53 protein-coding genes and 5 pseudogenes (1 of these 58 running past the window's edge) are annotated in these 55,571 nt (G+C 67.5%); 18 read left to right on the forward strand and 40 right to left on the reverse strand.

The genetic code is table 11. From position 1 onward, the window contains the following. From AX721_RS11700 to AX721_RS11710, 3 genes and pseudogenes are all read left to right on the forward strand, one after another. A pseudogene (locus AX721_RS11700) lies at positions 1–272 on the forward strand (hypothetical protein); the annotation flags it as partial. Next, entirely contained in the window at positions 269–637 is a 369-nt protein-coding gene (gene tnpB / locus AX721_RS11705) for an IS66 family insertion sequence element accessory protein TnpB (protein WP_197422540.1), read from the forward strand. The pseudogene AX721_RS11700 and the gene tnpB, both read left to right, overlap by 4 nt. Positions 638–709: 72 nt before the next feature. Next, a pseudogene (locus tag AX721_RS11710) lies at positions 710–1,720 on the forward strand (IS66 family transposase); the annotation flags it as partial. A gap of 431 nt (positions 1,721–2,151) precedes the next feature. On the opposite strand, the gene AX721_RS11715 reads toward AX721_RS11710, so the two are convergent. The 3 genes from AX721_RS11715 to AX721_RS11725 form a co-directional block, all read right to left on the reverse strand. Next, complete coding sequence (locus AX721_RS11715) at positions 2,152–3,588, reverse strand: aldehyde dehydrogenase family protein (RefSeq protein ID WP_068876189.1); 1,437 nt, start codon at positions 3,586–3,588, stop codon at positions 2,152–2,154. Between the two features lie 17 nt (positions 3,589–3,605). After that, positions 3,606–4,691, reverse strand: a complete 1,086-nt coding sequence (locus tag AX721_RS11720) for a Zn-dependent alcohol dehydrogenase (RefSeq protein WP_068876190.1) — start codon at positions 4,689–4,691, stop codon at positions 3,606–3,608. A gap of 129 nt (positions 4,692–4,820) precedes the next feature. Next, a complete protein-coding gene (locus AX721_RS11725; protein WP_156467139.1) occupies positions 4,821–5,177 on the reverse strand; it encodes a S9 family peptidase in 357 nt (118 codons plus the stop codon). A 277-nt stretch (positions 5,178–5,454) separates the two neighbouring features. On the opposite strand from AX721_RS11725, the pseudogene AX721_RS11730 reads away from it, so the two are divergent. Then, a pseudogene (locus AX721_RS11730) lies at positions 5,455–5,613 on the forward strand (DUF1330 domain-containing protein); the annotation flags it as partial. Between the two features lie 8 nt (positions 5,614–5,621). Here AX721_RS11730 and AX721_RS11735 read toward each other — a convergent pair. From AX721_RS11735 to AX721_RS11785, 12 genes and pseudogenes are all read right to left on the reverse strand, one after another. Further along, entirely contained in the window at positions 5,622–6,644 is a 1,023-nt protein-coding gene (locus AX721_RS11735) for a TauD/TfdA family dioxygenase (RefSeq protein WP_068876247.1), read from the reverse strand. Positions 6,645–6,657: 13 nt separating this feature from the next. Beyond that, entirely contained in the window at positions 6,658–8,388 is a 1,731-nt protein-coding gene (locus tag AX721_RS11740) for an amidohydrolase family protein (RefSeq protein WP_068876193.1), read from the reverse strand. A gap of 240 nt (positions 8,389–8,628) precedes the next feature. After that, positions 8,629–9,135: pseudogene (locus AX721_RS11745) on the reverse strand (transposase); the annotation flags it as partial. Positions 9,136–9,325: 190 nt separating this feature from the next. Beyond that, positions 9,326–11,053, reverse strand: a complete 1,728-nt coding sequence (locus AX721_RS11750) for a GMC family oxidoreductase (RefSeq protein WP_231733358.1) — start codon at positions 11,051–11,053, stop codon at positions 9,326–9,328. A gap of 340 nt (positions 11,054–11,393) precedes the next feature. Beyond that, positions 11,394–12,293: an SDR family oxidoreductase gene (locus AX721_RS11755; protein WP_068876195.1), complete on the reverse strand. Its 900-nt coding sequence runs from the start codon at positions 12,291–12,293 to the stop codon at positions 11,394–11,396. Between the two features lie 24 nt (positions 12,294–12,317). After that, positions 12,318–13,874 carry an AMP-binding protein gene (locus AX721_RS11760; protein ID WP_231754713.1) on the reverse strand — a complete coding sequence of 519 codons (1,557 nt, stop codon included), beginning with the start codon at positions 13,872–13,874 and terminating at the stop codon, positions 12,318–12,320. Between the two features lie 123 nt (positions 13,875–13,997). Next, positions 13,998–14,390, reverse strand: coding sequence for a Zn-ribbon domain-containing OB-fold protein (locus AX721_RS26815; protein WP_082765619.1), 393 nt, complete (start codon positions 14,388–14,390; stop codon positions 13,998–14,000). Further along, positions 14,387–15,562 carry a thiolase domain-containing protein gene (locus AX721_RS11765; protein ID WP_068876197.1) on the reverse strand — a complete coding sequence of 392 codons (1,176 nt, stop codon included), beginning with the start codon at positions 15,560–15,562 and terminating at the stop codon, positions 14,387–14,389. Before AX721_RS11765 ends, AX721_RS26815 begins: the two co-directional genes overlap by 4 nt. A 408-nt stretch (positions 15,563–15,970) precedes the next feature. After that, positions 15,971–16,843, reverse strand: a complete 873-nt coding sequence (locus tag AX721_RS11770) for a F0F1 ATP synthase subunit gamma (protein ID WP_068876198.1) — start codon at positions 16,841–16,843, stop codon at positions 15,971–15,973. Positions 16,844–16,873: 30 nt separating this feature from the next. Next, positions 16,874–18,406: a F0F1 ATP synthase subunit alpha gene (gene atpA / locus AX721_RS11775; protein ID WP_068876199.1), complete on the reverse strand. Its 1,533-nt coding sequence runs from the start codon at positions 18,404–18,406 to the stop codon at positions 16,874–16,876. 5 nt (positions 18,407–18,411) lie between these two features. Continuing rightward, positions 18,412–18,966 carry a F0F1 ATP synthase subunit delta gene (locus tag AX721_RS11780; RefSeq protein WP_068876200.1) on the reverse strand — a complete coding sequence of 185 codons (555 nt, stop codon included), beginning with the start codon at positions 18,964–18,966 and terminating at the stop codon, positions 18,412–18,414. A 372-nt stretch (positions 18,967–19,338) separates the two neighbouring features. Continuing rightward, complete coding sequence (locus tag AX721_RS11785; protein WP_068876201.1) at positions 19,339–19,677, reverse strand: hypothetical protein; 339 nt, start codon at positions 19,675–19,677, stop codon at positions 19,339–19,341. Between the two features lie 283 nt (positions 19,678–19,960). Between AX721_RS11785 and AX721_RS11790 the strand changes: the two genes are divergently transcribed. Then, on the forward strand, positions 19,961–20,599 hold the full coding sequence (locus tag AX721_RS11790) for a PEPxxWA-CTERM sorting domain-containing protein (RefSeq protein ID WP_068876202.1): 639 nt from the start codon (positions 19,961–19,963) through the stop codon (positions 20,597–20,599). Positions 20,600–20,734: 135 nt separating this feature from the next. Beyond that, a complete protein-coding gene (locus tag AX721_RS11795; RefSeq protein WP_068876203.1) occupies positions 20,735–22,726 on the forward strand; it encodes a transglycosylase domain-containing protein in 1,992 nt (663 codons plus the stop codon). Between the two features lie 13 nt (positions 22,727–22,739). Here AX721_RS11795 and AX721_RS11800 read toward each other — a convergent pair whose 3' ends face one another. Beyond that, positions 22,740–24,683, reverse strand: coding sequence for a TonB-dependent receptor domain-containing protein (locus tag AX721_RS11800; RefSeq protein ID WP_068876204.1), 1,944 nt, complete (start codon positions 24,681–24,683; stop codon positions 22,740–22,742). A 188-nt stretch (positions 24,684–24,871) separates the two neighbouring features. Here AX721_RS11800 and ada point away from each other — a divergent pair, with 188 nt between their 5' ends. Next, positions 24,872–25,957 carry a bifunctional DNA-binding transcriptional regulator/O6-methylguanine-DNA methyltransferase Ada gene (gene ada, locus AX721_RS11805; protein ID WP_068876205.1) on the forward strand — a complete coding sequence of 362 codons (1,086 nt, stop codon included), beginning with the start codon at positions 24,872–24,874 and terminating at the stop codon, positions 25,955–25,957. Positions 25,958–25,961: 4 nt separating this feature from the next. Here the strand turns inward: ada and AX721_RS11810 are convergent, their stop codons facing one another. The 3 genes from AX721_RS11810 to AX721_RS11820 form a co-directional block, all read right to left on the reverse strand. Next, entirely contained in the window at positions 25,962–26,699 is a 738-nt protein-coding gene (locus tag AX721_RS11810) for a M48 family metallopeptidase (protein WP_068876206.1), read from the reverse strand. Positions 26,700–26,753: 54 nt separating this feature from the next. After that, positions 26,754–28,073 (reverse strand): polyhydroxyalkanoate depolymerase, encoded by a 1,320-nt coding sequence (locus AX721_RS11815; RefSeq protein ID WP_082765567.1) that lies wholly within the window; start codon positions 28,071–28,073, stop codon positions 26,754–26,756. A gap of 86 nt (positions 28,074–28,159) precedes the next feature. Continuing rightward, a complete protein-coding gene (locus AX721_RS11820; protein WP_068876208.1) occupies positions 28,160–28,771 on the reverse strand; it encodes an SCO family protein in 612 nt (203 codons plus the stop codon). A 39-nt stretch (positions 28,772–28,810) separates the two neighbouring features. On the opposite strand from AX721_RS11820, the gene AX721_RS11825 reads away from it, so the two are divergent. Further along, entirely contained in the window at positions 28,811–30,163 is a 1,353-nt protein-coding gene (locus AX721_RS11825; RefSeq protein ID WP_082765568.1) for an ActS/PrrB/RegB family redox-sensitive histidine kinase, read from the forward strand. Between the two features lie 70 nt (positions 30,164–30,233). Then, positions 30,234–30,791 (forward strand): ActR/PrrA/RegA family redox response regulator transcription factor, encoded by a 558-nt coding sequence (locus tag AX721_RS11830; RefSeq protein ID WP_068876209.1) that lies wholly within the window; start codon positions 30,234–30,236, stop codon positions 30,789–30,791. On the opposite strand, the gene mmcB is transcribed toward AX721_RS11830, so the two are convergent. The 7 genes from mmcB to AX721_RS11865 all read right to left on the reverse strand — a co-directional run bounded on the left by mmcB (position 30,788) and on the right by AX721_RS11865 (position 35,482). Beyond that, positions 30,788–31,237, reverse strand: coding sequence for a DNA repair putative endonuclease MmcB (gene mmcB / locus AX721_RS11835; RefSeq protein WP_068876210.1), 450 nt, complete (start codon positions 31,235–31,237; stop codon positions 30,788–30,790). The genes AX721_RS11830 and mmcB overlap by 4 nt on opposite strands. A gap of 43 nt (positions 31,238–31,280) precedes the next feature. Beyond that, positions 31,281–31,808 (reverse strand): lipocalin family protein, encoded by a 528-nt coding sequence (locus AX721_RS11840; RefSeq protein WP_068876211.1) that lies wholly within the window; start codon positions 31,806–31,808, stop codon positions 31,281–31,283. Positions 31,809–31,981: 173 nt separating this feature from the next. Then, on the reverse strand, positions 31,982–33,109 hold the full coding sequence (locus tag AX721_RS11845; protein ID WP_068876212.1) for a ferritin-like domain-containing protein: 1,128 nt from the start codon (positions 33,107–33,109) through the stop codon (positions 31,982–31,984). Positions 33,110–33,222: 113 nt separating this feature from the next. Further along, the gene (locus AX721_RS11850; RefSeq protein WP_068876213.1) at positions 33,223–33,711 is read right to left on the reverse strand and encodes an SRPBCC family protein; all 489 of its coding nucleotides are present in this window, start codon (positions 33,709–33,711) and stop codon (positions 33,223–33,225) included. 74 nt (positions 33,712–33,785) lie between these two features. Next, entirely contained in the window at positions 33,786–34,481 is a 696-nt protein-coding gene (locus AX721_RS11855) for an MgtC/SapB family protein (protein ID WP_068876214.1), read from the reverse strand. A gap of 36 nt (positions 34,482–34,517) precedes the next feature. Beyond that, entirely contained in the window at positions 34,518–34,736 is a 219-nt protein-coding gene (locus AX721_RS11860; RefSeq protein ID WP_068876215.1) for a hypothetical protein, read from the reverse strand. Continuing rightward, the gene (locus AX721_RS11865) at positions 34,736–35,482 is read right to left on the reverse strand and encodes a YebC/PmpR family DNA-binding transcriptional regulator (protein ID WP_068876216.1); all 747 of its coding nucleotides are present in this window, start codon (positions 35,480–35,482) and stop codon (positions 34,736–34,738) included. Before AX721_RS11865 ends, AX721_RS11860 begins: the two co-directional genes overlap by 1 nt. A 114-nt stretch (positions 35,483–35,596) precedes the next feature. On the opposite strand from AX721_RS11865, the gene AX721_RS11870 reads away from it, so the two are divergent. Next, positions 35,597–35,827: a hypothetical protein gene (locus AX721_RS11870; protein WP_068876217.1), complete on the forward strand. Its 231-nt coding sequence runs from the start codon at positions 35,597–35,599 to the stop codon at positions 35,825–35,827. A gap of 1 nt (position 35,828) precedes the next feature. On the opposite strand, the gene AX721_RS11875 is transcribed toward AX721_RS11870, so the two are convergent. From AX721_RS11875 to AX721_RS11930, 12 genes are all read right to left on the reverse strand, one after another. Next, the gene (locus AX721_RS11875) at positions 35,829–36,842 is read right to left on the reverse strand and encodes a choice-of-anchor A family protein (protein WP_068876218.1); all 1,014 of its coding nucleotides are present in this window, start codon (positions 36,840–36,842) and stop codon (positions 35,829–35,831) included. 127 nt (positions 36,843–36,969) lie between these two features. Continuing rightward, positions 36,970–38,139 carry a collagen-binding domain-containing protein gene (locus tag AX721_RS11880; RefSeq protein WP_068876219.1) on the reverse strand — a complete coding sequence of 390 codons (1,170 nt, stop codon included), beginning with the start codon at positions 38,137–38,139 and terminating at the stop codon, positions 36,970–36,972. Positions 38,140–38,287: 148 nt separating this feature from the next. Then, the gene (locus AX721_RS11885) at positions 38,288–38,866 is read right to left on the reverse strand and encodes a histidine phosphatase family protein (protein ID WP_369796592.1); all 579 of its coding nucleotides are present in this window, start codon (positions 38,864–38,866) and stop codon (positions 38,288–38,290) included. 8 nt (positions 38,867–38,874) lie between these two features. After that, positions 38,875–39,660, reverse strand: coding sequence for an SDR family NAD(P)-dependent oxidoreductase (locus tag AX721_RS11890; RefSeq protein WP_068876221.1), 786 nt, complete (start codon positions 39,658–39,660; stop codon positions 38,875–38,877). Between the two features lie 16 nt (positions 39,661–39,676). Then, complete coding sequence (locus tag AX721_RS11895) at positions 39,677–40,510, reverse strand: alpha/beta fold hydrolase (RefSeq protein ID WP_068876222.1); 834 nt, start codon at positions 40,508–40,510, stop codon at positions 39,677–39,679. 234 nt (positions 40,511–40,744) lie between these two features. Beyond that, positions 40,745–41,710, reverse strand: a complete 966-nt coding sequence (locus AX721_RS11900) for a zinc-binding alcohol dehydrogenase family protein (protein WP_068876223.1) — start codon at positions 41,708–41,710, stop codon at positions 40,745–40,747. 58 nt (positions 41,711–41,768) lie between these two features. Then, positions 41,769–42,929: a DegT/DnrJ/EryC1/StrS aminotransferase family protein gene (locus AX721_RS11905; protein ID WP_068876224.1), complete on the reverse strand. Its 1,161-nt coding sequence runs from the start codon at positions 42,927–42,929 to the stop codon at positions 41,769–41,771. Between the two features lie 217 nt (positions 42,930–43,146). Then, positions 43,147–44,451, reverse strand: coding sequence for an amidohydrolase family protein (locus AX721_RS11910; protein ID WP_369796593.1), 1,305 nt, complete (start codon positions 44,449–44,451; stop codon positions 43,147–43,149). Positions 44,452–44,630: 179 nt separating this feature from the next. Further along, positions 44,631–46,214, reverse strand: a complete 1,584-nt coding sequence (locus AX721_RS11915) for an AMP-binding protein (RefSeq protein WP_156467140.1) — start codon at positions 46,212–46,214, stop codon at positions 44,631–44,633. Between the two features lie 79 nt (positions 46,215–46,293). Beyond that, on the reverse strand, positions 46,294–46,695 hold the full coding sequence (locus AX721_RS11920; RefSeq protein WP_068876225.1) for a DUF2177 family protein: 402 nt from the start codon (positions 46,693–46,695) through the stop codon (positions 46,294–46,296). 18 nt (positions 46,696–46,713) lie between these two features. Continuing rightward, positions 46,714–47,739 (reverse strand): cyclopropane-fatty-acyl-phospholipid synthase family protein, encoded by a 1,026-nt coding sequence (locus AX721_RS11925; RefSeq protein ID WP_068876226.1) that lies wholly within the window; start codon positions 47,737–47,739, stop codon positions 46,714–46,716. Positions 47,740–47,745: 6 nt separating this feature from the next. Then, positions 47,746–48,537: a DUF1295 domain-containing protein gene (locus AX721_RS11930; RefSeq protein WP_231733129.1), complete on the reverse strand. Its 792-nt coding sequence runs from the start codon at positions 48,535–48,537 to the stop codon at positions 47,746–47,748. 131 nt (positions 48,538–48,668) lie between these two features. Between AX721_RS11930 and AX721_RS11935 the strand changes: the two genes are divergently transcribed. Both AX721_RS11935 and AX721_RS11940 read left to right on the forward strand, forming a co-directional pair. Further along, a complete protein-coding gene (locus tag AX721_RS11935; protein ID WP_068876228.1) occupies positions 48,669–50,006 on the forward strand; it encodes an NAD(P)/FAD-dependent oxidoreductase in 1,338 nt (445 codons plus the stop codon). Next, positions 50,006–50,782, forward strand: coding sequence for a DUF1365 domain-containing protein (locus AX721_RS11940; protein ID WP_068876229.1), 777 nt, complete (start codon positions 50,006–50,008; stop codon positions 50,780–50,782). Before AX721_RS11935 ends, AX721_RS11940 begins: the two co-directional genes overlap by 1 nt. Here AX721_RS11940 and AX721_RS11945 read toward each other — a convergent pair. Continuing rightward, the gene (locus tag AX721_RS11945) at positions 50,779–51,546 is read right to left on the reverse strand and encodes a bifunctional 2-polyprenyl-6-hydroxyphenol methylase/3-demethylubiquinol 3-O-methyltransferase UbiG (protein WP_068876230.1); all 768 of its coding nucleotides are present in this window, start codon (positions 51,544–51,546) and stop codon (positions 50,779–50,781) included. The two genes, AX721_RS11940 and AX721_RS11945, sit on opposite strands and share 4 nt — an antisense overlap. A gap of 84 nt (positions 51,547–51,630) precedes the next feature. Here AX721_RS11945 and AX721_RS11950 point away from each other — a divergent pair, with 84 nt between their 5' ends. Together AX721_RS11950 and AX721_RS28760 are read left to right on the forward strand one after the other, a co-directional pair. After that, positions 51,631–52,293 (forward strand): LemA family protein, encoded by a 663-nt coding sequence (locus AX721_RS11950; protein WP_068876231.1) that lies wholly within the window; start codon positions 51,631–51,633, stop codon positions 52,291–52,293. A gap of 103 nt (positions 52,294–52,396) precedes the next feature. Then, a pseudogene (locus AX721_RS28760) lies at positions 52,397–52,705 on the forward strand (YgcG family protein); the annotation flags it as partial. Here AX721_RS28760 and AX721_RS28765 read toward each other — a convergent pair. After that, positions 52,639–52,920 carry a hypothetical protein gene (locus tag AX721_RS28765; protein WP_068876232.1) on the reverse strand — a complete coding sequence of 94 codons (282 nt, stop codon included), beginning with the start codon at positions 52,918–52,920 and terminating at the stop codon, positions 52,639–52,641. The pseudogene AX721_RS28760 and the gene AX721_RS28765 sit on opposite strands and share 67 nt — an antisense overlap. Positions 52,921–53,042: 122 nt before the next feature. On the opposite strand from AX721_RS28765, the gene AX721_RS28315 reads away from it, so the two are divergent. From AX721_RS28315 to AX721_RS11975, 4 genes are all read left to right on the forward strand, one after another. After that, a complete protein-coding gene (locus tag AX721_RS28315; RefSeq protein ID WP_068876233.1) occupies positions 53,043–53,663 on the forward strand; it encodes a TPM domain-containing protein in 621 nt (206 codons plus the stop codon). Positions 53,664–53,773: 110 nt separating this feature from the next. Continuing rightward, on the forward strand, positions 53,774–54,772 hold the full coding sequence (locus tag AX721_RS11965) for a sensor histidine kinase (protein WP_068876234.1): 999 nt from the start codon (positions 53,774–53,776) through the stop codon (positions 54,770–54,772). A 95-nt stretch (positions 54,773–54,867) separates the two neighbouring features. Beyond that, on the forward strand, positions 54,868–55,332 hold the full coding sequence (locus AX721_RS11970) for a (2Fe-2S)-binding protein (protein ID WP_068876235.1): 465 nt from the start codon (positions 54,868–54,870) through the stop codon (positions 55,330–55,332). 3 nt (positions 55,333–55,335) lie between these two features. Next, a protein-coding gene (locus AX721_RS11975; RefSeq protein ID WP_068876236.1) for a xanthine dehydrogenase family protein molybdopterin-binding subunit crosses the window boundary here: on the forward strand, positions 55,336–55,571 show its start. It continues 1,969 nt past the right edge of the window; only the first 236 of its 2,205 coding nucleotides appear in the window; its start codon is at positions 55,336–55,338; its stop codon lies off the right edge, out of view.

The following is a 55,571-nucleotide window of genomic DNA, read 5'->3' on the forward strand; positions in this document are numbered from 1 at the left end:
TGTCGGACGTGGCGCGGCGCCACGACATCCGCCCGCAGCAGCTGTTCGGCTGGCGTCGCGGGATGCGGATCGTGGACCCTGAGCCGCCGATGACCTTCGTGCCGGCGCTGGTGGAGCCGCCTGCGAAGGCTGAGCGGGCGCGGCCGAGGCCGGCGCGGGCGGGTCGCGGCGACTTCGAGCTGGAGATCGACGGGGTGGTGGTCCGGGTGCGCCGCGGCCCGGAGGCCAAGACCGTGGCGGCGGTGATCAAGGCGCTGAAGGCCGTGCGGTGATCCCTGCCTTCGCGGGGACGCCGGCCTCGGTGCGCGTGCTGGTGGCGACCCGGCCGGTGGACTTCCGCAAAGGCATGGGCGGGCTGGCGGCGCTGGTGAAGGATCAGCTGCTCAAGGACCCCTACTCGGGCGTGGTCTACGTCTTTCGCGCCAAGCGGGCCGACCGGGTGAAGATGATCTGGTGGGATGGCACGGGCCTGTGGCTCCTGGCCAAGACGCTGGAGCAAGGCGCCTTCAGCTGGCCGAAGGTGCAGGATGGGGTGATGCGGCTAACGCCGGCGCAGCTCGCGGCCCTGCTGGAGGGCCTCGACTGGCGGCGGGTGCAGCAGATGCGCCGGACGCGGGTGCCGCAGGCCACGGCCTGAAGGCTGCGGCGAAGTGAATCAGGCCGCACGCGGGGGCGCCACGAGGCCGCTCGAATATGGTCAGATCGCCCTATGGCCCAGGCGCTTCCCGGCGATGTCGAGACGCTGCAAGCCCTGCTCCTGAAGGAGCGGGCCGAGCACGCAGCCGCCCTGCTGGCCAAGGATCATGCCGACGCCGAGAACGAGCGCCTGCGCCAGATCATCAAGGCCTTGCAGCGCACCGCTTCGGCCGGCGCGCCGAGACCCTGGACGCCGATCAGCTGGCCCTGGGGCTGGAAGACGTCGAGCAGGAGATCGCCGCCGGCGAGGCCGGGGCGAAAGCCCGCTTCGCCGGCCGCAAAGACCGAGCGCGCGGCCAGGCGGCGGACCAACCGCGGCGCGCTTCCGGCGCACCTGCCCAGGATCGAGACGGTCGTCGACATCGCGGACAAAACCTGCCCGGGCTGCAGCGGCGCTTTGCACAGGATCGGCGAAGACATCGCCGAGCAGCTGGACATCGTGCCCGCCCAGCTGCGGGTGCTGGTGGTGCGCCGGCCCAAATACGCCTGCCGGAGCTGCGAGGAAGCTGTGGTGCAGGCGCCCGCGCCGGCGCGGCTGATCGAGGGCGGGCTGCCGACCGAGGCGACCGTGGCCCATGTCGTGGTCGCCAAGTACGCCGATCACCTGCCGCTGTACCGCCAGGCGCATATCTACGCCCGCCAGGGCATCGCCCTGGACCGCTCGACGCTCGCCGACTGGACCGGGCGGGCGGCCTGGCTGCTCAAGCCCCTGCACACCCGGCTGCTGGAGCGCTTGAAGGCCTCGGGCAAGCTCTTCGCCGCCGAGACGACCGCCCCGGTGCTCGATCCTGGGCGGGGGCGGACCAAGACCGGCCAGCTCTGGGCCTATGCCCGCGACGACCGGCCCTGGGGCGGGCCCGACCCGCCGGGCGTGGTCTATGTCTATGCGCCCGATCGCAAGGCCGAGCGCGCCGCTGCGCACCTGGCGGGCTTCAAGGGCGTGCTGCAGGTGGATGGCTACGCCGGCTACCGGCCGCTGGCCGAGGCGGGCGACATCCGCCTGGCCTTCTGCTGGGCGCATCTATGGATGCCCCCGCTCTTGCAAGGTTCTTCTGAGCAACGACGGCACGATAAGTCGGGCGACAAATGCGGCGCACGCCAGACGGAAGTATCCGCATCGTCTCATCCGTGGCTGTCTTTGGGTTATAAAGGCGGCGTGGTTGAGCGAACAAACCTTGAGGTGAGCCCACGTTCGGCCGGGCCCGTTGGGCGGCGACCGGCGGCCTGGTCGTATCGAGACTCAAGCCAACCTGATCCTGGGATTGAGCGAGGGCAAGCGGACATCCACCAGGCCGTCTCCGACAGCGGCAACCCGGCGTCAATCTCAGGAATCCCAAACGATTCAGTCAGGTCACAGAATGCTCAAGGCTCGGCTCGTGTGGCGGCGGTTTGGTTCGCACCAAGCGCCCCATGAGCGTTGGTTCCGCCCTGGCTGCATTGAATTTCATAGCCTGATCAGGCCTCTTGCTTCGGCGAGTAGCCGAGGATGGCCTTGGTTTCCAGGAACTCGTGGAAGCCGAAATCGCCCCACTCGCGCCCGTTGCCGCTCATCTTGTAGCCGCCGAAGGGGGCCATCATGTCGCCGCCGCCGCCGTTGATCGACACCTGGCCGGCGCGCAGCTTGCGGGCCACGCCGCGGGCCTTTTCGAGGTCCTCGGCCTGCACATAGGCGGCCAGGCCGTACTCGGTGTCGTTGCCGACCTCGATGGCCTGTTCGAGGCGGTCATAGCCGAGGATCGACAGCACGGGGCCGAAGATCTCTTCCTTGGCGATGGTCATCTCGTTGGTGACGTTGGCGAAGACGGTGGGCTTCACATAATAGCCCTTGTCGAGGCCGTCCGGACGGCCGACGCCGCCGGAGACCAGGGTCGCGCCCTCGTCGATGCCGGCCTGGATCAGCTTCTGGATCTTGTTGAACTGGATTTCCGAGACCACGGGACCCAGCTGGCTGTTGCCGTTCGGGTCGCCGACGGTGACGGTGGAGACCGCCTCGCGGGCCACGGTGATCGCCTCGTCCATGCGGCCCTTGGGGACCAGCATGCGGGTGGGCGCGTTACAGGACTGGCCGGAATTGGTCATCATGGTGGCGACGCCGCGGGCGACGCCCTTGGCGAAGGCTGAGTCGTCCAGGACGATGTTGGGGCTCTTTCCGCCCAGCTCCTGGGCCACGCGCTTGACGGTCGGGGCGGCGTTCTTGGCCACCTCGATGCCGGCGCGGGTGGAACCGGTGAAGGAGACCATGTCCACTTCCGGGTGGCTCGACAGCGGGACGCCGACGCCGATGCCGTCGCCCTGGACCATGTTGAAGACGCCGGCGGGAACGCCCGCGGCATGCATGATCTCAGCGAAGATGTGGCCCGAGAACGGGGCGACTTCCGAGGGCTTCAGCACCATGGTGCAGCCCGTCGCGATGGCCGGGGCCACCTTGCAGACGATCTGGTTGAGGGGCCAATTCCAGGGGGTGATGAACCCGCAGACGCCGATGGGCTCCTTCACGATGAGGGTCGGACCGCGGTCTTCCTCGAACTTGAAGGTCTTCAGCACTTCCACGGCGGTGGCCAGGTGGCCCATGCCGATCGGAACCTGGGCGCGCTGGGCGAGGTTGGCGGGGGCGCCCATTTCCTCGGTCACGGCGGTGGCCAGGTCGCCGAAGCGCTTCTGATATTCGGCCAGGATGCGGCCCAGGACTTCCAGGCGCTCCTCGCGGGTGGTCTGGCTCCAGGCCGGGAAGGCGGCGCGGGCGGCCTTGACGGCCTTGTCCACGTCGGTGGCGTTGCCCAGTGAGATCTTGCCGCAGACGTCCTCGGTGGCCGGGTTGATGACGTCGAGGGTCTTCTTCTCGACCGGATCGACCCATTCACCGTTGATGTAGAACTTCAGGTACTCGCGCATGGGCTCTCGCTAACTCGTTAGATGTTGAACATGATGACCGAACGGGCCAGTTCGCCGCGCTTCATGTCGGCGAAGCCCTCGTTGACCTGCTCCAGCTTGATGCGCTGGGAGATCATCTGGTCGAGCTTCAGCTTGCCGTTCATGTAGAAGTCGACGAGGCGGGGCATGTCGACCGGGAAGCGGTTGGAGCCCATCATCGAGCCCTGCAGCTTCTTCTCGCCCAGGAAGGCGGCGCCCATCAGGGTGATGCTCTGGCCGACCGGGATCATGCCGATGATGTTGGCCGTGCCGCCGCGGCGCAGCATGTTGAAGGCCTGCTCGGCGGTCTTGGACAGGCCGATGGCCTCGAAGGAGTGGTGCACCCCGCCCTTGGTCATTTCGAGCACTTCCTTGACCGCATCGGTCTGGGAGGCGTCGATGAAGTCGGTGGCGCCGAACTCCATGGCCAGGTTGCCCTTGGAGCCCACCATGTCGATGGCGATGATGCGGCCGGCGCCGGCGATGGCCGCGCCGTTGATGGCAGAGAGGCCCACGCCGCCGCAACCGATCACGGCCACGGTCTCGCCGGGACGGACGCCCGAGGTGTGGATCGCCGCGCCGACGCCGGTCATCACCGAGCAGCCGATGAGGGCGGCGCGGTCCAGCGGCATGTCCTTGCGGATCGCGACGCAGGCATGCTCGTGGATCAGCATGTGCTCGGCGAAGGACGACAGGTTCAGGAACTGGATGATCGGTCCGGCGGCGGTGGTCAGCCGGGGCTCTTCATCGGCGCCGCGCTTGGTCTCGGGCGAGACGCAGAGTGAGAGGTGGCCCGTCAGGCAGGACTCACAGTGACCGCAATAGGCCGAAAGGCAGGTGATGACATGGTCGCCCACCTTCACGGTGCGGACTTCCGAGCCCACCTGCTCGACGATCCCGGCGCTCTCGTGGCCCAGCACCGCCGGCAGCGGGTGCGGGTAAGAGCCTTCCATGAAGTGCAGATCGGAGTGGCACAGGCCCGCGGCCACGGTGCGGATCAGGACCTCGTGGGGCCCCGGCTTGTTGATCTGGACGTCTTCGATCTGAAGCGGCTTGCCCACTTCGCGCAGCACGGCGGCTTTCATCCTGGCGTTCCCCGAACAGCGCCCGCCTTAGCGGGCGGATTATCGAAGTCCGGGTATGCCCGAGACTTCCGAGAGGGCAACCTTATCGCCGTTCAGATGGCGCGCGCCAAGGGAAATTGGCGGCTCTCCTCAGGCACTCGCGGGCGCCGCGGGTTTGAGCCGCGATAGGGTCATTCGTTTGGGCCAGGCCGCCGGCCATTTCGGCCAGCGCAGGCGGAAGTCACGCCGCGGCGGGATGCAACCCTCCAGTGTGGCCAACAGGTCCTCGGCGGGTCCGTCGTTGAGGAAATGGTTGGCGCCCGTCACCCGCTCGAACCGCATCGGCCGCCGCGTGCGGGTCTCGGCCACCAGCTTCTCGGCCAGCTCGATGGGCGCGAAATCGTCCTGATCGCCGTGCACGACGAGGACCGGGACCTTGAGGTTGCGCAGGGCCGTATGGCATGCCGTGCAGCTGGTCGGGCTGGTTGGTGACCTCCAAGACGGCATGGCGCACCTCGCGGGGAATGATCTTCAGCATCCGGGCCCCGACCTTCAGCAGCCACGCGGCCGTCGGTCCGGGCTGGCCGTAATAGCCCGACAGCAGCACCAGGCCGGCCACCTCGCCGGGATTCGGGGGACGGTCAGAGTGACCCGACAGGTTGCTCAACCTGCATTCTTAGGTGACCCACCCTGTTCCTAACGGGCGATCCCCATGCGTTGACGTTAGCCCAACGTGACTGGTTGCGACGACGCGATGCCTGCAAAGCAGCTTTGTGCATTAAGGAGCTTTATCGCCGAATATCCCGGCGGCGGCGCCTTCCTGGCGATGGTGACGGACCCCGAGTACGGCGAACTGGTCAAGCACCGGCAGGCGGCGGTGGAGGATTCGCGCCTGATCTGCATGGCCCCGGTGGCGGACCCTGGGGAGGGGTTCGGGGAGTAGCTGAGCCGCTACTCCGCCGCGTCCAGCCGGCTGATCACCCGCTTGTCGTTCCAGTGGGTGTCGATGTTGCGCCGGAAGTAGGGCGGCCGATCGGACAGCACCTCGGTCTCCAGCCACAGCCGCTTCAGGTGGCGGATCTTTCCCGCCGAGCGGTCGTCCTGGTATTCGGTGCGGCCGTGCAGGACGTGGAAGTTGTTGACGAACTGCATGTCGCCGGGCTCGAAGCCCATGATCACCGAATAGCGGCCGCTCTCGGCCGCGTCCTCGATCCAGGTCAGGGCTTCCCGGGCCTTGTCGGTCAGACGGGGAGCGTCGGGGATGCGCTGGGAGGCGCGGATGTATTGCGGGATCGCCCGTACGAACAGGCGGTCGTTCCATTCAGTGAACACCGGCACCGTGTACCAGCCCTTGGTCGCCGGCTTCTGCTCGCCGCGGAAATCGTAGGGCTGGGGCAGATACATTTCCGCCGCCAGGTCCGGCCGCTCCCGCACCAAGTCGTTGTGCAGGGCGACCGAGTTGGCCACGCCCGAGAGGCCGCCGGAGACGCCATTGGCCAAGCACATCAGACCCACGAGGTCCGCGCCGTCGCAGTGGTAGCCGAGCTTGATGCCGCCCAGCTCGTTGCCGCGGGCGGTGGGGTCGTCCAGGGCCTTGCCCTGGTCGGTGACGTCGCCCAACAGGTGGCCGTACTTGTTCTGCGCCCAGGGTTTGCCCAGGTGCATGCCGATGCCCCAGTAGATCAGGCACATCTCGTCGTTGGAGTAGTGGTCGCGTTCAACGCCGCGGATGCGCACGAAGCCGCGGCCGTTGATCAGCTCGTTCTCGATCCGCTTCAGCCGAGCCGCCAGGGTCGGCAGGGGAAAGTCCGCCGCGCCGATATCCAGCAGATCGCTGGACTTGGCGCCCGCATGCTCCACAGCCGCGGCGATCTCGTCGCACTCGGCCTGGGTCAGCATCTCCGTCCACGCGGTCGGATCGGCGACATCCTCGGCGCGCCATTCGCAATGGGTTTCCAGAAGCCTGGGGGTCATGGTCATCCCTCCCCTATTCCGCCGCCATTGCCGACGGCGCAGCCTGGGCGCCGCGTAGCAGCCGGCCCGGTAGCGCGCCGGTGGGCTCGCCGTTGCGATAGGTGACGTCGCCGGCGACTATGGTCACCACATAGCCGTCGGCCCGCTGGATCAGCCGCCGCCCACCCGCCGGCAGATCGTAGGCGACCTCCGGCGCGCGAAGGCGCAGATGGTCGTAATCGATGACGTTGAGGTCGGCGCGCAGCCCGACCGCGATCCGGCCGCGGTCGAACAGCCCCACCGATTCGGCGGTGTCACGGCACTGCATGCGGATCACCGCCTCCAGGGGCAGCTTGGGGCCCCGGGTGCGGTCGCGGGTCCAGTGGGTGAGCAGGCTGGTTGGGAAGCTGCCGTCGCAGATCATGCCCACATGGGCGCCGCCGTCGCTGAGGCCCGGCACCGTGTTGGGATCGGTGAGCATCTCATAGGCCGCGTCGAGGGAGCCGTCGGCGTAGTTGAGGAAGGGCACATAGAGCATACCCTTGCCGTCCTGCGACAGCATGTGGTCGAGGGCGACCGCCTCGTTACTGAGGCCGCGCGCGCGGGCCTGGAAGGCCACCGTGGATTCCTCGGTCGGCTCGTAATCGGGCTCGGCGGCCATCAGATGCATCTGGTCCCAGGCCTGGACCATGCCGCGGGCGCCGTCCGTGGGATTTTCCGACAACAGCTGCGCGCGCACCGCCGGATTGCGCAGGCGAGCCAGCTTTTCGGCGAGGGGCAGCTTGGCCATCTCGCGATAGGTGGGATGGAAGCTGAATGGGGTCATAGTCAGCTCCAGGCCGAACAGCACCCCGACGGGCCGCGCGGCCACCTGAGCCTTCATCGGCAGGCCGGCGGCCACCGCGTCGGCGAGGGCGGCCAGCAGCACCTTGTAGGCCCGGGGCCCGCGCGGGCTCTGCACCAGGGTGAAGGCCAACGGTCGGCCGGAGGCCTCCACCAGCCGGCGCATCATGGCGAACTCGGCCTCGGGATCGTTGAAGTCGGACACGAACTGCAGCGTGCCGCGGCCGGCGGCCTTCAGCCCCATCGCGATGCCCATCAGTTCGTCTTCGCCCGCGGTGAGCGTCGGAGTCGGCTGACCGTCGCTGGTGCGGTGGTTGAGTGTGCGGGAGGTGGAAAAGCCCATGGCCCCGACCTCGGCCGCGCGGCGGGCGATGGCGGCCATGGCGGCGATGTCGGCTGGGGTTGCGGCCTCGCGATTGGCGCCGCGCTCGCCCATCACATTCACCCGCACCGCGGCGTGGGGCAACTGGGCGCCGATGTCGATGTCGAAGCGCCGCCGGCTGAGCGCGTCCAGGTAGTCGGGGAAACTCTCCCAGTTCCAGGGCAGGCCCTGGCTGAGCACCGGGAAGGGGATGTCCTCCACCCCCTCCATCAAGCGCACCAGCCGGTCGTGGTCCTCGGGTTTGCAGGGGGCGAAGCCCACCCCGCAATTGCCCATGATCACGCTGGTCACCCCGTGCCAGGACGAGGGCTGCATGCGCTCGTCCCAGGTGGCCTGGCCGTCATAGTGGGTATGGACGTCGACGAAGCCGGGGCTGACCAGCTTGCCGCGGGCTTCGATCTCCTCGCGGCCCCGGCCGTTCACCTGGCCGACAGCGACGATGCGGCCGTCCTTGATCCCGACATCGGCCTCACGGCCCGTCGCGCCCGTGCCGTCCACCAGATGGCCACCGCGCACGACCAGATCGTAAGCCTGTTCCATGACCCGCGTTTCCTTATCGTTGTTTAGTCGATATTTCCCATATGGCCGGCGCATCCTGACATCTTGGTGGACGATAACCCCGGCCCGCGGCGGAGATCAATACCGGCGATCCCGTGATCGCGCTGTTCGCCGCCTGATCGGCGATGTGTTCGCCATTTCGATGGGAATTCCCTGCTCTTGGCCGACGTCTGGACGCACGTCTCCTGTCGATGGTCCACCAGGCCGGTAAGGGTATCCCCCTCAACATCGTGGCAGCGGCGACGGACGCAACGACGCGATGGCGTCGAGGATCTGCTGGAACAAGTCGTGCGAGACCATGACCTCGGCCATTTGGAACGTGATCGACCGCCCGTGCCGGACGACCTTCGCGCCGATCTTCACCAGCCGGTCGCGCAATGTGGTCATCGACCAATGGCTGACCTCATTGGGAAACGTCAGTGTGCGGAGGAAGTTGGCGAGGTTGTAGGCCAGGGCATGCAGTCGCAGCCGCACGGCGTTGGCGGCGAAGCGGCGGCAGGACAGGCGGGTCCAGACGATCGCGTTCTTTCCCTCCTTGATGTGCTGCTCCGCCGTACCCCGCTGATTGTAGAACAGCGTCACCCGTTCCGGCGGCCGGCTTATGTTGGTCACAATGAACCCGACGCGCGGAAACAACTCGCCGGGGTGCCACTCGACCTTCGCTACCACGCGGCGGGCCTTGTTCCACGAGGCCGCCTGATAGCTGAAGCTGGCGTAATAACGGCGGACATCACGCCAGAGCCCGGTCGCCGTTGCGACATCTGATCATGGTGTCAGCTTGCGCGGGTCTTCCCGGAAGGCCGGGAAGACGTCAAGCGAGATGGGAAAGAGTAACTCCAGGGTTGAGGGGTCCGACGGCCCGCCCCTCCCGTCTCATCAATAGGTCAGCCAAGCCTCAGACACATCTCGGCTTACGGAGTTACGGCCCAGGATTGGAACGGTCACCAACGTCGAGGACAAGCGTGTATCGTGTATCTGTCTTCATCGTTCTTAATATCTCTCTTGCCGCCATCGCCTTCCCGAGGATCATGTCCGAAGCCTTTTCAGCGATCATCATCGTCGGTGCGTTGGTGTTGCCTGAAACGAGGCGCGGCATGACCGAGGCGTCTACGACGCGCAGCGCCTCAACGCCTCGCACCCGGAGCTGCGAATCTACCACAGCCATAGGCCCGCGGCCCATCATGCAGGTGCCGACCGGGTGGTAGATGGTGGTGCCGCCCATGCGAGCATAAGTCAGCAACATTTCGTCAGTCTCGAATCCTAGCCCGGGGTTCATCTCGTGGTCGATGTAGCGAGCGAGAGCCGGTTGGCTCGCTATCTTGCGTCCCCACTTAAGGCCCGCAATCGCGACCTCTTGGTCGAGCGGATCGGCCAAATAGTTGGGCGCGATAGCTGGGTAAACGCTGGAGTCGGCCGACTTGATGCGGATCGTGCCACGGCTTTCAGGGCGCAGTTGGCAGGGAGCGATGGTGAGGCCTGGCTCACCTTCAAGTTCCATCTTCTGCTGGGTGGCGAGCTTTTCTGCGTCCATGGTGGCCGGCAAGATATGGAACTGGATGTCAGGTGTAGAGAGATCGGGCCGCGATTTGACGAAGGCGGCGATATGCGCGGCCGACAGCGTGAGAAGCCCCCGCCTCAAGAAGGCGTACTTCAGGGCCTCCCCCACGAGTCGCCGACCTTTAGACATCTCATTGACGGAGAGGACCCCCTTCTTCAACCGGTAACGCAGGCCGACCACGTAGTGATCCTGCAGGTTTTCGCCTACGCCCGGCACGTCCGCCACCACGGGAATTCCGTGCTCTTGCAGAAGGGCCGCAGGACCGACGCCAGAAAGCTGTAGGAGTTGGGGCGAATTGACCGCGCCGCCGGCCAGGATCACCTCGGCATTGGCTGTCGCCGTCCGTCGCATACCGTTCTGGGTGAACTCGACGCCGACCGCGCGCTTCTCCCGGAAGAGGACCCGGGTGGCGAGGGAACCGGTTTCAACGACAAGGTTCGATCGCTTCAGAACCGGATGTAGATATGCGACCGCGGCGGACCAGCGCCGGCCGTTCTTCATTGTCACCTGGAACCAAGTCGCCCCTTCCTGCTGAGCGGCGTTCAGATCCTCTATACGCGGCAGGCCCGCCTGCACACATGCATCTATGACGGCGTCCGACACAGGATGGCCGTCGCGCATGTCGGAGACGTTTAGGGGGCCACCCGTGGCGTTCCAATCGTCCGCTCCGCGCTCCTGATGCTGCGAACGCAGAAAATACGGCTTCACATCATCATAGGACCAGCCTTCGCATCCGAGCTGCCGCCAGCCATCATAATCCTCCCGCTGGCCGCGAATGTAGAGCATCGCGTTGATTGAGGATGAGCCGCCCAACACCTTGCCACGCGGCCAGGCATGCTGACGCCCGCCCGAGCCGGGATCGGGTTCGGTTTGGTAGAGCCAGTTGACCTTCGGATCCTTTAACGTCTGCGAGTAACCCACAGGGACATGGATCATCACATTCGATAAGAATTGTGAGGGGTTATGCATCGGCCGGTCGTCGCCGCCTGCTTCCAATAGAAGCACGCGCGTCTTGCCGTCAGCGGTAAGACGATTGGCGAGGACGCATCCTGCCGATCCCGCACCCACGATAATGTAGTCCACCTGCAGGCTAATGGCACGAACTCCAACGCTTACCAAATATCAATATTGCACGACCATAGTCGATAAGCCTTGAGCCGAGATGTACGAACAATAACGCCATCGTTTTAGAGGAAATATTGCTCTGGAATACCTGGCGGATATGGCCCTTCCCTTCTCGGAAAGCTACAGTATTGAAGAGTCCACCGCTGATGGTTGTGCGCTCGGGCAGCGAACGCCGAGTCCTAAAGGGATTTTCTTTCACTATCAGCATTCGTGTCATTCGGTCGCCCGCCTCTTTTCGTCTTAGATCGCCGTTGGGAACCAGCGGACCTGAATCGGTGGTCCGCCTTGCCTGATTGGGAACGCCTCAACCGCCAATCGCATCCGGCTGTCTCGACTTGCTGATGAGGTCCTTGACGATTGGGCCGAGTTCGTTCGGGTCGAAACGCCGCTTCGGATTTATGGCCGGCCCGCGATGCCAGCGCTCGAAGACTGTCAGCCGCCCCCCCGTGGATTCGAAGACCTGGCCCGTCACGTCCTTCGACTCGCTGCTCCCGAGCCAGACGACGATCGGTGCGATATTGGCAGGATCACGGGGGTTCCACTCACCCGCAGGCACCTCGACGCCGTAACCAAGATCTTCCGTCATCCGGGTAAGCGCCCCCGGCGAGATCGCGTTCACCGTGACCCCGTAGCGCGCGAGCTCCATCGCCGCGGTAATCGTAAAGGCGGCGATGCCCGCCTTGGCCGCGCCATAGTTGCATTGCCCCTGATTGCCCAGTAACCCGGAAACAGAAGTAGTATTGATGATCCGAGCGTCGACTGGATTGCCTTCCTTGGCGCGCGCCCGCCAATAATCAGCGGCGTGGCGAGCTGGACAAAAAGTGCCGCGAAGATGAACCTTGATGACCGCATCCCATTCGTCGATCGCCATGTTGGCCAGCATGCGATCGCGCAAAATGCCAGCGTTGCTCACGAGAACATCGAGGCTGCCAAAAGTCGCGGTCGCCTGATCGATCATCCGTTTGGCGCCCTCCCAATCTGATACGTCGTCGCCATTGGCGACCGCCTCTCCTCCCATCGCCCTGATTTCCGCCACCACGGCTTCAGCGGGTTCGCTCGATCTGCCCTCCCCCGTCCGCTCGCTACCGAGATCATTCACCACAATCCTGGCGCCTTGGCGCGCAAACTCTAGGCAGTGCTCCCGCCCTATACCCCTCGCCCCACCCGTCACAATGACGACGCGCCCCTCGCACAATCCAGCCATTCCCAGATCCTTGTTTCGTTGGATTTAGATCTTCTTCTCGCCCTGCCAGTATCTATCGCGGACCGTTCGTCGCACGATCTTGCCGGTCTCAAGCCGCGGAAGATCATCGGCGAAATCGACGGTGCGCGGGCGTTTGTAAGTGGCGAGGCGCGCCGCCGCGAAGACCAGTATTTCCTGGGCAAGCGCCTCGTTGGGTTCGTATCCTTGGTTGAGTTGGACCACGGCCTTGACTTCTTCGCCCCAGTCCGGGTTAGGCACGCCCACCGTCGCCACATCCTTGACCGCCGGGTGTTGGAGGACCTCCTGATCGATTTCCGATGGATAGATATTCACTCCGCCAGAGATGATTACCTCGGCGCTGCGACCGGTCAGAAAGAGAAATCCATCCTCGTCCACGTAGCCCAGATCGCCCATCGTGTAGAACGCTCCACGGTAGACGCCTGCAGTCTTCTCCGGAGCTTTGAAGTACTCGAACCTCCCGGTCGCAGGCGCCTCGAAATAGACGGTTCCAACATCGCCCTGCGGCAATTCCTTACCATTCTCATCCTGAATCTGCATGACGACCCCCGCAGTGGGCCTGCCTACAGAGCCAGGTTTGTTCAGCCACTCGGCCGGCTCGATGAACACCCCGCCGCCTTCGGTTGCGCCATAGTATTCGAAAACAACGGGCCCTAGCCATTCGAGCGCCGCCTGCTTCACATGCACCGGACATGGAGCCGCGCCGTGAAGCACCCAGCGCAGTGATGAAACATCATATTTCGAGCGGATGTCGGGGGTGAGGTGGAGGAGCCGATTGAGCATCGTCGGCACGATGTGGGTATGGGTGATGCGATGCTGATCGACTAAACGGAGCATTGCCTCCGCATCCCATTTGTCCATCAGTAACGTGTGAACCCCCGCGGAGAGCGGGAGCAGGAGATTCAGGCTCAGAGGTGCGGCGTGATAGAGCGGTCCGGTCACCACCGAAACGTCGTCTGCGCCATTGAACTGCGCCGTCTCGACCATTTTTGCAAAAAGAGAGGAAGCTGGTGGCGCGCTGCCCCGATAGACTCCCTTAGGATGCCCCGTCGTGCCCGAAGTGTAGAGCATCTGACTGCCCAGAAGGGGATTTGGAACATTCTCGCCGGATTCGCGCGCCATCAACGTGTCGTATGACGCGAAACCCTTGATCGGCCCGCCCACCGCGAGCTTGACGTGCAGACCAGACGTTGCGGAGGCCGCTTGGATCGAGGCTGCCGCGAGCCGTGCGTCAGCGACGAAGGCCTTTGCCTCGCAGTTCTCGACGATATACGCGACTTCGTCAGCAGTAAGGTGCCAGTTGACCGGCGTTAGTCGGAACCCGGCGCGTTGGCAGGCGATGACCGTTTCGACGAATTCGGGTCGGTTAGCGCAGAGAAGCGCCACCCCATCGCCAGGCACCAAGCCGGCGCCCCGCAGCAACTCGGCGAGACGATTGGCCTGAGCGTTCAACTCCGAAAATGTGCGGTCGCCTCTTTCGGACGAAATCGCAAGGCGGTCTGGTGCGCGCGCGGCGTGCCAGGCGACAACCATGCCTTTGGCCGCAGCGTCCTCGAACGACATCCTAAGCATGGGTCACACCGTTTAGCCTCAAGCCGAGCAGCGGCTTATTGGATTGGGGAGCGATCTGAGATGGTCGCGCCATAACCGATCGAGGCTGAAGGCGCTTTCGATTCGGCGAGGCGGTCATAGAGGGGTGAACATCGGAATCGCGCAGCCGTCTTCGGCCTCGACAAAATGAACACGGACCCTTTGCCCGATACAAAGCGCCCTGGCATCGCAGTCAACGATGTTGGTCAGCATCGTAACGCCCTCATTCAGAGTCACGTAGGCGATGATGTATGGTGGGTCCGCCTGGCGTGTGACGGAGAAACTATAGATTTGACCGAGGCCCGATGTTTCCTTGAGTTCGGTATCAGTTGAGTAGCAAATTGGGCATATCGAGCGTGGGTAGTAATGGTTTTCGCCGCAGGCATTGCAAGACCCGACCATGAGCCTGCCTTGTCCCGCCGCCTCCCAGAATAACCTATTCTCGACGTTCGTGACGACGCGGTGCTTGATTTTGTTCAGATTGCTCATGCGTCTTGGTGTCCGAGAATAAGGGTCGCGCTTCCCATGCGGGAGCCAAGAAGCCCTCCGGTGCCGTGCGCCAGGGCGATGTCACAGTCGGGCACCTGGACGCGAGGATGGGCCACGCCCCGTACCTGACGAACCGCTTCGATGACTTTTGTCATGCCGCCACGGTTGCCCGGGTGGTTGTTGCATAGCCCACCACCGTCGGTGTTGAACGGCAAGCGCCCAACTCCGGAAATGAGGTTGCCGTCGGAGACGAACCGCCCCCCCGCTCCTTTTTCGCAGAATCCGAGATCCTCAATGGTCTCGAGCACCGTGATCGTGAACGAGTCGTAGATTGATGCGTATTTGATGTCCTTCGCCGTCACGCCCGCCTCTTCGAAGGCCTTCGGCCCCGACCAGCGCGCGCCAGAAAACGTCAGATCGACCCGTCCCGCTGAGAGATGCTTGGGCGCCTCGCCAGCGCCCAGAACCTTGACCAGAGGGCGTCGCAACCCTTTGGCTACGGCTTCGCTGACGACGACCAAGCCTCCCCCGCCGTCGGTAATCACGCAGCAATCGAGCCGATGAAGCGGATCCGCGATCATCGGAGAGGCCAAGACTTCATCGACCGTCACTATGTTTCGCAGCCTGGCGTTCTCATTATACTGAGCATGATGGGAGGCTGCGACCTTGATCCAGGCCAGCTGCTCGGACGTTGTTCCGAACTCGTGCATGTGGCGCTTGGCGCACATCGCATACATGTTGGCCACGTTTGCGCCGAACGGCGCCTCGAACGGAAAATCCGGCGCTTCGGTGTTGTGAAACCTGCCCGACTTGCCCTCTTTTGCGTCCGCTAAGGGGCGGCCCGCTAGCGTGATGAGCGCGATGTTGCAGTGACCGGCCGCGATCGCCTGCGCCGCATGATTGACATGGACCAGATAGGAGGACCCGCCGGTTTCGGTGCTATCCATGTGCCGTACGTTCTGCAGGCCGAGGTACTCGATCATGTTGAGCGGACCCAGGCCAGGCGCATCGCCGGCGCAGAAGTACGCGTCCACATCACCCATGCTCAGCCCGGCGTCAGCGAGCGCTGCCTTCGCAATTTCGGCATGAAGTTGCGCGAGCGTCTTGTTCGCCGCCCCCCTGCAGGGATGCTCATAGATTCCTGCGACAAAGGCTTTGCCTCGAATGCTCACGTCCCGCCCCTAACTCAGTCGGCCCCTGAGGCCACGTCACGGCGAAGGGACTGCCTTCGACCCACGATTTTCGGTTCTTGGCTAACCCATCGCTAGGCTGACCGGGTTCCATTAACGGCGAATCTGGCCGCCCGTCGGGGCGATCCTTATCTCCCATATAGGAGGAAGACAAAAACACATATATGTCAGACTAGGTCAAGGCTTCGGACTGCGACCCGAATCGCTCTGGTGGTCGCCAAGGCGTAGGCGCCGCCCCGATCACCGTGGGCCGCGCGGGCATGGGAGAGCCGCGCCGGCGGACCACGCGCAGTAGGGGGTCGCTGCTGACGGGCAGCATCAGGGGTAGGGCAGGGCGGCTTGCGGGCGGGCTTCTTGGCGGTGACGGCTTCGGACATGTCTGGGTTCTCTCTAGATCGCTTCGGCGCCGGAGATGATCTCGATCAGCTCCTTGGTGATCTGCGCCTGGCGGGCTCGGTTCATCTGCAGGGTCAGGCTGGCGATCATGTCGCCGGCGTTGCGGGTGGCGTTGTCCATCGCCGTCATCTGGGCGGCGAAGAAACCAGCCTGGTTCTCCAGCATGGCGGAGAAGATCTGGGTCGTGATGTTGCGCGGCAGCAGCTCGGCCAGGATCGTCTCCTCGTCGGGCTCGTACTCATACGAGGCGCCCTTGAGGTCGATCGGCGTCGATCCAGCCGCCACCTCGGCGGGGATCAGCTGCTTGGCGGTCGGGGTCTGGGTCACCACCGACTGGAACTTCGAGAAGAACAGCGTGACCACGTCGATCTCGCCGGCGGCGAACATCGACTGGATCTTGGCCGACACCTCTTCGGCCACGGCGAGCGAGGGGTTGCCCCCGACTTCGAAGGTGTCGACCAGACGCTGGGCGTGCAGGCGGCGAAGCTGGTCGCGGGCCTTGCGGCCCACGGTCATGATCTTCACGTCCTTGCCCTCGGCCAGCAGGGCGTCGATGCGGACGCGCGCGGCGCGGACGATGGACGAGTTGAACCCGCCCGCCAGGCCGCGGTCCGACGTGGCGATCACCACCAGGTGACGCTGGCTCGCGCCTGTGCCGACCAGCAGCTTCGGCGCGCCGTCGCCCGACACGCCCGCGGCCAGATTGGCGATCACCGCCGCCATGCGCTCGGCATAGGGGCGGGAATCCTGGGCGGCGTTCTGCGCGCGGCGCAGCTTCGCCGCCGCCACCATCTGCATCGCCTTCGTGATCTTCTGGGTGGATTTCACCGCAGAGATCCGATTGCGCATTTCCTTGACGCTGGCCATCGCCGGCTACCTGCTCCTGTCCGTCAGGTCTTAAGCGAAGGTCTCGGCGAAGCCGGCGAGAACCTTCTTGAGGTCGTCTTCGACGTTCTTCAGGTCCTTCTCGATGCGGATCTTGTCCAGCAGCGGCTGATGCTTGGCGTGCAGGTGGGCCAGCAGTTCACGCTCGAAGCGGCCGACATGCGCGGTCGGGACCTTGTCGAGATAGCCGCGGGTGCCCGCGTAGACCACCGCCACCTGTTCTTCCACCGCGAGCGGGGCGTACTGGGGCTGCTTGAGGAGTTCGGTCAGACGCTCGCCGCGCGCGAGCATCCGCTGCGTCGCCGCGTCCAGGTCGGAGCCGAACTTCGCGAAGGCGGCCATTTCCCGGTACTGGGCGAGCTCGCCCTTGATCGGGCCGGAGGCGGTCTTCATCGCCTTGATCTGGGCCGACGAGCCCACGCGGCTCACCGAGATACCCACGTTCACGGCGGGGCGGATGCCCTGGAAGAACAGGTCGGTCTCGAGGAAGATCTGGCCGTCGGTGATCGAGATCACGTTGGTCGGGATGTAGGCCGACACGTCGTTGGCCTGGGTCTCGATCAGCGGCAGGGCGGTCAGCGAGCCCGAGCCGTTGTCCTCGTTCAGCTTCGCCGCGCGCTCCAGCAGGCGGCTGTGCAGGTAGAACACGTCGCCCGGATAGGCTTCGCGGCCCGGCGGACGGCGCAGCAGCAGCGACATCTGGCGGTAGGCGACGGCCTGCTTGGACAGGTCGTCATAGATGATGACGGCGTGCATGCCGTTGTCGCGGAACCACTCGCCCATGGCGCAGCCGGCGAACGGGGCCAGGAACTGCAACGGGGCCGGCTCCGACGCCGTGGCCGACACGACGATGGTGTAGTCCAGGGCGCCGCGCTCTTCGAGCGTCTTGACGATCTGGGCCACGGTCGAGCGCTTCTGCCCGATGGCGACGTAGATGCAGTAGAGCTTGGCGCTCTCGTCCGTGCCGGCGTTGATCGACTTCTGGTTCAGGATCGTATCGATCGCCACGGCGGTCTTGCCGGTCTGGCGGTCGCCGATGATCAGCTCGCGCTGGCCGCGGCCGACGGGGATCAGGGTGTCGATGGCCTTCAGGCCGGTCTGCACGGGCTCATGCACCGACTTCCGCGGGATGATGCCCGGCGCCTTGACGTCCACGCGGCGGCGCTCGGCCACGTTCTGGATCGGACCCTTGCCGTCGATCGGCTCGCCCAGCGGGTTCACGACGCGGCCCAGCAGGCCCTTGCCGACCGGCACGTCCACGATCTCGCCCAGGCGGCGGACTTCGTCGCCTTCCTTGATGGCGCGGTCTTCGCCGAAGATCACGACGCCGACGTTGTCGCGCTCCAGGTTCAGGGCCATGCCCTTCACGCCGGCGGAGGGGAACTCCACCATTTCACCGGCCTGCACATTGTCCAGGCCATAGACCCGGGCGATGCCGTCGCCGACGCTGAGCACCGAACCGACGTCGGAGACGTCGGCTTCTTCGCCGAAGTTGGCGATCTGCGACTTGAGGATGGCCGAGATCTCGGCGGCGCGGATATCCATGGTTCTTACGCTCTCTTCAGGGCGAATTTCAGGGAGTCGAGCTTCGAGCGCAGCGAAGCGTCGAACAGACGGGAGCCGACCTTCACCTTGATCCCGCCCAGGAGGGCCGGATCGACGCGGGTCGTGATTTCAGGGTCCTTGCCGAGCGCCTGGCGGAGCGCGGCCTGGACGCCCTTGGCCTGGGCGGAGGTCAGGGCGATGGCGGTGGTCACCTCGGCCGACACCGCGCCGCGCGCGTCGGCGGCGAGCTTGGCGAAGGCGTCGATGACGTCGGGCAGGGCGGCGGCGCGGCCGTTCTCGGCCAGCAGGCCCAGGAACTTCAGCGTCGTCATGTTGAACTTGGCCTTGGCGCCGATGCCGACCAGGCCCTTGCCCTTGTCCTCGGCGCTGAACGTCGGCGAAGCCAGCAAGACGCGCAGGTCCTTGGACTCGGCGAGGGCCTTCTTCAGGGACTTGAGGTCGGCTTCCACCGCCGCCACTTGCTTCTGGTCGCTCGCAAGATCGAACAGGGCCTGGGCGTATCGGGAGCCCACATTCGCCAGAGAGGTGTCGTCCGCCACTATTATCCGCCCGGGTCGCGTTTCACGTGCCGCAAACGGACCGATCCGCTGCGACTAAAGGCTTGAAAGCGCTTGAAAAAAGCACAGCGGTCCTGGGGCTCGAAATCGCCCCCGGCCCAAAGCCGCGCGCCTACTAGCACGCGATGTTGTGCGTCGCAACGGAGGGAGAAGGGTTCCGCGACGGGAACCTTGCGCCTGTTTTGCCTGCGAAAATCGCGAGTGGGGGCATTCCGGCCAAAAAGAAGACCCGCCGGTTTCCCGGCAGGCCCACCTGCGTTCGCAGGCAGACCTCGGAAAAAAAAGACCCGCCGGTTTCCCGGCGGGTCAGTGCGACAGAAGCTCGGGTTGAGAGCTGCTGGGAGACTTGTGCGTCTATTGCTTGGCGAGCTGGGTGCCGCCGGCCTTGGCGATGGCCTTGGCGTTGCAGCTGGCCAGCTTGCCTTCGTCCAGGGTCTTGCGGCCTTCGAACGAGGCGACCACGCCAACCTTGTCGGCGATGGTCTTGCAGGTGGACGCGGCGAAGGTCTGCGAGGTCGGCGCCGCGGCGACGCAGGTGTCGCCTTCGCAGTTGAACATGGCGCCGCCGGCGATGAACTTGGTCTTCTCGGCGACCGGCGCGGCCAGCTTGGCGGTGACGGCGTCACCGGCGAAAGCCGAACCGGCGGACAGGGTGACGAGGGCGGCGCAGGCCGCAAGGAGTTGGAGCTTCATTGAGCCCTCCAGCGTTCGGGGAGTTGTCGGCGTCAAGGATTTGAGTACCGGCCCGGTCCGCCGCGTTGGCCCGCCTCGGGTATCCCCTCCCTTGGCGCGCTTCGAACTGAGCAATGCTAAGATAACGGTGTTAAGATCGGCGGTGCAACTGCTATTTGTTCGCATCAGGTATGCGAAAATGCAGACCCGCTAGGCGTCGACGCCATTCCTTCATGGAACCGTGACTGGAGCGCCAAGGGAGTCCGTCACCAGTCCGGGGTTCGTAAACCCCGGAGTCGTTCGCATGCTGAAATTCTTCGCCGTCGCCGCCCTCGCCTCGCTGCCGCTGGCCACCCCCGCCCTGGCCGAAGTCACCGTGACCCCCGTCGCTGTCACCGCCAGCAACACCTTCCCCTTCTTCGGCCAGTACAAGGCCTCCAACCTGATCGACGGCAGCGGCCTGTCGGGCGGCCTGCACGACGCCAACTACACCAACATGTGGATGACCGACCTCGGTGTCGACGAGGCGACCCTGACGTTCGATCTGGGCGGCGTGTTCAACCTCTCGAGCCTCCAGGTGTGGAATTACAACTTCGGCGTCGAGGAGTTTGCCTCCACTCTCGATCGCGCGTCCAAGGCCTTCACCCTGTCGATTTCGTTGAACGGCGTGGACTATGCCCAGGTCCTGGCCGGGGAGTTCGCCCGCGGGACGGGCGCACCGCTCGCCGCCGAGGTGTTCAGCTTCAGCGGCCAGGCGCGCTACGTCCAGCTGACGCTCGACGGCAATCACCAGGCCTATCCAGAGACCTACGGCTATGCGCCGGTCGGCCTCTCCGAAGTCCGCTTCGGCGCGGTGCCGGAACCCACCACCTGGGCGTTGCTGATCGCCGGCTTCGGCGCGACGGGCGCCGTCATGCGCCGCCGCGCGACGACCATGGTCTGACGCGCCACGAACGCCCCGGCCCGATCGGCCGGGGCGTCTCCCGTCGTTCATACACCGTCAATCATGTTTGGCGTTCCGTTACCCTGGGCTATAGGGCCGGCGGGCGGCGAACAGACCGGTAGGACGACTAAATCCATGGCCAATGCGCAGCCGCCGCGGCGCGGGCGCGAACCGCGCGCAAAACGCTCGTTCCTGCAGGCTCTGATCTACTGGATCCTGGTGCTGGGTGTCTGGGGGCTGATCTTCCTGGTCGCCTTCTTCGCCGTGTTCGCGGTCGACCTGCCCGACACATCCAAGCTCTATGAGGTGAAACGCCAGCCGTCGGTGTCGTACCTCGACAGGTCCGGCGCCCTCCTCGCCGTGCGCGGCAGCCAGTATGCGCCGCCGGTCGACCTGGACCGCCTCCCGCCCTACGTGCCGAAGGCGTTCATCGCCATCGAGGACCGCTGGTACAACTGGCACTTCGGTTTCAATCCCTGGGGCATCGTCCGCAGCCAGATCTACAACATGCAGCACAAGGGCGAGGGCGGACCGCTGCGCGGCGGCTCGACCATCACCCAGCAGCTCGCCCGCAACCTGTTCCTCACCCCCAACCAGAACTATCGCCGCAAGGCGCAGGAGCTGATCCTGGCCGTCTGGCTGGAGGCGCGGTTCTCCAAGAAGCAGATCCTCGAGCTCTATCTGAACCGGGTCTATTTCGGGGCCGGCGCCTACGGGATCGAGGCCGCCTCCCAGCGGTATTTCGGCAAGCCCGCGCGCGAGCTGTCCCTGGGCGAGAGCGCCTTGCTGGCCGGCCTGATGAAGGGCCCGTCACGCTATTCCCCGGTCGCCTCGACGGATCGGGCGGCGCGGCGCGCCACCATCGTGCTGGACGAGATGCTGGAAGCCGGCTTCATCACGCCGGCCGAGCGGGAGCAGGCCATCCGCACCAAGGTGCGGGTCAACCCGGTCCTGGCCAACCAGCGGGCCCAGTACTTCACCGACTGGGTGGACGACCAGGTGCGCACGCTGGTGGGCGAGCCCACCGAGGACCTCGTCGTCGAGACCACCCTCGACCTGCCGCTGCAGGCCAGCGCCGAGCAGGCGGTGCAGGCGGGCGTCGCCGCGGCGAAGGGCCAGGGCGTGGAGCAGGGCGCCCTCGTCTCGCTGGACGGCGAGGGCCGCATCCGGGCCTACGTCGGCGGGACCAACTACCTGCAGACCCAGTTCGACCGGGCGACCATGGCCCGGCGCCAGGCCGGCTCGGCCTTCAAGCCGTTCGTCTATCTCGCCGCCATGGAAGCCGGTCGCACGCCCGACACCCCCGTGGTCGACGAGCCGGTGAAGATCGGGAACTGGGAGCCGCGCAACTACACCGGCCAGTACCTGGGGCCCATCACCATCTCCACCGCCCTCGCGCAGTCGGTGAACACCGTGGCGGCCCGGCTGGCCAACGAGGTGGGCACGTCGAACGTGGCCGCTGTGGCGCGGCGGCTGGGAATCAGCTCGCCGATCCAGCTCGACCCCTCGATGGCGCTCGGGGCGGTCGAGGTCAGCCCGCTGGAAATGGCCCAGGCCTACGCCCCGTTCGCGAACGGCGGCTATCTGGCCAAGGGCTACGGCATCGAGCGGATCCGCACGGCCACCGGCCGCGTGCTCTACGACCGCGGCGTGGACCGCCCCGCGCGGGCGCAGGTGATCGGCCAGCCGGCCCTTGCCTACATGGTCACCATGATGCGGGGCGTCGTCACCGGCGGCACGGGCGCGCGGGCCAACGTCCCGGGCTACGACCTGGCCGGTAAGACGGGCACCACCAGCGACTACCGCGACGCCTGGTTCGTCGGCTACACCGGCGGCTTCGTGACCGCAGTTTGGGTGGGCAAGGACGACAACAAGCCCATGCGCCGGGTCACCGGCGGCAACGCCCCGGCCGGCATCTGGCGCGACTATATGACGGCCGCCCTGCCGCGCCTGAAGGTCCAGCCGATCCCGGGCGGCGTGATCCCGCAGGTGGAGGAGCCCGGTCCTATCGAACAGATCCTGGAAGGCGTCGGCGACCTGTTCCGCGGCGACCGCGACGAGCCGCCGCCCTCGGAATTCGAAGACCGGCCGCCGCCGCGCCAGCGTCAGCAGGACCCGCCGTACTGAGCACGCCTCCGCTCTAGAACTCCGTGGTCAGCAGGAGGCGGAAGCGGCGAGGCGCAGTATAGTCCAGGGTCTCCGCGCCGTTGACCGTCAGGCCGTAGCCGCCGAACGCATTCAGCACCTGCGCGCGGAGCGTCGGCCGCCACCCGGCGACGTCGAGCCGATAGCGCAGACCGAAGTTGGCCTCCCATTCGGCGGGCAGCCGCGGCTGGCGCCCGTCCGGCCCTGGCGCGGCGCGGAAGGGGCTGGCGCCGACATAGTCCAGGCCCGCGTCCAGCGACAATCCGGGCGCCGCCGCCACCGCATAGTTGAGGCTGGCGACGCCGCGTAGCCTCGGCACGCCCACGGGTCGCCGTCCGATGGCGCCGCTGTCCGCCTCGTCGCCGGAAATCTCCGGATCCAGCCAGATACCCCCGACCACCACGGTGAGCGCCTCGGAGAGCCGACCTGAGAGCGACGCCTCGATACCGCGGTGCCGCACGCTCCCCAACGTGCGGTAGACGTTCGTGGCGCCGTCCAGCCCGGCATACGGCTTCTCCGTCTCGAACGCGGCGCCGAGCAAGACGAGGCCGCCGGACAGGTCGTAGCGGAATCCGATCTCGCGCTGGGTCACGCGGATGGCGCTGAGCACCTCGTTGCGGTTGGCCGCGGAACTGGGCGCGGCGCCCGCCTCCTCAAGGCCGCGGCTGTAGCTGGCGTAGAGGTCCAGGCCGCGAACCACGCGGACCGCGCCGCCGATGTTGACCAAGAGGGGCGTCACCGCGCGGCTTCGCGCCACGCCGTCCGCGGCGATGAAGGTCTTCTCGTAGTCGGTGCGCAGGACCCCGGCGTTCACCGTCAACCGGTTCGACCAGGTCATGCGATAGGAGGCGCCCAGTCCCCACTGGTCGGTCTCGTCGCGCAGGTTCGCGCGCGCCGTGGAAAGGTCCGGCGCCGCGGCTTGCAGCGCGGGCCGGGACAGATCCGCGACGCCCAGGTCCACGACGTGATCGCCGCCGAACAGATGCCGCGAGCGCCGGCCGCGGCCGACGAAGGTGACGCGATGGCTGGCCGCGCCGGTTTCGCCGGTCCAGCTCAGCCGCCCTTCGCCCGACCAGGCCGTGGCCCGCTGCTGGGGCGACGCCACCACCAGGCTACGCGCGCCGAGAGCCCCGTCCACGTCGAAAAAGAGTTGGGAATAGGCTCTTGTCGGATCCTCCTGCGAGAACACCCCGGTGGCGCCGACAGACCAGCCTCCGCCCAGCGGGGCGTCCGCCAGGAGCCCGGCGATGCGCCGCTGTCCCCGCGCCCTCGCCCAGTCCTGGCCCAGGTACCGTCCGCGCTTCAGGCGAGGCCGAACGTCGGGATTGTCCAGGGTGAAGCGGAACGTGGCCGCGCGTTCGTAGTCGTACTCGCCCCCGAACACCTGCGCCGTGACCGGGCCCAGCGTGGCGCGGGCCGTGCCGCCGAGCAGCCACGAGCGGCCGTCCTCGCCGCCCTGCGCGTCCTTCTTGTCGAAGACCAAGCCCAGCCCGAGCGCGCCGGAACGCCGTCCGTCCGCCGAACGCCCCTTGAGCAGCAGGTCCATGTAGGGCTGCTCGTACTCGTCGAGTCCCGTGGTCAGCAGGCTGGGCTCGCCCGCGACCGGGTCGCGGAGCTTGAAGTCCACCACGCCCGACGGGCCGGGTAGGTCGACGTTCAGCGTGTTCAGGCCGATGCGCACGGTCGTCCGGTCGAGGAAGAAGCTGCTCACCCCCGAGCTCTTGACGAAATAGCTGCCGTTCACGCGGTAGTTGCCCGCCGCTTCCAGGTCGAAGCCGCGCACCGAGCTCGCGTCGTAGATGCCCACCGACTCCTCGCCGATGGTGAACCCGAAGGCGTCGTCGGCGCTGGTCACGGGATTGGCGGTGGCCTGGGCGAAGGCGGCGCCGGGCGCAGCAAGGATCGTCAGGGCGGAGAGCAGGTGAGAGCGTGCGGTCATGGGTTCCAGTCCGGTCCGTGAGAGGGCGGGACTGGTGCCGGCAAGCGCGGCCTTGGAGCTATCCGGTTCTTGTCGTGGAACCGGCGTTGCCGCCGCGGGGACGCCCCCCGGATTCAACCGCAAGGCTCGGAGTGTCGCCGATCGCCCTGGCCCTCAGTATCCGATGACCCCATTCTCCGGAGACGGCCATGACCACCGCGACCAACACCCTTCCCGACCCCGGCGCCCAGACGACGCAGGATCCCCGCTGGGCGGCGATCGCGGCGCGCGACCGCGCCTTCGATGGCCAGTTCTACTATTCGGTCCGCACCACCGGGGTCTATTGCCGCCCCTCCTGCGGCGCCCGCCTGGCGAACCCGAAAAACGTCGCCTTCCACGCCAGCCCCGCCGAGGCGCGGGCGGCGGGATTTCGCCCCTGCCGCCGCTGCCGACCCGATGCCGAGTCGGCCGACGCGGAGCGCAACGCCCGCATCCTCGAGGCCTGCCGCCGGATCGAGGCGGCCGAAGACCCGCCGGGCCTGGCCGAACTCGCCGCGGGCGCCGGCCTCAGCCCGCACCACTTCCACCGGGTGTTCAAGGCGGTCACCGGCGTCACGCCGCGCGAGTACCTCGCCGGGGTGCGGGCGCGGCGGGTCCGCGAGGAACTGCCCAACAGCGAGACCGTGACCGAGGCGATCTACGACGCCGGCTTCAACTCGGGCGGCCGCTTCTACGCCCAGTCCAACGCCATGCTGGGTATGACGCCCACCCGCTATCGGGCCGGCGGCGCGGACGTGCGGATCCGGTTCGCCGTCGGCCAATGCTCGCTGGGCGCGTTCCTGGTGGCGCGGAGCGCGCTGGGCGTCTGCGCGATCCTCCTGGGCGACGATCCGGACGCGCTGGTCCGCGACCTGCAGGACCGGTTCCCACGCGCCGACCTGGTGGGCGGCGACGAGGGCTTTGAGCAGGAGGTGGCTGCCGTCGTGGGCCTGATCGAGCGTCCCTCGGACGGCCTGGCGCTGCCGCTCGACATCCGCGGCACGGCGTTCCAGCAACGGGTCTGGCGCGCGCTGCAGGAGGTCCCCAGCGGCGCCACCGCCAGCTACCGCGAGATCGCCGAGCGTATCGGGGCGCCAAGGGCCGTACGCGCCGTGGCCCAGGCCTGCGCCGCCAACGCCCTGGCCATCGCGATCCCCTGCCACCGGGTGGTGCGGCTAGACGGCGACCTCTCCGGCTACCGTTGGGGCGTGGAGCGCAAGCGCATCCTCCTGGACCGCGAGAAGGCGGCCGCCTGACGGCTCAACGGCCGAAGGCGTGCAGCCGGGCGCCTTCGGCCCGCAGCCAGTCGCGATGTCGGCGCTCGTCGCCCACCAGATTGCGGACGTGGGCCCAGAAGCGCGGCCCGTGGTTGAGCTCCAGCAGGTGGGCGCATTCGTGAGCGGCCACGTAGTCGGCCACTTCGAAAGGGGCGAGCGCCAGCCGCCAGGAATAGCGGATCACGCCCGCGGTCCCCCGCGGGCCGGGCTTGCACGAGCCCCAGCGCGACTTGGCGTCGGCCACGCTGACCTTGGGCATCGGCGCGCCGAGGCGCAGGGCGTAGTGCCGGGTGCGCTCGGTCAGCACCTCCAGCGCCCGCTTGCGGATCACCAGGATCACCGCGCGGGTGAACCCCTCGCCCTCGCCCATGGCGACGATCCGCGGCGTCGAGCCGTCCGTCGGCTCGATCCAGCGCGCACGGCCGGGGGCGGCCTCCAGGCGGACGGGACGTCCAAAGACCTCGATCAGCATGCCGGCCGCCAGCGGCTGCACGCCCGGCAACTCGGCCAGGCGCTCGGCGATCCAGCCCGCGCGTTCCCGGGCGAAGGCGGCGGCTTCCGGCAGGCGGCGGAGCGAGGGCGCGGTGGCGACGATCTCTCGCCGGGTGCGGTCGAGGCGCAGCGACACCCGCCGCGCGCGGCGGTTCACTTTGAGGCGCACGGCCGCGCCGGCCACCTCCAGCCGGTCACCGTCGGCGAGGCTGCGGCCGAAGAGACTCATCGCGTGGAATCTAGGCGAGTCCGGCGAAGTTTCATCCCCCGCCGGCGCGGCGGTTCAGCCTTTCGCCGCCTTGGAGCGGATCGGCACGACGTCGGCGGAGGGCGAGGCGGGCGACTTGGCGCGCGGAAGCTCCTTCTCCATCCGGCGGACGAAGGCGCGGACGCGGGGATAGATCTCCTCCCGGAAGCGCTTGCCGTTGAACACGCCGTAGTGGCCGACGTGGGGCTGGATGTAGTCTTCCTTCAGCTCCGTCGGCAGGCTGAGGCACAGGTAGTGCGCGGCCTGGGTCTGGCCGATGCCCGAGATGTCGTCGTTCTCGCCCTCGACCGTAAGCAGCCCAATGTCGGTGATCCGCTCGGGCTTTACGCGGCGGTCCCGATGGTAGAGCTCGCCCTTGGGCAAGAGGTAGCGCTGGAACACCACATCGACGGTCTGGAGATAGAACTCTTCGGTCAGGTCCAGCACCGAAAGGTATTCGTCGTAGAATTCCAGGTGCTTGTCCGCGCTGTCGCCGTCGCCGTCCATCAGGTGGGCGAGGTACTTGCGGTGCGCCTCCTGGTGCTTGTCCAGGTTCATGGACATGAAGCTGGCCAGCTGGACGAAGCCCGGATAGACGCGCCGGCCCGCGCCCAGGTAGGGCGGCGGCACGTTGTAGATCATGTTCGACTCGAACCAGGCGAACGGCCGTTCTTCGGCCAGCTTGTTGGTCACGGTCGGCGACAGGCGCGCGTCGATGGGCGAGCCCATGAAGGTCATGGAGGCCGGGCGGCTTTCTTCCTTGTCCTCGGCCATCAGGGCGGCGGCGGCGAGAACCGGCGGGCCCGGCTGGCAGACGGCGACCACGTGGGGGCGCGGACCCATCTGGCGCAGCATCTCGCGGATGTGGTCGATGTAGTCGTGGAAATCGAAGCGGCCTTCGACGATGGGCACGTCCCGGGCGTTCGTCCATTCGGTGATGAACACCTCGTGGTCCTGGGCGAACGCCTCTACCGTGCCGCGCAGCAGGGTGGCGTAGTGGCCGGACAGCGGCGCGGCGATCAGCAGCGCGGGTTCGATCTCGGTCTTGCCGGCCCGGCGCAGGTCGCTCATGTCGCGGGCGAAGTGGGTCAGCTTGCACCAGGGTGTCGACCAGACCGTCGTCGGCCGCACGCGTACCGCGCAGCCGTTGATGGTCACGCTGTCGATCTTCCAGTCGGGCTTGCCGTATCGGCGGGTAAGGTTGGCGAACAGGTCGGCGGTGGCGAACAGCCGCCGCCCCAGATCGCTGTCGGCCGCCGGATTGAGCGCCGAGCTCCAGAAGTCCCGCGTCGCCAGCGCGGCGAACCGCAGCGGAGAGGCGGCGTAGTAGCCAGCTTCATAGAGGGTGTAGAGCATTCCACCGTGCCTTTGTGCGCCGCAGCATAACATGCGGAACGTTAATAGGCTCCACAAGCGCTACCTTGCGGCAAAGTGGCTCGGGCTCAGCAGCTCGCGGCGTCGGCGCCTTGTTTCATGGCGGCTTTGATCTTCGCTGCGGTCTGCTCGGGCGTCAGGTCGTACGGCAGGACGCAGGCGAACCGGCCCTTGGGGTTCATCAGATAGCTGTAGGCCGCGTGGTTCACCGTGTAGTCGTCGCCCTCTCCGACCTTCTGGTAGTAGACGCGATAGGCCTTGGCGGCGGCGTCCACCTGGGCCGTCGAGCCGGTGAGGCCGATCAGGCGCTTCGGAAAGGCGTCGTTGGCCACATAGGCCTTCATCTGGGCCACCGTGTCCCGCGCGGGGTCCACCGAGATCAGAACCGCCTGGAACCGGTCGGCGTCCGCCCCCAACAGCGGTTCCACCTGACCCAGTTCGAACAGGGTCGTCGGGCAGATGTCGGGGCAGTGGGTGAAGCCAAAGAAGACGACGCTCCACTTGCCCTTGAGAACGTCCTGGTTGACCGTACGCCCCGACGTGTCGACTAACTGGAACGGACCGCCCACGGCGACGGTTTGCGGTTGGGGGCCCAGGACGCCTTTGCGGACGGCGAGACCGGTGAGGATGGCGAGCGCGAGCGCCAGAACCGCGATGAGGGCCAGGATCTTCCTGGACATGTCTGCATTCCTTGCTGCCGCGACGCCCGGCGGCTGCGCATGAGCGAGCCGCCACCGACCGCCGGCCTCGATACGGCTCCCCCCGCCGACGCGCAAGACGTCTGGGACTCGGCGGCGATCCGGCGCGGCCACCTGCGGGTCCGCACCCTGGTGACCTTGCGATGGGTGGTGGTCGGCGGCGAGGTCGCGTTGCTGGCGGCCATGGCTTTCGCCCTGGGCTATCCGGCGCCCTACGCCTTCTGCGCCATGGTGGTGGCGGCCGGCGCCTTCGTGAACGTGCTGACCGGCGTCGCCTCCACGCCCCAGCGGGTGATGGGCGACGGCGAGGCCGTGCTGCAGCTCTCGTTCGACCTCTTGCAGATGTCGCTGCTGCTCGGGTTGATCGGCGGCACGGCCAATCCCTTCATCCTGATCCTTTTGGCGCCGGTGACGCTGGCGGCCGCCACCTTGCCGCTGCGACCGCTGCTGATCCTGGGCGGCCTGGGCTCGGCGCTGTCGATGGTGCTGGCGGTGGTGTCGCTGCCGTACCCTTCGATCGTGCCGGAGCCGCGGTTGTCCCTCGACTTCCGCCTGGCCGCGGGCGTCGCCAACATCGCCGGCATCGCCCTGGTCGCCGGCTACGTCCGCCAGTCGGTGGTGGAGGCCGCGCGGATGGCCCTGGCGCTCGATGTGACCCAGACGGTGCTGGCGCGCGAACAGAAGCTGTCCGCCCTCGGGGGCCTGGCCGCAGCGGCGGCGCACGAACTGGGCACGCCCCTCGCCACGATCTCCATCGTCGCCAAGGAGATGGCGCGCGAGGCGACGCTTCCGCAGGTGAAGGAGGACGCCGAACTCCTGATCGCCCAGGCGGAACGGTGCCGCGAGATCCTGAAGCGCCTAGCCGCCACGCCCGACAAGGCGTCCGACGAGGTTCACGAGCGCCTGTCGTTGCGCCAGCTGGTGCAGGAGGTGATCGAACCCCACGCCAACGCCAGCCGGGAGGTGCGGGTCGAGGCCATCGTTACGGGCGCCAAGGGCGTGAAGACCCCCGACATCCGCCGCCTGCCGGAAGTGACCCACGCCTTTTCGACCTTCGTGGAAAATGCCGTCGACTTCGCGAAGTCCGAGATTTTGGTCTCCGCCCGCTTCGATGCCGAAAGCGTGATCATCGAGGTGCGCGACGACGGCCCGGGCTTCTCGCCGGAAATCCTCGCCAAGCTCGGCGAGCCCTATGTGACCAGCCGGCCCGGCGCCGAAGGGTCGCGCACCGGCCACATCGGGATGGGCCTGGGATTTTTCATTTCCAAAACGCTTTTGGAACGAACCGGGGCCGTCGTGACATTTCACAATGCGAAGCCCCGCGGCGCCGTGGTTGCTGCCAAGTGGCCTCGCTCATTGGTTGAGGCGACCTGATGGACACGCTGCAAAGCTTGCAGAAATTCGCCGAGGTGCGACAGTCTGACGCAAGCAAGAGGGACGACGCATGACCGACCTGTCAGCTGAAGTCACGGCCTTGGCCGACCGGAGCCTCCTGGTGCTCGACGACGATGCGCCGCTCCGGACCCGGCTGGGACGCGCCCTCGAGCAGCGCGGTTTCGAACCCACCCTGGTCGGCAGCGTGCAGGAGGCCATCGCCGCCGTGAAGGTCCACGCGCCAGCCTACGCCGTGCTGGACATGCGGCTGGAGGACGGGTCGGGCCTGAAGGTCGTCGAGGCGGTGCGCGATGCGCGGCCGGACGCGAAGATCATCATGCTCACCGGCTACGGCAACATCGCCACCGCCGTGCAGGCCGTGAAGGCGGGGGCGGTGGACTACCTCTCCAAACCCGCCGACGCCGACGACGTGGTGCGCGCGCTTCTGGCCCGCGGCGACACGGCCCCGGCCCCGCCCGAGAACCCGATGAGCGCCGACCGCGTGCGTTGGGAGCACATCCAGCGGGTCTACGAGCTCTGCAACCACAACGTCTCCGAGACGGCCCGCCGCCTCAACATGCACCGGCGCACCCTCCAGCGCATCCTCGCCAAACGGGCGCCGCGCTAGAGCTCCGTCGCCGCGACGCCGCCGGCTCGTAGGGCCGCGAGCCGGGCGAAGGCGAGGGTGAGGGCTTTGCGGCGTGCGCCGGCCAGGGGCTCCACCGGCGCCTCGCGCAGGATCGCGCCGCCGAAGCCGTCGGCGACGATCAGGCCGGGTTCGTCCGGAAGGATGTCGCGCGGGAACTCGGGCGCCACCGCGAAGGCGAAGGCGTCGCAGTAGGGGCGGTACTCCGGCCACTTCACGTCCACGCGGAAATCCTCGATCCCCGATTTCACCTCGACGATGAAGATCTGGCCCTTGGGTCCCAGCGCCATCAGGTCGGCGCGCCGGCCGTTCGGCAGCGTCACCTCCGCGAGCGGCGCATAGCCCAGCGCCGTCAGCAGGCGTGCGGCGCCGCGGGTGACGGTGGCCGTGGTCTCGGGACGGGAGACGGTGACGATCGTGACGTCCATCCCGCCACCTTGTTCCGCCTTCGTTCCGAATTCAACCCGTCCGTCAGCTCCGCGGTGGGATCGGAAACTCAAGCCGGCCCACGTCGAAGCCGAGTTGGCGGATGCGGGCGAGGGCCTGGGTGCGGATGGCGGCCGGCAGGGTGGGCTTCTGCGACATGAGCCAGAGATACTTGCCGTTGGCCGTGGCGAGGACCAGCCAGCCCTGCTCCGGGCGATGCTCGACCACGACATAATCCTGGCTCACCACGCCACCGAAGAAGCTCATCTTGAACTTGGCGTTGGTGTGGGGGTCGGCGACCGTGGCCTTGGCCTTCCAGACCTTCAGCGGTCCGTCCGGGCTATCCTTGCGGCACGACTGCACCACGGCGAAGCCCTTGGCCTGCGGCGTCCAGTCCGAGGCGCCGGCCTGGCAGTCCTTCTGCAGGACGTTCGGCACGCGGGCGACCTCGTACCAGCGGCCCATCATCTTGGAGAGTTCGATGCGCCCGACCGGCTCCACCGCGGCGATGGCCGAAACGGGGGCGAGCATCAGGCAGGCCGGTACGGCGGCGAGGATGAGGCGCTGGATCATGCTGCAGTGCAATAGAGGAAGGTTGAGCGAAAATGAACGCCCTCGGCGCGCGATATAGGGACGCACGCGCCGGATGACCAGCCGCTGAACAGCTTGGTCAGGAGTCTTACCGGCCGACAGCAGAACGCCCGCCCGAGATCCCGGGCGGGCGTTCGGTCGTTGAGCGCGGAGGCCTACTCGGCCGCGATCAGGACCTGCTTGGCCTTGTCGGCGAAGTTGATCTCCTGGAGGTAGCGGATCCCCTCCTCGGCGATGGCGTCGCCCACCATGACGTCACCCTCGGCCTTCAGCTCGTCGATGTCGACGTACATGGCGTAGAAGGCGCGCGTGCGCTCGGTGATGATGCCGGCGTTCAGCAGGGTCTTCACCAGCACGCGGAAGATGTTGGTCTGCTCCTTCATCCCCTCGCGGCGCGTCTCGTCGGTGATGATCTCGGCCAGTTCGGCGATGACCACGTCCGGGTCGAGGCCGAACTCTTCATAGAGGCTGCGCTGCTGGGTCGGGCCCACCAGGTTGAACAGCAGGGTCTGGAAGCACTGCGCCGCCCAGAGCTCGATGATCTCGTGCTCCTTCTCCGACAGGTGCGGGATGGTGCGGTCGGCCCAGATCTTCCCGAACTTGTGGTGGAAGGCCTCGTCGGTCATGACGAGCTGCATCAGCTTCTTGCAGAGCGGGTCGTTGCTCACCTTGAAGAAGGTGGCGAAGGCGCCCATCGCCAGGCCTTCCACCAGCATCTGCATGCCGATGATCTTCTTGTAGACCTCGGGGCTGCCGATGATGTCGACCAGCAGCGCCTTCAGGGTCGGGCCGCATTCCACCGGCCGGCCCCAGCGGGCCTTGATGTACTTGGCGAAGGCCGTGACGTGGCGGGCCTCTTCGCGGGTCTGGTTGGCGGCGTACTCCTGCGCGCCCTGGTCCTTCAGCACATGGCAGAGGCTGGCCGACAGGTTCAGCGCGCCCTGCTCGCCGTGCAGGATGGAGGAGAAGCTGCGCAGGGCGAACTGGTTGACGAAGCGGATGCGGTCCTTGGGGTTGGACAGGCGGTCCGAGACGTACTTGGTCTGCAGGGAGACGACCATGTCCTCCGGCAGGATCATCTCGTTCTCCATGTCGAAGGGCTCGGAGAAGTCGATGTACTTGGGATCAAGCGGATCCCAGAAGTGGTCGTGGGTGGCGCTGATGATCTTGTCGAAGGCGGTCGAGCGATTGCCGTACCGGTCAAGCTCCAGCATGGACTCGAAGTCGTCGGGTGCGACGGCGTCGTAGATGATGTCCTTGGTGATGTTGCCGTCGGCGGCCATTCGGTTGCTCCTCGCCTGTTGTTGGCGGCAGCATGCGATCTGAACGGTGATCAGTCAAGGAAAGTGACGCAAGTGTCACTTTCCTGACCATGCGCCATCGAACCGCGACGTGGCTACTTTGCCTCGGCCATCCCCTTCATGGTCGCCATGACACCGGCGAACATCTGCTGGCGGCGCATCTTGTTGGCTTCCCGCTGGTCGGCGGGCACCGTCGTCTGGTCGAAGAACAGGCTGTAGACGAGCTTGGAGCTGGTCTTGCTGACGGGGCGGATCTCGACCGTGCCATGGTACAGGATCTTCGGATCGATATCGGCGTAGGTGTAGGACATCGGGGTGACCGCCACGATCACCTCCTCGATACGGCCGGCGATCTTGCGCAGGGCGCCCAGCTCGCCGTCCTTGCCCTGGGTGATCTCGCAGGTGGTCTTCAGCCACGCGCCGATGTCGCAATAGCCTTTCACCTTGGCCCAAGCCGTCTCCGCGGGGACGTTGAGCGTCGTCTCCTGGACAATGGAGACGTAGTCGCCGGCGGCCTGGGCGGCCCCGGCCAGACTCAGCGCGGCAGCCCCGGCCGCGAGGCCGGCGAACGGTCGGAATGTCATGTTTCTCTCCCCCATCTGGTCGCCGGCACTGTGGACGGGCCATACCGGTTTTCGCAAGCGCGGAGCGTGCTGGGTCAAGGATTGCGGGGGTCGATCTCGAAGCCGAGGATGCGCGGGTCGCCGCAAAGCCGCTCGGCGAGCTGGCGGGTTTGGCTGCCGCTAGGCCCGCGCAGGGACGCGCCGAGCTCGATGGCGCCTCCGCCGTCGAGCAGCCTGTGCCTGACCGAGCGCGGCTGGAGCTTCAACTCGGTCAGCAGGTCGAGGAAAGCGTCCTCGGGGAACGGGCCTTCGCGGCGGTAGCGAACACAGACGTCGATGACGTCGCCGCTGGGCAGGCGGCCCTCGATGCGGCGGAACAGGGTCAGGACCGCCACGGTGGCCACCGTGCCGCCGATGGCCAGGCCATAGGCTCCGACGCCGTACAAGGTGCCGAGGGCCGACGTCACCCAGAGCGAGGCGGCGGTCGTGAGCCCGTGCACCGACAGCCCCGACCGGAAGATGACGCCGCCGCACAGGAAGCCGATCCCCGTCAGGATGCCGTGCGCCATCCGCACCGGATCTATGCGGACGACGTCATAGGGGGTGTCGTCCGTCAGCCAGGAGAGCTGGTGCACGGCCAGCAGCATCAGTAGCGCCGAGGCCAGCGCAACCAGCGCATGGGTGCGAAGACCTGCGGCATGTCCGCCGGACTCGCGCTCGAAGCCGATCGCCGCGCCCGCCGACAGCGCGGCGAGGATCGGGAGCGCATAGGCGGTGAAGATCGCTTCCATGCGACGCCAAGGCTCGAGCGTCGCCGCAGGTTCCCGCTAGAGGAAGGTGGGGACCAGGTAGAGGGCGGCCAGGACCACGATCGCGATCACCAGGATCAGGCCCGCCCTGGGATTGGATCCGAGAAAGGACTCGCGCGGACGCTTGGGTTTGGGCGCGGGTTTCCGCGCCGCCTTCTCGCGCTCCTGCCTGTAGCGGCGCAGGTCGGTGACGCGCGGGTCCTCGCGTTCGGGGCCCTTGGGAGGCGGCTTGGCCATCAGCCTGTGAGCTTCTCCAGGTCCTCGGCCGAGATGTCGGCGTTGGAATAGACGTTCTGCACGTCGTCGTCGTCTTCCAGGGTCTCGATCAGCTTCATCAGCGTGCCGACCGCATCGCCTGAGAGCGGGGTGAGGGCCTTCGGCTTCCACGCCAGCTTGGTCGACTGGGCCGGGCCCAGGGCGGCCTCGAGCGCCGTCGACACATCGGAGAGTTGCTCGAAGGCGGTGTAGATCGTGTGGCCGTCCTCGTCGGACTCCACGTCGTCGGCGCCGGCCTCGATGGCGGCTTCCATGACCTTGTCTTCGGACCCGGCCTTGGCGTCGTAGGTGATCTGGCCCACGCGATCCCACATGAACGAGACCGAGCCGGTTTCGCCCAGGTTACCGCCGCACTTGGTGAAGGTGGAGCGCACCGTCGAGGCCGAACGGTTGCGGTTGTCGGTCAGCACCTCGACGATGACGCCAACGCCGCCGGGGCCGAAGCCCTCGTACCGGATTTCGTCATAGGACTCCGCGTCGCCGCCGGAGGCCTTCTTGATCGCCCGGTCGATCACGTCCTTGGGCAGTGACTCGGCCTTGGCGTTGTTCACCGCCAGGCGCAGGCGGGCGTTCATGGCGGGATCGGGCAGGCCCATCTTGGCCGCCACCGTGATCTCGCGCGAGAGCTTGGAGAACAGCTTGGACCGGGCGCTGTCGGCGCGGCCCTTGCGGTGCATGATGTTCTTGAACTTTGAGTGTCCGGCCATGGTCCCGAGCGGAAGTCGTGAGTGCGAGGTCGGGCCTTCTACCTCAGGCGGGGCCGGACAAGGAACCCCCGCCGAAGCCGCGGGTTAGGCCGTGGCGTCAGCTGGAGCATCGCCATGACCCTGCCCACCGAGGAGTTCACCCCGGAACAGCCGAGCGGAGACCTCGTCCATTGGATGGAGCCCGGCCGCCTTCGGTTCGGGACCGCGGGTGTGTCGGCCGCCGCCGTGACCGCCTTCGCCCTGGGAGTGGCCACGGCGTTCGGCGCCCTGGCGGCGTTCCGCTACCTGGCGCCGCGCCGCGAGGGATTGCCCCCCTGGCGCTGGCGTCGCGGACCCTTGCACTAGGTCAGGCGGCGATCGCCGTGCGCCGCCGGCGGATCGCAGAGCCGATCGCGCCGAAGCCCAGGATCATCATCGCCCAGGTCGCCGGCTCCGGCACCACCGTGGAAGGCGGCGGGATGTCGTAGTTGGTGAAGCCTGGCGTATGGATCTCGCCATTGGCCGTCAGGCCCGCGAACACCGCGGTGCCCTCGATGAAGTTGCCGATGGTGGCTTGCGCATGGGTCGCCAGGACCGAGCCGTACCAGGCCTTGGAGCCGAAATCCAAGGTCGTGGCTTCGTAGAAGTTCCAGATGACCTTGGTGCCCAGGTTGGCCGGGCCGTTGAAGTTGAACCCGCCCGGCAGACTGATGTTCGCGCCCGCGACGTTGATCACCACCATGTCGTAGTCGGTGGGGAAAACGAACTTCAGGTCGCTGGTGGTCGCGAGCGCGGCGCTCAGATTGTCGATGCTGAACACGGCGACGCCCGAGCCGGCGCCCGCGTCGAACTTCAGGTTCGAGCCGTCCAGCGTGGTCGTGTCGGTGGAGTCGAGGTTCTTCAGGTAGAGCGAGAGCTCGTCCAGGTTCGCGAACATGGTGTCACGCTCGGCCGCAAGGGTCGCGCCCAGCCCGGCGACCTGCACGGCGGTGTCGGGGGAGTTCACGTTGGTGTTCGAGAGCGTGCCGCCATAGCTCAGCACCTGGGCCCCCGCGCTCTGGAATTCCACGCCGCTGGCGACGTTGCCGCCGACCTTGATGTCGCCCCAGGTGTTCTTCTTGCCGCCTTCGACATTGCCGACCACCGTCAGGCCCGTGCCCGACAGATTGTCCATGTTGAACTGCGTGGCTTGGCCCTTCAGGGCGCCGCCGACGAAGCCGCGGCCCTCGACCTCGCTGGTGGTCGTGACGTCCCCCTTCACGATGAGGTTGTAGTAGCTCATCGAGTCCAGAGCGGCGTTCAGCTCGGTGACGCCGGCCTGCGCGGCCGTGGCGCCCAGGACGATGGCGGCGGTGGACGCCGCCAGAAGGCGAATACGCATGTGAATTTCCCCGACCTTCGCGACCTCGGGCCGCGAAACTGCCCTTGCCGTTAGCCAAGGCAGAGCTTTCGCGCAACGCGACTCGCCGCAGAGGGGATAATGGCGCCGTCTGGCGCTCAAAAGCCGGTCAATTCCCGACCGGCTCCCGCGTCAACGCGAACGCCGCGCGCCGGCGGCGGAGCGCCCCGCCGATCACGCCGAAGCCCAGGATCATCATCGCCCAGGTCGCCGGCTCCGGCACGGCCGTGCCGGACAGCGCCGTGAGGCCAGGGGCCGCGAGGCCGTTCATCCGGATCTCGCCGTTCTGGATCATGCTGGCCGCGACGACCGAACCCGAAACGAAGTTGTTGTTCTTGATCTGCGCCTCGGGCGCCAGGATCGAGCCGTACCAGGACTTGGAGCCCAGATCGACGCTGGTGGCCTCGTAGAAGTTCCAGATCACGTTGGAGCCGAGGCCGGCCGGGCCATTGAAGTTGATGCTGCTGGGCAGGCTGACCTTCAGGCCGCCGACATTGATGATCACCGCGTCGTAGCCCGTCGGGGCGTTGAAGATCAGCTGGCTGCGGTTCTTCAGGGCCGCGTTGAGGTCCGAGATGGCGAACACCGCCACGCCCGTGCCGGATCCAGCGTCGAAAATCGCCTGCTGGCCGCCTGCGGAGTAGGTAAGAGAGTGGGTCGGGTCGAGCCCGGCGAAGAAGTCGGACGTCGCCACGAGATCGGTGGCGAGGCTCGCGGTCGTCTCGGCGATCGCCGCCTGGATGCCGTCGGCGCTGTGGTCCCCGCCGTGCTTGGTCCCGTTCGAACTGCTGACCGCGCCGCCGTAGTAGATGTCCTTGGCGTTGGTGTTCGACACGTTGCCGTCGGAATAGACCGACGCGCCGTTGGCGTTGACCTTCTTGACGTTGCCCTCGGCGTAGACGCTGCCGCCGCCGTTCATGTTGGCGCCGGAGTCCAGGTTCCCGCCGACCTTCACCGAACCGCCGTTGTTGATGTTCTTGGCGCCGCCGGTGACGTTGCCGCCCACGGTCAGGGCCACGCCCCCCGCCTGGCTGCCGGGGCTGGTCATGTAGTTGGACGAGCCGCCGGAAAGATTGCCGCCGACGAAGGTCCGGCCCTGCACCTGCGAGCTGGACTGCAGGTCCTTCAGGACGATCAGGTTGTAGTCCCGCATGGCTTGCAGGCCCGCGTTGACGGACTCGGCGTTCGCCGTGGCCGGCAGCGGCGCGGCCGAGGCGGCGGACGCGGTGGCCAGGGCGAGGCCGCCGGCGATGGCGAAGAGGGGGCTGCAGAGACGCATCGACGACCTTACGAACGGCAAAGGTTAAAAGACGCTTGGGCGTCCGGCGCTTTCGGACCCCAGCGGCCGTGCCCTATGCCCGGGCCCGCCTTGGCGACGCAGACTGCGAGATGTCGCAGTCACAGGCGCTGCTACTCAAATTGGGGCGTCAGGGCGTGACGGGCTCGCAGTCGAACCGGTCGATGAGGCCGCCCCGGAGCCGGTAGACCGCGTCCTGGGGGACGTCCTGGTCCAGCGTCGCCTGGCGATCGAGATCGGCATAGACGCCCCGCGCCAGGCGCCCCCACACGCCGTGGCTGACCGCGATGACCCGGCGCTCGCCCTCCGGCGGCAGGGAGCCCAGCCAGTCCGAGGCCCTGGCGGCGACCTCCTCGAAGGTCTCGCCGCCGGGCGCGCCAAAGAACCACTCCCGGGTCTTGAAGACCTCGGGGTGGATGTGGGCGATCTCCGAGCGCAGCCGGCCCTCCCACTCGCCGCAGCAGATCTCGGCGAGGCGCGCGTCGATCTCGATCGGGAGGCCCGTCGCCTCCGCCACCATGGCGGCCGTCCTGCGCGCGCGGCCGATGGGGCTGGAGACCAGCCGGAAGCGGCCGCCGTCGTGGCGGACCAGGTCGGCGACCAGGCCCGCCATGGCGCGAGCCTGACGCTCGCCGAGCGGCGTCAGGTCGCTTTCTGTGTGGCCTTGGATGCGGCCTTCGCGATTCCAGAAGGTTTCGCCATGACGCATCAGCAGGATCATCGCTTGCGGCGCACCACCGGATGCGATGTGGAGAGGCCGCCGTCCACCGCCAGGGTTTGGCCGTTGACGTACGACGCCTCGTCCGAGGCGAGGAAGAGGGCGGCCGCCGCGATCTCCTCGGGCTCGCCGTACCGCGTGGTCGGATTGAGCTGGCCGATCTTGTCTTCGTTGCCGCGCGCCCGCGCGCCGTCGAAGATCGGTTTGGTCATGCCGGTCTCGATCAGGCCCGGGGCGACGGCGTTGACCCGGATGCCCGTGCCGTAGAGCTCGTTGCAGGCGGTCTGGACGAGGCTGATCACGCCCGCCTTCGACGCCGAATAGGCCGGTCCGCCCGCGCCGGAGCGGATGCCTGCCACCGAGGCGGTGCAGATGATCGAGCCCTTGCCGTTGGGGATCATGGCCTCTGACGCGTACTTCACCCCCAGGAACGCCCCGATCAGGTTCACCCGCAGGATCTCGGCCCAATAGTCCGCGGTCTGCTCGTGGAGCGGGGCGAAACCGCCTGAGATGCCGGCGTTGGCCCAGAACACGTCCAGGCTTCCGAACTCCGACTGCGCCCGGGCGACCAGCGACTGCACGAAGGCGTCGTCGCCGGCGTCGCCCTTCAGGGCCACGGCCTTGCCGCCCGCCGCCTTGATGGCCTCGGCCGTCTCGTCGACGCCATCGGCGCGATCGGCGATGACCATGTTCGCGCCCTCGGCCGCGAAGAGCTTCGCCGAGGCCCGGCCGATGCCGCTGGCCGCGCCGGTGATGACGGCCGTGCGGCCGGAAAGTCGTCCCATGGATTTCCTCGTTCTCTCAGGCGTTAGTCTTGGCTCGGGTCGCCGCGGCGCAGATCGCGTCGGCGAACACGTCGTACAGGCCGGGCGGCAGGTCGTGGCCCATCCCCGGGATCATCCGCAGCTCGGCCCCCGGGATGGCGGCGGCCGTGGCCTCGCCCCCCACTGGCTGCACCAGGGGATCGTCCGCGCCGTGCAAGACGACGGTGGGGACCCCGATGCGGCGCAGCTCTTCGGTCCGGTCGCCGTCCGCGCCGATGGCGGCGCGCTGGCGGCCCACCCCGGCGGGGTTGAAGGCGCGCCGATGCTCGGCGATCACCCGCTCGCGCAGCTGGGCGTCGCTCCAGGGGTAGCCAGGGCTGCCGATGGTGCGGGCGTTCTTCATCCCGTGCGCGACAAAGGCCTCGTAGTCCGCCTCGGGGCTGGGCGGCGGATTGCTGATCACCGCCATGGCCTCCGGGGTGGCGACCACGTTCCCCGACGGGGCGGACATGATCGACGTCATGGAGAGCACGCGGTCCGGATGGTCGATGGCCATCCGCTGCACGATCATCCCGCCCATCGACACGCCCGCGATGTGCGCGCGGGCGACGCCGGCCGCGTCCAGCACGGCCACGCCATCAGCCGCCATGTCCTTCAGGGTGTAGCGCTCGGTGGGCCAGGTGGAGAGGCCGGTGTCGCGGTTGTCGAAGCGGATGGTACGATAGCCGCGGCCGACCAGGATCTCGCAGAACGCCTCCGGCCAGCGGGTCATCTGGGAGCCCAGGCCATTGACCAGCAGGACGGCTTCCGGCCGATCGTCGCCGAAGGTCTGGTACTCCAGCTCGACGTCGCCGTTACGGGCTTTCGGCATCGCGTGTCCCTCCTTGCACATACCCTGTTGGTTGCACGCCAACGCCTGCGGCGATCCTGGCGCGTGAATCGACTGGTCTTCGCCGGGCTTGTGCGCCAATCATGGTCGTAAGAAACGCCTGGGGGGAGGGCTGAGCGAAGGCATGCGTGTGATCGTTCCCCTATTGCTGTCCCTGGCGATGTGGGCGTTCATCCTGCTCGGCCTTGCGGGCCTGTGGCTGAAGATCTTCGGGCGCTAGGGTATCAGCAGCACCCGGCCCACGGCCTGGCGGCTCTCGATGTAACGGTGCGCCGCCGCCGCGTCCGACAGCGGAAATTCCTTGTCGATCAGCACCTTGAGCTCTCCGCGGGCGACGTCTTCGATCAGGCGCTGGATATTCTTCTGCACCCGGTCGGTGGCGATCTCGGCGCCCAGGAAGACGCCCGACAGGCTCCGATTGCCGCCCATCATCGAGCCGACGTCCACCGTCATCGGCTCGCGCCCCGCCTGGCCCACCATCGAGACGCGGCCCCGATAGGCAAGGCTCAGAATCGACGACTGCAGCGTGGGGCCGCCCACCGAATCGACGATCACGTCGCAGCCCTTCTTGTCGGTGAGGCGCATGACCTCCTGCACGACGTCGTGGGTTTTGTAGTTGATGCCGTGGGTCAGGCCGTAGGCCTTGAGCCGTTCCAGCCTCTCGTCCGACGAGGCCGTGGCCAGCACCATCGAGGCGCCGGCGCGGGCCGCAAGCTGGATCGCCGCCACGCCCACGCCGGAGGCGCCGGCCTGGACCAGCACGACCTCGCCCTTCTTCATCCGGCCGAACTCGAACAGGCAGTCGTCGGCCGTGCCGAAGGTCACCGGGATCACGGCGGCCTCGCGCGTGCTGAGCCCGTCAGGAACCTTCCAGGCGGTTATGGCCGGAACGGCGCGCAGCTCGGCATGGCTGCCGAACGCGCCGGTCGTGCAGACCTTGTCGCCGACCTTGAACTTGCTGACCTCGGCGCCGACCTCGACCACTTCGCCGGCCGCCTGGTAGCCGACCACGTGCGGGTTCGTCATCAGCGGCCCGCGCCACCGGTTCAGGGTGTCGCCCCCTTCGATGGACACCGCCTCGACGCGGATGACGATGCCCTTGGGGTGGCATTGGGGATCGGGAACGTCCTCGTACTTCAGGACGTCGGGCCCACCGTTCTCGTAATAGACTGCGGCTTTCATCGGACGCTCCCTCAAACGCTTGTTTGAGTGAACTCCTCTCACGCACCGGCAGGCCCGTCTAGCCGTTCCGTTTCACGTAGTTGCGGATCGAAGAGATGATGTGGTCCTGATCGGCGTCGGTCAGGTAGGCGTGCATGGGCAGGGCCAGCACTTTCCCCGCGGCGGCTTCCGTCACCGGCAGGCCGCCGGGCTGAGGATAGCCGGCGTAGGGCGCCTGCTGGTGCAGGGGCACGGGATAGTAGACGGCGGTCGGCACGCCCTCGGCCTTCAGGTGGGCCGCCAATCCGTCGCGGTCGTCGGTCTCGATGACGTACTGGGCCCAGACCGAGACGCCGCCCTCGATCACCGGCGGGGCGCGGACCACATCGCCGAGACCCTCGGCGTAGCGGGCGGCCACCTTGTTTCGCGCGGCGATCTCGTCGGCGAAGATGGTCAGCTTTTGGAGCAGGACCGCGGCCTGGATCGTGTCCATCCGGCTGTTCATCCCGACCCGCATGTTCAGGTACTTGGGGTCGTGGTCGAAGGTGCGCCCCTCGAGGTCGGACTTCGCCGCCTGGCCATGGACGCGGAGCGACACCAGCAGGTCGTGGAACCGGGCGTCCTTGCTCAGCACCGCGCCGCCGTCGCCGTAGCAGCCCAGAGGCTTGGCGGGGAAGAACGAGGTGGTGGTGACGTCCGCCCAATGGATCGGGTGCTGGCCGCCCAGGGTGCAGCCGAAGCCCTGCGCCGAATCCGAGATCAGCTTAAGCCCATGCTTGTCGCAGACCGCGGCGATCGCGGGATAGTCCGCCGGCTGGCCGAACAGGTCGACGGCGATCACGGCGCGGGGGGTCAGCTTGCCGTCCGCCTTCACCGCCGCGATGGCGGCGTCCAGCTTCGCCGGGTCGAGGTTGTAGGTGTCGGGCAGGACGTCCACGAAAACCGGCGAGGCGCCCACCAGCGGCATGGCCTCGGCGGTGGCCGCGAAGGTGAAAGACGGACAGAAGACGGCGTCGTCGGCCCCGATCTCCCAGGCCATCAGGGGCAGGACCAGGGCCTCGGTGCCCGAACCGCAGGACAGCGCGTGCGGCGCCTGGCCGAAGGCGGCGAGCTCGGCTTCGAACTGGGCGATCTCGGGGCCCATGATGTAGGCGCCCGAGCGCACGACCTTGAGGATGGCATCCTCGAGGGGCTGGCCCAGCCGCTGGCGCTGGGACTGCAGGTCGATGAAGGGGATCATGGCCGCGGCTTATGCCCTGCGTCGGCGCACCGGGCCAAACACGCTTGGTTTCCCTTCTTTTCCCGCGGCCTCTCGTCCCTTCCTTAAGGGGAGGGACAGGCTGCGCAGCAGCCCGGGTGGGGGATGAAGGGCTACGTTCAGCGCCCGGTCGCCACGGCCCCACCCGTCTGTCGCTTCGCTCCATCCCCCCTCCCCATTAAGGGAGGGATGAAGCGCCTCACTCCTTGTAGATCGTCCCGTCCTTCATCACGAACCCGACCTGCTTGAGCACCTCGACGTCCTTCAGGGGATCGCCCGCGACGGCGATGAGGTCGGCGGCGTGGCCCGGGGTCAGCCGGCCGGCGACGGACGAGATCTGCAGATGGTCGGCGGCGTGCACGGTTGCTGACTGGATCGCCTCCAGCGGGGTCAGGCCCGCCTTGACCAGCAGGCCGAACTCCCCGGCGTTGTCGCCGTGGGCCGAGACCCCGGTGTCGGTGCCAAAGGCGATCTTCACGCCGGCGGCGTGGGCGCGGCGGGCCATGTCCAGCATCTTGGGGCCAGCCTCCAGCGCCTTCGCCGACTGCGCCGGCGTCAGGAAGTTGTTGGGGCCGCTGGCCACCCGATAGACGAAGTCTCCGGCCATCAGCGTCGGCACCAGATAGGCGCCGTTCTTCTTCATCAGGGCGATGCCCTCGGCATCCAGATAGGTGCCGTGCTCGATGGAATCGCCGCCGGCCTTCATGAAGCTGACGATGCCGTCCCCGCCGTGGGCGTGGGCGGTCACTCGCCGGCCCATCCGGTGGGCGGACTCCACGATCGCCTCCAGTTCCTCTTCGGCGAACTGCTGGGCCAGGCCCGCGGCGGTGTTGGAGAGCACACCGCCGGTGGCGGTGATCTTGATCACGTCCGCGCCCTTCCAGACCTGCTCGCGCACGGCCCGCGCGCAGTCGGCCGCGCCGGAGCAGACCGACCCGGGCCGCAGCACGTGCATCACGTCCTCGCGATAGCCGTTCACGTCGCCGTGGCCGCCGTGGACCGATATGGCCGAGCCGGCCGCCAGGATCCGCGGGCCGGGCACGTCGCCCAGGGCGGTCGCCTTGCGCAGGGCGAAGACCGCCTCGTTGTCGCCGCCCAGGTCGGCCACCGTGGTGAATCCGGCCATCAGGGTCTTCTTCGCGTAGCGCGCGCCGACCATGGCCTGCTCGGCCGAAGACTGGGTCACCTCCTCCAGGCGGGCGTTCGGGTTCTGCTGGCCGGTGATGTGGACGTGACTGTCGATCAGGCCGGGCAGTACGAAGCCGTCCTTCAGGTCCACGACCTTGCCGCCGGGCTCGGAGATGTAGCCGTCGGCGACACGCACAACCTTGCCGCCCTGGATCACCAGGGTCTTCTGCGTCTCGACCTTGCCGGTGGCCGGGTCGAGCAGGACGCGTCCGGCCTGGACGAAAGTGGTGGCCTGGGCCTGCGCCAAGCCCGGCGTGGCGACGATGGCGGCGAGCGCGGCGCCGAGGATGAAGGCCTTCACGGAATGGTCCCCCAGAAGCAAAACTGACGGGACCGTAGGTTCGAAGCCCGAAAAGCGCCAGCCAGAAGACTGGGGGCGCGTCAGCGCCGAAAGATCACCGCCAAGGCGCCAAGCGCGCCAAGGCGATGCAGGCCCCTCCGACCTCTTGGCGTTCTTGGCGTCTTCGCGGTCGGATGCCGCGCCTGCGCCATGCCTCAGATCTGTCGCGCACGGCCTTCCCAGTAGGGTGCGCGCACCTTGCCGCGCTGGATCTTGCCGGCCTCGGACCGGGGCAGGCTGGTCACGAAGTCGAGACTGCGCGGGACCTTGAAGCTGGGCAGGCTGTCGCGGGCGAAGGCCAGGATCTCCTGCTCGAGCAGGTCGGAGGGCTCGTAGCCCGGCTTCAGCAGGATGACCGCCTTGACCTGCTCGCCCCACTCGTCGTGCGGCACGCCCACCGTCGCGCTGTCGGCCACCGCCTCGTGCTTGATCAGCTCGTTGTCGATCTCCTGCGGGTAGATGTTCACTCCGCCCGAGATGATCGTCTCCGCGCTGCGCCCGGTGAGGAACAGGTACCCATCCTCGTCGAAATAGCCCATGTCACCCATGGTGAAATAGTCGCCGACGCGGCTGGCCTGGGTCTTCTTCTCGTCCTTGTAGTAGGTGAAGCCGCCGCCGGGCGGCAGCTGGTGATAGATCGTCCCCGAGACGTTCGGCGGGCACTCGTTCCCCTGCTCGTCCAGGATCTTGGAGCCCAGGAGCTCGGGGCGCTTGCCCACCGAGCCGGGCTTCCGCAGCCACTCTTCCGAATTGATCATGAAGCCCGCGCCGCCTTCCGATCCGGCGTAGTACTCGCTCAGCACCGGGCCGAACCAGGCGATCATGGCGTGCTTCACCTCGGGCGGGCAGGGCGCCGCGCCGTGGACGATGTACTTCACCGAGGAGATGTCGTGGCGGGCCTTCACCTCGTCGGACAGGGCCAGCAGGCGCTGGAACATGATCGGGACCAGGTGCATGTGCGTCACGCGCTGGGCGGCGATGGTCCGCAGCGTGTGTTCGCTGTCCCATTTGTCGAGGAAGACCAGGGTCGCGCCGGCGCCCATGGCGGCGCGAACGTCGAAGGCGAGCGGGGCGGCGTGATAGGCCGGGCCGGCGCAGAGCTGGACCGAGTCCTTGTCGTAGCCGCGCAGGGCGTACATCGCCTGGGGCGTGATCACCGGCGTTGGGCGGAAGACACCCTTGGGCCGGCCCGTGGTGCCGGAGGTGTAGAGCATCTGGTTGCCCAGGACCGGATCGTCGATGTCCGAGCCGTCGAGCCCCGCCAGCGCCGCGTCGTAGTTGACGAACCCGTCCAGATCGCCGCCGACGGCGATCTTGATCTTCAGGTCGGGCGCCTGCGCCGTGGCGGCGACGGCGGCCGAGATGCGGGTCTCCACGAACACCGCCTGGGCCTCGCAGTCGTTGAGGATGTAGGCGATCTCGTCGGCCGTGAGGTGCCAGTTGATCGGGGTGATCCGGAACCCGGCGCGCAGGGTGGCCGACTGGACCTCCAGGAACTCGTGGCGGTTGGACATGGCCAGCGCCACCGCGTCGCCCGCCTTCAGGCCGGCCTTGCGCAGCAGGCGGACGATCCGGTTCGCGTTGGCGTTCACCTCGGCGAAGGAGCGACGGGTTCCGTCCGGATCGACCACGGCCGCCTTGTTGGGCTGCACATCGGCCCAGACCGCCATGGTCATGCCGTTGAGGGCGGCCGCCTCGAGCCGCTGGTTCAGGTCCTGCCGTTCGAGCACCGCGTCCATGGCATCTCCTCCGCGTACAGATTTACACTGTATCGTGATCTATCTTCGAAAGAGAATGGCACGCGGAGGGCGGTGACGCCTAGGCCTTCATGCGACGGAACACCCAGCCGCCGACCGTCGCGCCCACGGCGGTCAGGAACGTGCCCCAGGTGATGTCGATCAGGGTGATGTGCGTGGACCAAACCTTGAGCGTCGCCTGGTTGGTCAGGTCGTAGGTGGCGTAGCAGAGGGCCCCCAGCATCCCGCCCGTGACGGTGGTCTTCAGCAGGGGCTTGTCGCGGGTCGGCCAGATCGCCAGGGCCAGGATGCCGAGGATGTAGGCGAAGTAGAACACCACCGCGGGCGGGAGCCTCGCCGAGGGCAGGGCCACCGGCTCAAGCGTCGGGAAATACACCTTCGGCCCGAACTGGGTCAGCCAGACGATGTCCAGCGCCAGGACCACGAGGGCCGTGGCGAAATAGGTCGCGATCAATCGGATCATTCGGTGTCCCCCCGGGCCCTAGGCCGGCCGCAGCCGATAGTGGCTCACGCCCCACTCGGTCCCGCCACGGTGGCCGAAGAGGCCGGCGGTGGCGAGGAAGAACAGCCGCCAGCGCCGATGCCAGAGCGTCGCGTCCTTGCCGTAGGTGGCCTCGAGCACCGGCCGGATGTTGGCGATGTTCCGGTCGTACAGGCCCAGCCAGTCGAGCGCGGTCCTCTCGTAGTGCTTGCCGCTCCAGCGCCAGTCCTGCTCGACCAGGAACAGGTCGGGGAACTGGGCCATCAGCCCGTGGCTGGGCATCACGCCGCCCGAGAAGAAGTACTTGCCGATCCAGTCGGCCTCATCGTTGAGGTCGAAGCGATACGGCGTCGTCCTGTGCGTGAAGACGTGGATGAACAGCCGGCCGTCGGGCTTCAGCCAGGTCTTCACCCGCCCGAGCAGGGCGCGCCAGTTCGACATGTGCTCGAACATCTCGACGGACACCACGCGGTCGAACGCGCCGGGCGCCTCGAAGTCGTTCATGTCGCAAGTGATCACCTCCAGGTTCGACAGGCCGCGTTCCTGGGCGCGGGCCAGGATGAAGGCCTTCTGGCTCGCCGAGTTTGAAACGGATGTGATCCTCGCCTTGGGGTAGGCTTTCGCCATCCAGAGCGACAGCGAGCCCCAGCCGCAGCCCAGCTCCAGGATCCGCTGGCCGTCCTGGAGGTCGGCGTGCTCAGCGGTCTCCTTCAGCGCATGCTCCTCGGCCTCGGCGATCGTGTCGCCGGCGTTCTTGTAGAAGCAGGACGAGTACTTCAGCTGCGGGCCCAGGCAGTTCAGGAAGAACTCTGCGGGCACCTCGTAGTGCTGGGCGTTGGCCGCATCGGTGTGTTCGGCAATGGGATGCTCGGCCATATCGCGCGCGAACGCCGCCTCGGTCCCCGCGCCGGCCTTCGAATGCTCGCGCCGCGCGTTCGCCACCAGCAGGTGGATGGCGGTCTTGCGGACGATGTCGGGCAGGGGCGCGCCCTCGAACGTGTCGATGGTGGCGGAGATCAGGCTCATGCGGACTCAGGGCTGTTTGGGTGGCAGGGGGAAGAAGACGCTGACCCGCTTTTGATAGTCGCGGAAGGCGTCGCCGCGCGACTTCAGCATCGCCTCCTCCAGCGGCGGGACGCCGGAGACATAGCGGAGCAGGCCGTACATGACAGCCGGCGCCGCGAGGGTCAGGACGCTGACGGGGCGCGACGGATCCAGGGCCATGACGGGATAGGCCATCCATCCCAGCCACTGGAAGAAGTAGTTCGGGTGCCGCGACCAGGCCCAGAGGCCGGTGTCGATGACCTTGCCCTTGTTGGCCGGATCGCCGCGGAAGCGCTTCATCTGGGCGTCCGACACCGTCTCGCCCACGATGGCCACGAGATAGATGAGCACAGCCAGGGTGTCGCGCAGGTCTAGGGAGGGCTCGGGCCGCTGCGCGGCGGCCACGACGCTCAGCGCCAGGAGCGCGGTGGCCGGCGCCTGGGGCAGGCTGACCCACAGCATTGTGAGGGGGTAGTTCTTCGCGGACTTGCGGAACGCCGCATAGCGCGCGTCCTCCGGGTGGCCGGCGACGCGGGGCGCGAGGTAAAGGCCGAGGCGCAGGCCCCAGAGCAGCATGAAGCCGGCGATCAGCAGGCGGCGGGCCTGGCTGGTGTCGCTGCCGCTGGCGACGACGGCCGCGCCCGCCAGCAGCAGCCCGGTCCCGAAACTCCAGAACACGTCCGTCCAGCCGCCGTTCTTCACGGCCAGGCCAAAGGCCCACGCCGCGACCATCACCACGGTCATGGCGAGAAGCACGCCCACTACGATCTGCAACAGCATCATCCAGCGATACGACCATGTTCCGCGACCAGACGCATCCGGCGCTGTGAGGCGGCCGTAGCATTTGCTAAGCACTCGGGCGCGCGTCGGACGCCGGGGGGCGTCGCGCGCAGACAAGGTTTGGAGTCCAGATGAGCGGCGGGGAGCGGCTGAGCGTAGCCGTGGTTGGTGGTGGGGTGGCCGGGCTGTCCGCCGCCTGGCTGTTGTCGGAGAAGCACGACGTCACCCTGTTCGAGGCCGACCCGCGGCTGGGGGGGCATGCCAATACCGCCGACGCGCCGGGCCATCACGGGCTCGTGCCGGTCGATACGGGCTTCATCGTCTACAACGAGAGCAACTATCCCAACTTCACGGCGCTCCTGGCGCACCTGGGCGTGCCCAGCGTCAACGCCGACATGAGCCTGTCGGTCAGCCTGGACGACGGTGCGTTCGAGTATTCCAGCTATGGCGCGCTGGGGGTCTTCGCTCAGAAGCGCAACCTCTTCTCCGCCCGCTTCTGGGGCATGCTGCGCGACATCACCCGCTTCTATCGGCACGCCCCCAGGGACCTTGCCCGGCTGGAGACGCCGCTCACCTCGCTGGAGGCCTATCTGGAAGAGAAGGGCTACTGCCAGGCGTTCCGCGACGATCATCTCCTGCCGCAGGCGGCCGCCATCTGGTCGACGCCGCTGAAGGAGATCGGCCAGTATCCCGCCGCCTCCCTGATCCGCTTCTTCCTCAACCACGGCATGATGAGCATCGTCGGCCGCGGCCTGTGGCGTACGGTGCAGGGCGGCTCCCGCGCCTATGTCGAGAAGCTGACGGCGGCGTTCCGGGGCGAGGCGCGCAAGGGCGTGCGGGTCGTGGGCGTCCGTCGCGACCCCAACGGCGCGGAGCTGCGGCTGGCCGGCGGCGGCCGCGAGCGCTTCGACCAGGTGGTGATCGCCACGCACGGGGACACGGCGCTGTCCCTGCTGGACGATCCGACGCCCGAGGAAAAGCGCCTGCTGGGCTGTTTCCGTTACAGCCGCAACCTGGTGGCGCTGCACACCGACGACGTCCTGATGCCCAAGCGGCGCCGGGCCTGGTCCAGCTGGAACCATATCGGCCGGCGCGACGCGCCCGGCGAAGGCGCGGTCAGCTACTGGATGAACCGGCTGCAGAGCCTGAAGAACGCGCCGCACCTGTTCGTGACGCTCAATCCCAACAAGGAGATCGACGCGGCCAAGCTGATCCGCACCGAAATCTACGACCACCCGCTGTTCGACGCGGCCGCCATCACCGCGCAGGCCGAGTTCTGGGATATCCAGGGGGTCCGGCGGACCTGGTTCTGCGGCTCCTACCTGGGCCACGGGTTCCACGAGGACGCGCTGCAATCGGGCCTGGCGGTGGCGGAGCAATTGGGGGGCGTCCGGCGCCCCTGGACCGTGGCGGACGAGAACGGCCGCATCCACGTGCGCCCGCCGGCCCTGGCGGAAGAGGCCGCCTGATGTCGGTCTCCGGGCTCTTTCCCGGGATCGTCTCGCACACCCGGCTGAAGCCCCGGCGCCATTCGCTGCGCTACCGCATCTTCATGCTGCTGCTGGACCTGGACGAGCTGGCCGAGCTGGACCGGAGCCTGAAGCTGTTCTCGCTACGCCGGTTCAACCTGGTCGGCTTCGATCCGCGGCGCCACGGCGACGGCTCGGCCACGCCGCTGAAGCAGCAGGTGGAGGCGCAGCTCGCGGCGGCCGGGATCGCCCACGGCGGGCCGATCCGCCTCCTGGCCATGCCGCGGATCCTGGGCCTGGCGTTCAATCCGCTGAGCGTCTATTTCTGCCACCGGCCGGACGGAGCGCTGAGCGCCGTGCTGTACGAGGTCAACAACACCTTCGGCGAGCGGCACAGCTACCTGATCCCCGCCGACGATGCGCCGGTCGTGAAACAGTCCTGCGAGAAGGGCTTCTACGTCTCGCCTTTCATGGACATGGACCTGAGCTACGCCTTCCGGGTCCGGCCGCCGGGCGACAAGGTCCAGGTGCTGGTCGATGTGGACGACGCCGAGGGCCGGGTGTTGTCCACCGGCTTCGTGGCCGAACGCCAGGCGCTCACCGACCGCAATCTGGCGCGGGCCTGGCTCGCCCATCCCTGGATGACCGTGGGCGTGGTCGCCGCCATCCACTGGGAGGCGCTCTTCATCTGGCTCAAGGGCGAGAAGATCCGCCAACGCCCGGCCAAGCCGGCATGGCCGGTCACCGTGGTGACGCCCGCAAAGATCGCCGCCTAGCCCTTCCGGAACACATAGATGTCGCCGACCCCGCCCAGGTCGATGGGCGGCCGATCCGGGACGAGGCCCGCGGTGGCGGCCGGCGGAACAGGGTCGGTCATGTAGTAGGTCAGCCGCTCGGCGCTGCGGTGCGCGATGCGGCCGGTCTCGTCGGCGAGGACGTACTCCAGAACCTGCTCAAGCCGGTTCACGCCCGGCTTGAAACTGCGCTCCAGCACGAACAGCAGCAGGGCGCGGCCGTCGCCCAGGTGCTGGTCCAGGACCGGGCGGCGCGGGTCGGGCGCGTCCAGGCCCTGCATGAGTTCGAGTTTCGGCAGATGGAAGGCGGCCAGGCCGCCGGGCGCCAGATGGCGGGCGGCCACGGCGAAGGTGTTGCGCCAGGCCGCGCCGGTCGGCACGTGGGCCAGGGTGAAGAAAGGGCAGATGACCAGGTCGAAGGTGCGCTTCAAGTCCAGGGAGGTCATGTCGCCTCGGCGCAGCTCGATCCGCTGCCGAACCTCTGGCTCCAGGCGCGCGACGGCGGCCTCGGCCTGGGACAGCATCACGGGCGAGATGTCCACGCCGCAGACCTGGAAACCGCGCTTGGCCAGACCCGTGGTCAGCCGGCCCGTCCCGGCGCCCAGCTCCAGGATCGACGCGCCCGCCGAGGGCAGATCGGCATAGATGTCCTCGTCGCCCAACAGCTTCGCGTCCGCACCGGTGATCCGGTCGTAGAACACGGCGCTGAGGCTGCCGGGCGCGTAATAGGGCTTGGCCTTGGCCATGGGCCCTTGTGCCGTCGGCGTTGCGCAGGATCAATGTCCAGGCCACATAACTTCAGCCTTCTGCGGGCTTCGAAGGGAACCTCGATGAACAGCCTGATCCGCCGTTTCCGGAGCCTTGCGCTCGTGCTGATCGCGCCCCTGGCGCTGGCCGCCTGCGGGGTCAATGCGATCCCCACCAAGGAGGAGAAGGCGAAAGCCCAGTGGGCCGAGGTGCAGAACCAGTACCAGCGCCGCGCCGACCTGATCCCCAACCTGGTGGCCACCGTGAAGGGCTACGCCGCCCAGGAAAGCAACGTGCTGGTCGCCGTGACCCAGGCGCGCGCCAGCGCCACCCAGGTCCGCTCGGACGCCGGCATCACCACCGACCCCGCCGCCTTCCAGCGCTATGCGGCCGCCCAGAACAACCTGTCCCTGGCGCTGGCCCCCATGCGCGTTCTCCAGGAGCAGTACCCGGACCTGAAGTCGAACGAGAACTTCATGGCGCTGCAGAGCCAGCTCGAGGGCACCGAGAACCGGATCGCCATCTCGCGGCGCGACTACAACGAGGCTGTCCGCGACTTCAACACCACCCTGCGCACGTTCCCGCAAATCATCTGGGCCAAGACCATGTATTCGTCCACGCAGCCGATGCAGCTGTTCCAGGCCACCGCTACGGCCCAGTCGGCGCCCACCGTGGACTTCGCGCCCACGGCCCCGCCCGCCGCCCCGCCCGCCGGCGCCGCGCCCGGGTCGCCGCCGCCGAAGTAGCTTGGGCCTGCTCCGACGCCTTCGGGTCGGGCTGGCGCTCGCGCTGGTCCTGCCGACCCTCGCCCTCGCGGCGCCGAGCTTCCCGCCCCTCACCGGGCGGGTGGTGGACAATGCCGAAATCCTGTCGCCGGCGGCGGAGGCGCGGCTGACCCGGGAGCTGGCGACGCTGGAGCAACAGACCGGCCACCAGCTCGTCGTGGCGACCCTGCCCGACCTGCAGGGCTACGAGATCGAGGACTACGGCTACCAGCTGCTCCGGACCTGGGGCATCGGCCGCAAGGAGCAGGACGACGGCGCCATCCTCATCGTCGCGCCGAACCAGCGGAAGGTGCGGATCGAGGTTGGCTATGGGCTGGAGCCGGTCCTGACCGATGCGCTCTCCAGCCTGATCATCCAGCGCGCCATCCTGCCAGCCTTCAAGGCGGGCGACATGGAGAAGGGCGTCGTCGACGGGACCGAAGCCATCGCGCGCCAGATCGGCCTGCCGCCCGAAGAGCAAAAGGCGGCCGTGGCCGAGGCGGAGTCGGCCCCGAAAGTCACCATCGCCGCCGACGAGCGGGGCGACAGCGGCGTCGGCGTTCCCCTGATCGTCATCATCGTCATCGTCTTCTGGGTGCTGAGCGGCATCCTCCGCGCCTTCGGCGGGCGTCGCCGGCGGGGCGGCAGCGGCCTCTGGTGGCTGTTGCCGTTCATCCTCTCGGGTCCGGGCTCCAGCCGCCGAGGCGCGGACGACAGGCGAGATCTACTGCGTGCTGGCCGAGGAGAGTGCGGATTATCACGCGACGCCGCTGGCCTGGGCGGCGGGCGTCGCCCTGCTGGCCCCCACGATCCTGCTGCTGCTCGGCATCGAGGTGACGGCGCCGGACATGTCCCTGTTCGGCGGCTGGACCGCGGACCAGGTCGAGGACGTGGGCGAAGCCACCGCCCGCGCCGCCCTGGTGGGCACGCTGCTCATGCAGGGGCTGCTGTTCGTGGCGACCCTCTTCATCGTGGCCATCCCGCCGGTGCGCCGGGCGTTGACGCCGCGGGGCTTCAAGCGCGAGCGCGTCCGGACCCGCGCCGAGGAGCAGTTCCTGTCCAAGAACCTCCACGCCACCCGCGAGCGGACCGGGGTGTTGATCTATGTCTCGGCCGCCGAGCGGATGGCCGAGCTGATCGCGGACGAAGCCATCCACGCCCAGGTTCCTGAGGACACCTGGGACCGGGCCATGTCGGTCCTGGTCGCCGGCCTCAAGCGGGGTCGGCCGGCCGAGGGCTTCACCGCGGCCGTAGCGCTCTGCGGCGATGTCCTCGCCGAACGCTTTCCGTCCCGGCCCGGCGACAATCCCAACGAGCTGTCGGACGCGGTGGTCTTGCTGCCGCGCGCCTGACGGCGACTCCAAGCTGAAGCTGCGACCTATTCACATAGGCTGTTGTGGCGCCCGGCGCGGGGGGTCAGATTGCGGCCGGCTGTAGCGTACGGCCGTTGGGGGCCGAGGATTTGGCGAAGGGCGGCGACAATGAGACCGCTGAGGTCCTGCGCGAACGCCTCCGGCGCCTGGAGGCGGCGGTGGAAGCTGCCGGCTTGGGCCTGTGGGAGTGGGATGTCCCCAGCGGCGAGCTGAGGTGGAACGCCCGCAATTGCGAGCTGTTCGGCGTCGAGCCGGACCGGCCGCTGACGATCGCGGATTATCCCGAGCTGGTGCACCCCGACGACCGGGAGCTGGTGCGCGACGCCTACCGCCGGGCCAGCGAAGGACCGGACGACGCCCTCTTCAGCATGGAGCATCGCACGCGGCCGGCCGCCGACACCCGGCCGCGCTGGATCCTGAGCCGCGGGCGTCTGCTGAAGGATGCGTCCGGCGTCGTGCGGGCCGTGGGGTCGAACCTGGACATCACCGACCGCAAGTCCGCGGAGGAACGCCGTGGCCTCGTGCTGAGGGAGCTGGCCCACAGGGCCAAGAACGGCATCCTGGTGATGATGGCCATCGTCGCCCAGACGGCGAAGGGCGTCGGCACGGTCGAGGACTTCAAGGCCGTCCTCATGGCCCGGCTGCAGTCCATGGCCGACAGCCAGGATCTGGTCACCCAGGGGTCCGGAGGCTCCCTGCGTCTGGGCGATCTGCTGGGCCGGGCGCTGACGCCCTTCGACCCGTCGCGCTTCGACATCGACCCACGGCTGGAGGATCTCCGCATCTCGAACGACATGGTGATCGCCATGGCGCTGTTGCTGCACGAGCTTTCGACCAATGCCGTGAAATACGGCGCGCTGTCGGCGCCCAAGGGCCGGGTGAAGCTCGAACTGATCGCGGACGATAGCCCGAACGCGCACCTGCGGTGGTCCGAAACCGGCGGCCCGGCGGTGAAGCCCCCATCGCGCCGGGGCTTCGGCACCCGACTCCTGGATATTTCGCTGCGCAACAACGGCGGCCACGTCGTGGCCCGCTTCGAGCCCCAAGGCTTCACGGCCGACATCTGCTTCCCGGTGGAGCGGGAATAGGCGATCGGCGAACATTACAGCTCCGTCATGCACCGCCGCTTTCCCGACGGGGGACGCACGGGTAGCATCGTCCGGACAAGGGCGGAGATGCAGGTATGGCCTATTCCCTCACCGTGAACGGCAAGGCGGTCAGCGCCGATGTCGATGGCGACACGCCGCTCCTCTGGGTGCTGCGCGACACCCTGGGCTTCGTCGGCACGAAGTATGGCTGCGGGGTCGCCGCATGCGGGGCCTGCACCGTCCACATCGACGGCCAGCCGATGCGCTCCTGCCAGATCCCCGTGGAGAGCGTGGGCGCGGCCAAGATCAGCACCATCGAGGGGATGGCCGCCCATCCCGTCGGCAAGAAGGTGCAGGCGGCCTGGATGGAACTGGATGTCGCGCAGTGCGGCTATTGCCAGGCGGGCCAGATCATGAGCGCCACCGCTCTGCTGGCCAAGACGCCCAAGCCTACCGACGCCCAGATCGACGAGGCGATGAACGGCAACATCTGCCGCTGCGCCACCTACGTCCGCATCCGCGCCGCCATCAAGCGCGCCTCCGGCCAGAAGGAGGCCTGAGCCATGACCTATCATGACCTGAAGGCCAACCGCCGCGAGATCCTGACCTCGGTGGGCGCCGGGGGCCTGACCCTGGCCTTCTCCATCGCCTCCAAGGCCGAGGCCCAGGACGACGCCGTCAAGCCGCTGAACGCCTATGTTCAGGTGGCGCCGAACGGAAAGGTCACGATCACCGCCAAGAACCCCGAAGTGGGCCAGGGCGTGAAGACCATGTTGCCCATGCTGATCGCCGAGGAGCT

Source organism: Phenylobacterium sp. CCH9-H3 (genome assembly GCF_001557235.1).
Taxonomy (GTDB): domain Bacteria; phylum Pseudomonadota; class Alphaproteobacteria; order Caulobacterales; family Caulobacteraceae; genus Phenylobacterium.

What these genes read in the sequence shown, in the direction of transcription:
- AX721_RS11715 (WP_068876189.1), bottom strand. Translation starts at nt 3,588, where the DNA reads ATGCGCGAGTACCTGAAGTTCTACATCAACGGTGAATGGGTCGATCCG.
- AX721_RS11720 (WP_068876190.1), bottom strand. Translation starts at nt 4,691, where the DNA reads ATGAAAGCCGCCGTGCTGCGCGAAGTGGGCAAGCCGCTTCAGATCGAA.
- AX721_RS11725 (WP_156467139.1), bottom strand. Translation starts at nt 5,177, where the DNA reads ATGCCGTCTTGGAGGTCACCAACCAGCCCGACCAGCTGCACGGCATGC.
- AX721_RS11735 (WP_068876247.1), bottom strand. Translation starts at nt 6,644, where the DNA reads ATGACCCCCAGGCTTCTGGAAACCCATTGCGAATGGCGCGCCGAGGAT.
- AX721_RS11740 (WP_068876193.1), bottom strand. Translation starts at nt 8,388, where the DNA reads ATGGAACAGGCTTACGATCTGGTCGTGCGCGGTGGCCATCTGGTGGAC.
- AX721_RS11755 (WP_068876195.1), bottom strand. Translation starts at nt 12,293, where the DNA reads ATGGCTGGATTGTGCGAGGGGCGCGTCGTCATTGTGACGGGTGGGGCG.
- AX721_RS11760 (WP_231754713.1), bottom strand. Translation starts at nt 13,874, where the DNA reads ATGTCGTTCGAGGACGCTGCGGCCAAAGGCATGGTTGTCGCCTGGCAC.
- AX721_RS26815 (WP_082765619.1), bottom strand. Translation starts at nt 14,390, where the DNA reads ATGAGCAATCTGAACAAAATCAAGCACCGCGTCGTCACGAACGTCGAG.
- AX721_RS11770 (WP_068876198.1), bottom strand. Translation starts at nt 16,843, where the DNA reads ATGGCCAGCGTCAAGGAAATGCGCAATCGGATCTCTGCGGTGAAATCC.
- atpA (WP_068876199.1), bottom strand. Translation starts at nt 18,406, where the DNA reads ATGGATATCCGCGCCGCCGAGATCTCGGCCATCCTCAAGTCGCAGATC.
- AX721_RS11785 (WP_068876201.1), bottom strand. Translation starts at nt 19,677, where the DNA reads ATGAAGCTCCAACTCCTTGCGGCCTGCGCCGCCCTCGTCACCCTGTCC.
- AX721_RS11790 (WP_068876202.1), top strand. Translation starts at nt 19,961, where the DNA reads ATGCTGAAATTCTTCGCCGTCGCCGCCCTCGCCTCGCTGCCGCTGGCC.
- AX721_RS11795 (WP_068876203.1), top strand. Translation starts at nt 20,735, where the DNA reads ATGGCCAATGCGCAGCCGCCGCGGCGCGGGCGCGAACCGCGCGCAAAA.
- AX721_RS11800 (WP_068876204.1), bottom strand. Translation starts at nt 24,683, where the DNA reads ATGACCGCACGCTCTCACCTGCTCTCCGCCCTGACGATCCTTGCTGCG.
- ada (WP_068876205.1), top strand. Translation starts at nt 24,872, where the DNA reads ATGACCACCGCGACCAACACCCTTCCCGACCCCGGCGCCCAGACGACG.
- AX721_RS11810 (WP_068876206.1), bottom strand. Translation starts at nt 26,699, where the DNA reads ATGAGTCTCTTCGGCCGCAGCCTCGCCGACGGTGACCGGCTGGAGGTG.
- AX721_RS11815 (WP_082765567.1), bottom strand. Translation starts at nt 28,073, where the DNA reads ATGCTCTACACCCTCTATGAAGCTGGCTACTACGCCGCCTCTCCGCTG.
- AX721_RS11820 (WP_068876208.1), bottom strand. Translation starts at nt 28,771, where the DNA reads ATGTCCAGGAAGATCCTGGCCCTCATCGCGGTTCTGGCGCTCGCGCTC.
- AX721_RS11825 (WP_082765568.1), top strand. Translation starts at nt 28,811, where the DNA reads ATGAGCGAGCCGCCACCGACCGCCGGCCTCGATACGGCTCCCCCCGCC.
- AX721_RS11830 (WP_068876209.1), top strand. Translation starts at nt 30,234, where the DNA reads ATGACCGACCTGTCAGCTGAAGTCACGGCCTTGGCCGACCGGAGCCTC.
- mmcB (WP_068876210.1), bottom strand. Translation starts at nt 31,237, where the DNA reads ATGGACGTCACGATCGTCACCGTCTCCCGTCCCGAGACCACGGCCACC.
- AX721_RS11840 (WP_068876211.1), bottom strand. Translation starts at nt 31,808, where the DNA reads ATGATCCAGCGCCTCATCCTCGCCGCCGTACCGGCCTGCCTGATGCTC.
- AX721_RS11845 (WP_068876212.1), bottom strand. Translation starts at nt 33,109, where the DNA reads ATGGCCGCCGACGGCAACATCACCAAGGACATCATCTACGACGCCGTC.
- AX721_RS11850 (WP_068876213.1), bottom strand. Translation starts at nt 33,711, where the DNA reads ATGACATTCCGACCGTTCGCCGGCCTCGCGGCCGGGGCTGCCGCGCTG.
- AX721_RS11855 (WP_068876214.1), bottom strand. Translation starts at nt 34,481, where the DNA reads ATGGAAGCGATCTTCACCGCCTATGCGCTCCCGATCCTCGCCGCGCTG.
- AX721_RS11860 (WP_068876215.1), bottom strand. Translation starts at nt 34,736, where the DNA reads ATGGCCAAGCCGCCTCCCAAGGGCCCCGAACGCGAGGACCCGCGCGTC.
- AX721_RS11865 (WP_068876216.1), bottom strand. Translation starts at nt 35,482, where the DNA reads ATGGCCGGACACTCAAAGTTCAAGAACATCATGCACCGCAAGGGCCGC.
- AX721_RS11870 (WP_068876217.1), top strand. Translation starts at nt 35,597, where the DNA reads ATGACCCTGCCCACCGAGGAGTTCACCCCGGAACAGCCGAGCGGAGAC.
- AX721_RS11875 (WP_068876218.1), bottom strand. Translation starts at nt 36,842, where the DNA reads ATGCGTATTCGCCTTCTGGCGGCGTCCACCGCCGCCATCGTCCTGGGC.
- AX721_RS11880 (WP_068876219.1), bottom strand. Translation starts at nt 38,139, where the DNA reads ATGCGTCTCTGCAGCCCCCTCTTCGCCATCGCCGGCGGCCTCGCCCTG.
- AX721_RS11885 (WP_369796592.1), bottom strand. Translation starts at nt 38,866, where the DNA reads ATGCGTCATGGCGAAACCTTCTGGAATCGCGAAGGCCGCATCCAAGGC.
- AX721_RS11890 (WP_068876221.1), bottom strand. Translation starts at nt 39,660, where the DNA reads ATGGGACGACTTTCCGGCCGCACGGCCGTCATCACCGGCGCGGCCAGC.
- AX721_RS11895 (WP_068876222.1), bottom strand. Translation starts at nt 40,510, where the DNA reads ATGCCGAAAGCCCGTAACGGCGACGTCGAGCTGGAGTACCAGACCTTC.
- AX721_RS11900 (WP_068876223.1), bottom strand. Translation starts at nt 41,710, where the DNA reads ATGAAAGCCGCAGTCTATTACGAGAACGGTGGGCCCGACGTCCTGAAG.
- AX721_RS11905 (WP_068876224.1), bottom strand. Translation starts at nt 42,929, where the DNA reads ATGATCCCCTTCATCGACCTGCAGTCCCAGCGCCAGCGGCTGGGCCAG.
- AX721_RS11915 (WP_156467140.1), bottom strand. Translation starts at nt 46,214, where the DNA reads ATGGACGCGGTGCTCGAACGGCAGGACCTGAACCAGCGGCTCGAGGCG.
- AX721_RS11920 (WP_068876225.1), bottom strand. Translation starts at nt 46,695, where the DNA reads ATGATCCGATTGATCGCGACCTATTTCGCCACGGCCCTCGTGGTCCTG.
- AX721_RS11925 (WP_068876226.1), bottom strand. Translation starts at nt 47,739, where the DNA reads ATGAGCCTGATCTCCGCCACCATCGACACGTTCGAGGGCGCGCCCCTG.
- AX721_RS11930 (WP_231733129.1), bottom strand. Translation starts at nt 48,537, where the DNA reads ATGCTGTTGCAGATCGTAGTGGGCGTGCTTCTCGCCATGACCGTGGTG.
- AX721_RS11935 (WP_068876228.1), top strand. Translation starts at nt 48,669, where the DNA reads ATGAGCGGCGGGGAGCGGCTGAGCGTAGCCGTGGTTGGTGGTGGGGTG.
- AX721_RS11940 (WP_068876229.1), top strand. Translation starts at nt 50,006, where the DNA reads ATGTCGGTCTCCGGGCTCTTTCCCGGGATCGTCTCGCACACCCGGCTG.
- AX721_RS11945 (WP_068876230.1), bottom strand. Translation starts at nt 51,546, where the DNA reads ATGGCCAAGGCCAAGCCCTATTACGCGCCCGGCAGCCTCAGCGCCGTG.
- AX721_RS11950 (WP_068876231.1), top strand. Translation starts at nt 51,631, where the DNA reads ATGAACAGCCTGATCCGCCGTTTCCGGAGCCTTGCGCTCGTGCTGATC.
- AX721_RS28765 (WP_068876232.1), bottom strand. Translation starts at nt 52,920, where the DNA reads ATGCCGCTCAGCACCCAGAAGACGATGACGATGATGACGATCAGGGGA.
- AX721_RS11970 (WP_068876235.1), top strand. Translation starts at nt 54,868, where the DNA reads ATGGCCTATTCCCTCACCGTGAACGGCAAGGCGGTCAGCGCCGATGTC.